We start from the raw sequence: 56,341 nt of genomic DNA, 5'->3' as shown, positions 1-56,341 counted from the left end.
AGTACGCAGAGCGAAACATTCTTTTCTCCGGAGCTATCGGCAACGACTCGAAGATTCTGTTCGACCGCGATCCTCGCGACCGAGTGCAGAAGGTTGCGCCGTGGCTGACCACCGATACCGACTCGTACCCGGCGGTCGTGGACGGCAAGATCGTCTGGATCGTCGACGGCTACACGACGCTGAAGAACTACCCCTACGCCCAGCGCGCGTCGTTGGATGGCCTGACGGTGGACAGCGTGGAGCCGACGACCGGTCGGCCGCTCCCACGTGACGAGGTGTCGTACATCCGCAACTCCGTCAAAGCGACGGTCGACGCGTACGACGGCACCGTGACTCTCTATCAGGTCGATGACAACGATCCCGTGTTGAAGGCATGGATGGGTGTGTTCCCCGATTCGGTTCAGCCGGAGTCCGCGATCTCGGACGAGCTCCGTTCGCACTTCCGGTACCCGGAGGACCTGTTCAAGGTTCAGCGAGAAATGCTGGCGAAGTACCACGTGGACAATCCCAACGAGTTCTTCACCAACAACGCGTTCTGGTCTGTGCCCAGCGACCCGACCAGCAACAGCGGTGCGGGAAGCGATTTGAATCAGCCCCCGTACTACGTGCTCGTGGGTGATCCCGATACCGGAGAGCCGTCGTTCCGGCTCACCAGTGCCATGGTCGGGTTCAACCGTGAATTGCTGGCTGCGTACATCTCCGTGCGCTCCGACCCAGAGAATTACGGCAAGTTCACCGTTCTGCAATTGCCGACTCAGACTCAGACTCAGGGCCCGCAGCAGGCGCAGAACTCGATGACGTCCGACGCGCGAGTGGCATCGGATCGAACGCTTCTCGAACAGTCGAACGAACTGCAGTACGGCAATTTGCTGACGCTACCGATCGCGGACGGTGGAATCCTGTATGTGGAACCGCTGTACACCTCCAGGAAGAATGCGGCGACCTCGACGTTCCCGCAGTTGACCAAGGTCTTGGTGAGCTACCGCGAGCCTGGAGCCGACGGTGGTGTCCGCGTCGGTTACGCCCCCAGGTTGTCGGAGGCGCTCGATCAGGTGTTCGGAGCGGGAACAGGCTCTGCTGCCACTGCTCCGGGTGGAGCTCCCGAGGATCCACAACCGGCCGAATCGGGCGGCACGTCGGGGGCCGAGGCAACGACTCCGGCCACGCCGAATCCGGCTCCGTCCACCGGCGGTTCACCGACACGGGACGCGGCGGTCACCGGACTGAACTCCGCACTCGAGTCGGTGCGTACCGCACAGCAGAGCGGAAACCTGGCGGACCTCGGCACCGCGCTCGAGAACCTGCAGACCGCCGTCGACACGTACAACCGTGCCGGCAGCTGATCGTCGGGTTCACTGGTCGCTGACGTAAACGAAAGAGCCGCCTCACCGGAACGGTGAGGCGGCTCTTTCGTTGTGTGCTATCGGCCTTCTGGGTGCACGTGGCACTGCCGAGTAGACGACGTTACGAGATGATCAGCGTCCGATCGGCGCGAGCACGGGAGCGTTCGCGGAGACGAAGTGCTGGAACTGAGTGCTCAGGCCGTACTGGTCGGCCAGCTTGGAGACGGCGTCGAACGCGCCCTGGGCTGCCTGGGTGGCGGCTGCTGCCTCGGGTGCGACGACCGGTGCCGGTGCCGGTGCGGGTGCCGGAGCTGCCTTCGGTGCCGGTGCTGCCTTGGGCTCGGGCGCAGAGGTACCGGTGGTCAGCTGCTGACCGCACACGGGCCATGCTCCCGGTCCCTGGCTCTGCAGGGTGTTCTCTGCGACGCGGATCTGCTCGGCCTTGGACGCGTTGGCCGGGGATCCGGATCCGCCGTTGGCCGTCCAGGTGCTCTGCGAGAACTGCAGGCCACCGTAGTAGCCGTTTCCGGTGTTGATGCTCCAGTTGCCACCGCTCTCGCACTGTGCGACGCCGTCCCAGTTGTGGGGGGCTGCGTTGGCGGTTCCGGCAGAGACACCGAGGGGGATTGCTACGGCGGCACCTGCGATGGCAGCCAATCCGAGTGCGCGCCGGAGCGGAGCCTGCGCAGCGATCAGGGTCTTCGTGCCGAAATTGTTCTGTGTGGTCATGCGGGGTGAATCCTCTCCGCGCTCGACTGGCGCGACTGGCCTGCAATCACGTCGCCGGTGTTGCAGGCGATGGTGACCAGGCGCTTCGTATCGTCGCGGCTCTGCCCCCGTACGTCTTGGGGACCACACCCGCGGGGCAGAGCGAAGGAAGCGGCGGGGTGGTGCAGGCCCAGCTGTTTAGGGCCGTCCGTGAAGGTAGTCGAGGATTCACCTAACGTCACGGAAGCGAAATGGGATGGTGGGTGTTCACATACTGGGACGAAGGTGACGTTTTCCCAGTTCAAAAGCGGTTGTGGCGTTAAAGTTGCTACTTCGTGACCCGAACGTTATGTGACTCGAAACACGCACGAAAAGAGACGCGGAGCACTATTTCATAGTGGCTTCTACGTGATAGACGCAGCTGCTAGGACGTCCGATCAAAGACGTTTCCCGCGTTCTCCGGCGCCGGAATGTCACGTGATTTGCATTGGCCGTACGCGCGGGAGTAACTTCGTAGATGCAACGCGGGGTGGAGCAGCTCGGTAGCTCGCTGGGCTCATAACCCAGAGGTCGCAGGTTCAAATCCTGTCCCCGCTACCACTGCAAAATGGTCCAGGACATGTGTCCTGGGCCATTTTTGTGCTGTCATATCCGTCATGATCCGATGTGGCGTCCCGCCGTGCCTACGGAGGCGAGTCCGATGATTCTTCCTTCCGTCCGAGATCCCCGACTGATCACCGTGCACCGAGGCGGCCTGCTGTCCGACGCCGACCATCGAAGCCTGGCGCTGTGGGCAGCCGAGTGTGCGAGCCACGTGCTCGGCTTGTTCGAGGGCGTCGAACCGTCGGACAGCCGCCCCCGCGACGCGATCGATGCCACCCATGCGTGGGTGCGCGGCGAACTCGCGATGATGGCGACCCGCGCCCTCGGCGGCCACAGCATGGGCGCGGCACGTCCGCTGCGCGGTGCGGCCCGCTTCGCCGCATATGCGGCCGGCCAAGCAGCATGTGTGGCCCACGTACCCGAGCACGACCTCGGAGCAGCGGCGTACGCCATCAAGGCGGTTCGGGCTGCCGCTCCTGCCGGCGCAGAGGGAGTCGCGGGTCGCCGAGAACTCGAGTGGCAGAGAGATCGCCTACCGAGCAGTGTGCGAGAGCTCGTTCTGGAGGATCAGAAGAGACGGAACAGTATCTGCTGGTACGTATTCGAAGACCGACACGCCGGATCTTCTCGTGTGCAAGTCGCCGGAATCAGTCCGAGACCTGCTCGCGGGCATCGTCGGTGGTGACTGTCTCGGGGTTGGCGTTGTGAACAGTGTCGTCGGAATCATCGGCAGTGAGGTCGACCGTGTCTGCGCCCTCGAGTGCCGTCAGTTCCTGCTCTGCCTCCGCGATGAGGCCCTTCGTGTTCTCTTCGATCTTCTTGACCCACTCGGCCATGACGGTCACACCCTTCACTCGATCGTGTACCACCGGTCTACCAGACTTCTCCCCCCTAGGATCCACGGTGTGCGAACACGAACCTCGCGACTCGATCTCGACGAGCCGCTCATCACGGATCTCGATGCGATGTATGCGATCTGCAGCGACCCGCAGTCGTGGACCCACTTTCCCAGCCTTCGGCATACCGATCCCGGTGCAACCGAACGAATGTTGCTGGGCTGGGTGGAGCAGTAGCGGCGGGATGGATTGGCCACGTGGATCATTCGTGAGCGCGGCAGCCGCACGATCAGTGGCTACGGCGGGTGCTCGAAGCGGCAGAACGCCTTCTGGAATCTCGGCTATCGCCTCCATCCCGACGCGCAGGGCAACGGATACGCCGCGGAGATGTGTGAGATCGCAGTCGAGTGCGCGCACCGAACCGAACCCGAATTGCCGATCGTGGCGTACCTCCTCGAACACAACGTCGCGTCGGCGCGAGTGGCCGAACGCGCGGGTCTGGAGCTCACCGCTCGCGGACCCGATACCGGCAACTCGGATCCGAACGCAATTCGTCTGGTGTACTCGGACCGGCCGTTGCGCGCCGATCAGCTGGAATCGGTTCTGTCGGCCTGATCGATACTGCCGTTCACCTCGGCCAAACGACGGTGAAGCAGTTGTTTTTCCGGTGCGGTTCGTGCGAAATCCAGTGCCCGTCGATAGTGGACCGCTGCCTCGTCGAGTCGTCCGAGCCGTTGCAGCAGATCGGCTTTCGCCATGGGATACGGGTGATAGCGGCGCAGCGAGGGCTCGTCGGCAAGCCGGTCGAGCTCGTGCAGACCCGCGGCGGGGCCGTGGCACATGGCCAGCGCCACCGCCCGGTTCAGTGCAACGATCGCGCTCGGTATCAGAGTGGTGAGCACGTCGTAGAGGGCCAAGATCTGCGGCCAGTCGGTGCGGTCGGACTCGAGTGACTCGTCGTGCACTGCGGCTATGGCTGCCTGCACGGCGTAGGGACCGCTCGGGCCACCCCCGAGTGCCTCGACCACGAGCGCAGTACCTTCGGCGATGAATTCGGCGTTCCAGAGTCGACGGTCTTGATCGGCCAACAGCACGATCTGGCCGTCGGGCCCGATCCGAGCGGCGCGTCTGGCGTCGACCAGCAGCATCAGCGCCAGCAGCCCGCTCACTTCGGTCTCGGCGGGCAGTGCCGTGTGCAGGAGCCGACCCATCCCGATCGCTTCGTCGACGAGATCGATTCGCCCGACCCGCTCACCGGACGTCGCCGAGTACCCCTCGGTGAAGATCGAGTAGACGACCCCGAGCACCATCGGCACTCTGTCCGCCAACTCGTCCGGCCCCGGAACACGGAACGGGATGTGCGCGACGCGAATCTTGTTCTTGGCTCGCACTATTCGCTGAGCTGCGGTGGCCGGAGGGATGAGCAGCGCCCGGGCGACCTCGGCGGTGGAAAGACCGGCCAGGCATCGAAGCGTCAACGCCAGGCGGTCATCGGCAGCGAGAGCTGGGTGCGCGCACGTGAAGAACAACTGCAGACGGTCGTCGGGCAGAGCGTCGTCGAGTGAGTTCGAGTGAGCTGGTTCGGCTCGATCCGAATCCGCTCGAAGCACTGCCAGTTTCGCCGCCAGAGTCTTGTCGCGGCGCAGGCGATCCACCGCCTTTCGGCGGGCGGTGGTGAGCAACCAGGCTCCGGGTCGGGACGGAACGCCATCGATCGGCCAGTGTTCAAGGGCCGATTCGATGGCGTCCGACGTCACTTCCTCAGCGAGGTCGAGGTCGCGGTACCGCTGAACCAACGAGGCGAGCAGCACCGAGCGCTCGGCTCGGAACACCGATTCGATCGATCGATGGGCCTCGGACTCGTTCATCGAGAATCGTGCAGGTCGGAATTCGGCTGTTCAGAACTCGGCAAGGGGCCGCACGATCACTGCGCCGCCGTCCTTGGAACCCGGGCATCGGGCCGCCCACTCGAGCGCAGCGTCGAGGTCGGGCACGTCGATCACGTCGTAGCCGCCGAGTACCTCGTGTGATTCGGCGTACGGTCCGTCGGTGACGGTGCGCTCCCCGGTGCCGGGATCGACGCGCACCGCCGTGGCAGTGGTGAGATCGGCCATCGCGTGCCCGGAGACGAACACGCCCGCTTCCTTCATCTCTTTCTCGTAGGTCATCCAGTCCTCCACACTGCTGCAGCCCGGTGCTGCTCCGGGTGCGGTGTCGGCGTTGATCAAGAGGATGTACTTCATGGTGCACTCCTGGTTTCGATACCTCGGTGACACGGCGCGGTTCGCCGTACATGATGACGACGTTCGAGAGACCACGATATCGACACGGGCGTCCGAAATTTCTGCTCCGAACACGAAAACGGCACCGGACGCGTGGTCCGATGCCGATTTCGTTCACTCTCCGGGGCAAACCCGGTGCATCACTTCAGTTCTGCGGACGACTTTCCGAGTACGCGGCGGGCAACGATGAGCTGCTGAATCTGCTGCGTGCCCTCGAAGATGTCGAGGATCTTGGCGTCGCGGCTCCACTTTTCGAGCAGTGGACGCTCGGAGTAGCCGTAGGTACCGGCCAGCTCCACTGCTTTGAGGGTGATGTCGACCGCCGAGCGACCGGCCTTGGCCTTGGACATCGACGCCTGGAGGGAGTTGGGCTCCTTGTTGTCTGCCATCCATGCTGCGCGTAGCGAGAGCAGGTGTGCCGCCTCCCAGTCCGCTTCGAGCCGGATGAACTCGGCAGCCGCAGCGTGCTGGCTGTACGCCGGGGTCTCGTAGGAAATATCGACTCCGGCATCGACCAGGATGGCCCGCAGCTCTTCGAGTGCGGCCCGCGCCACTCCCACGGCCATACCCGCCACCAGTGGGCGAGTGTTGTCGAACGTCTGCATGACGCCGGCAAAGCCCTTTTCGACGTTCACCTCGGCGGTGCCGAGCAGGTTGTCCTTCGGGATGCGGCAGTCCTCGAGCAGCAGTGCCGCGGTATCGGAGGCCTTGATGCCCAGTTTGTGCTCGAGGCGCGCAACCGACAGGCCCGGAGCATCACGTGGGACGACGAACGACTTGATGGCCGCGCGGCCGAGGGACTTGTCGACCGTTGCCCACACGACGATGTGGGTGGACCGTTCGCCGGCGGTGACGTAGATCTTCTCGCCGTTGAGTACCCACTCGTCGCCGTCCAGTACGGCCGTGGTGGTCACTGCTGCGGAGTCGGAGCCGAAGCCGGGCTCGGTGATGGCCATCGAGGCCCATACTTTGCCGAAACGCTCGAGCTGCTCGTCGGTGGAGACTGCGGCGATCGCCGAGTTGCCGAGTCCCTGGTAGGGGATCGACAGGGTCAAGCCCACGTCGCCCCAGCAGGTCTCGATCACGTTCACCAGAGCAGACATGTTGCCGCCGTTGGAGTTTGCGGTCTTGCTCGGCTTGGGAGCGGACTCGCTGTCCTTCTCGCGGCCACCGGCGGCCCCGCCGATTTCACCGCCGGCATCGGACATGCCTTCGACCATCGACGCCATTGTGTCGAGTTCCACCGGGTACTCGTGCTCGGCGAGGTCGTATTTGCGGGAAATCGGGCGGAAGATCTCGGCAGCGACCTGGTGAGCCTGATTCGCCTGCGCCCGAAGCTTCTTGGGGAGTTCAAGATTGATCATCGTGTATGTCCTTGGGTGAGTGCCATGGAATTCGGGGCGGCGAGCTAGATGAGAACGATGCCCTCGGCGACGCCGACGGACCGCAGATCGCGGTACCAACGCTCGACCGGGTGCTCCTTGGTGAAACCGTGACCGCCGAGCAACTGGACGCCGTCGGATCCGATCTGCATGCCCTTCTCGGAGGCCAGTCGACGAGCGAGCGCGGACTCACGGGCGAACGACAGGCCTTGCTCTGCCCTGGACGCGCCTCGGAGGGTGACCAACCGCATGCCGTCGAGCTCGATGGCGATGTTGGCGACCATGAAGGCCACGGCCTGACGGTTGCTGATCGGCTCACCGAAGGCAACACGGTCGTTGACGTAGGGGACGACGTAGTCGAGTACGGCCTGGCTGGTGCCGACGGCCAGTGATGCCCAGCCCAGGCGCGCCAATCCGATGGCGGCGCTGTACTCGGCGGCCCGCTGGTCCGCGTCACCGTCACCGAGCAGAGCCGACTCCGGCACTGCGACGTCGGTCAGGATCAACCGGCCCAGGCCTGCTGCGCGCAAGCCCATGCTCGGGTCTGCTTCGACCACGAGGCCCTTGGAGTCGGACTCGACGATGAAGAAGGTCGGACGGCCTTCGAGCTCTGCGGCGATGACGAACAGTTCGGAGCTTCCGGCCGCAGGCACGAGGCTCTTGACGCCGTTGAGCTTGTAGCCGCTGGGGGAGCGGACGGCCTTGGTCTGCAGCGCGTACGGGTCGAACAGTGCACGGGGCTCGTTCACGACCACGGCTGCGTTGGGCACTTTCTCGCCGACGAAGGCCGGGAGGTACGTCTTCTGCTGTGCGTCCGTTCCCCACTGTGTGAGGGCGACGGCCACGCCGCTGGGTGCGAGGATCGGCAGCGCCAGCCCCATGTCTCCGTGTGCGAGCGCTTCGGCGACGAGAGAGTTGGTGACGGCTCCGCGCTCGCTGGCCGCGCCGTCGAGCTCCTCGGGAACGTTGATGAGGGTGATGCCGAGTTCTGCCGAGCGCCGCACCAGATCCTCGGGCGAGGATGCGCTGTGATCGGCGTCGAAGGCGGCCGGACGGAGAATCTCCTCGGCGAATTCCTTGACGGTCTCGACGATCATGCGCTGCTCGTCGTCCGGCGTCAGGTCGAAGTAGCTCAGGTTCTTGGCGGCACCGTCGTCGAGACGCTTGGGCTTGCCGCCCCCGGTGACCTTGGCGAACGTGCGATTGGCCGCGCCGAGCGTCTTGAACCCGGACTTGGTGCTCTCGTACGTCACCCGGTCGATGGTCTGGCGGAGGTTGTACTTCTCCACCAGCTCCGATCCGGTGATGGCGGTCAGAACGCGCATGGCGGTTCCGATCGCGTCTCTCTTGAACGGGTTGAGGCCAACCGCGGAAGTATCGCGGGGCACCTTCGGATGCTTCGCGTCGACCACACTGTCTTGCTTGCTCATGATCACCAGTTCCTCGGCGTCGGTCACGGACTCGATGAATCTTACTCCCGAGTAAGTTAGCTGTCTACTGTCGAGTAAGTACTGGTGTCGCACGACACTGGATCACCCGTTCGTACTGTGTGTCGTACCGATCGGTCACGCCTGTATGGCAGGCTGGCCGAGTGCATCCCGTAGCTCAGATCTTCGCCGCCATCGCAGCTGTCCTCCACGTCGCCATTTTCGTCATGGAGAGCGTGCTCTGGTCCAGGCCGGCCGTGTGGGCCAAGTTCGGTCTCCCGAACCAAAACGCTGCCGACATCACCAAGCCGATGGCGTTCAACCAGGGCTTCTACAATCTGTTCCTGGCGATCGGCATCGTGGTCGGTCTCGTGCTGGGCGGATCGGCGGGTGACGCGATCGTGTACTTCGCCTGCGCGAGCATCGTCGGTGCCGCGCTGGTGCTGGCCTCCGGTGGCGCGAAGTACTTCAGGGCCGCCGCTGTCCAAGGGATCACTCCGCTGCTCGCGCTGGTGCTCGCGGCAGCGCTCTGAGGCGAACTCAGGCCTCGGGGGACAGTCGACGGAGTACCTCTGTCTGCAGTAGGCCGTTGGTGGCCACGGCGCTGCCGCCGTGCGGACCGGAGGTGCCGTCCAGCGCGGTGAAGTCCCCGCCGGCCTCACGGACGAGCACATCGAGCGCCGCCAGATCCCACAGCGAGACCTCGGGTTCGGCCGCGATATCGACTGCGCCCTCGGCGATGAGGCAGTAGGAGAAGAAGTCGCCGTATCCACGCACTCGCCACACCGCGTCGGTCAGATCGAGGAACCGGTCCCTGGTGCCCAGGTCGGACCAGCCCGAGAGGCTGGAGAAGCTCAGGCTGGCCGACGACAGGGCATCGACCTTCGAAACGGAAATCCGGCGCGGGGCGCCCCCGTCCGCCCCCGTCCAGGCTCCCTGTCCGTCTGCTGCCCACCAGCGTCGGTTCAGTGCCGGCGCGCTGACGACTCCGACGCGGGGTATGCCGTCGTCGAGCAGCGCGATCAGGGTTGCCCACACCGGGACCCCACGCACGAAATTCTTGGTTCCGTCGATGGGATCGACCACCCACTGGCGGCCGCTGAACGTTGCTGTGCCGCCGAATTCCTCGCCCAGCAACGCATCGCTGGATCGATCGGACGCGAGCTCGGCGCGAATCATCGTCTCCACGGCCAGATCGGCGTCGCTCACCGGCGTGAGGTCGGGCTTGGAATCAACCGAGAGATCCATGGCGAGAAAGCGTCGACGAGTGATGGCGTCGGACTCGTCGGCGAGTCGGAGGGCGAGAGAGAGATCAGCGGAGTAGTCGGTCACCGGAGAAGACTATCGACGGACACAGGCGAGTGTGTGGGCCGATACTCGGGCGCGGTCGGGCGCGTCTTCGGCTGCCGGTAACCTTGACTCTCGTGCATCCCGACGTTTCCGCTGACCTGGCCGAGCTCGACACCACTCTGTCCACTGTCGAGTCGGTTCTCGACGTCGAGGAATTGCGGCGGCGGATCGACGAGCTCGAACACCAGGCCGCATCACCCGACCTGTGGAACGACCAGGAGCATGCTCAGCAGGTGACGAGTCAGCTCTCGCACGCGCAGGCCGAGTTGCGCCGCGTCGAAGAGCTTCGGCAGCGTCTCGAGGACATGCCGGTCATGTACGAGCTGGCCGAGGGCGAAGAAGGGGAGGCGGCCACGGCTGCCACCGCCGACGCGGACGCCGAACGCGCTTCCCTTCGTGAGGACATCGCGGCCATGGAAGTGCGTACCTTGTTGTCCGGGGAATACGATGCCCGCGACGCACTGGTCAACATCCGCTCCGGAGCCGGCGGAATCGACGCCGCCGACTGGGCGGAGATGTTGATGCGTATGTACATCCGCTGGGCCGAGAAGCACGGCTACGGAGTCGAGGTCTACGACACGTCCTATGCCGAGGAGGCCGGCATCAAGAGCGCCACGTTCGCGGTCAAGGCTCCGTACACGTACGGAACATTGTCGGTCGAGCAGGGCACGCACCGGCTCGTCCGCATCAGTCCCTTCGACAACCAGGGTCGTCGACAGACCTCGTTCGCCGAGGTCGAGGTTCTCCCGGTCGTCGAGACCACCGACCACATCGAGATCCCCGAGGGCGACGTCCGCGTGGACGTCTACCGCTCGTCCGGACCCGGCGGCCAGTCGGTCAACACGACCGACTCCGCCGTGCGACTGACCCACATCCCGACGGGAATCGTGGTGACCTGTCAGAACGAGAAGTCTCAGCTGCAGAACAAGGTCTCGGCCATGCGGGTGCTGCAGGCCAAGCTCCTCGAGGTCAAGCGCAAGGAAGAGCGGGCCGAGATGGATGCGCTCAAGGGTGACGGCGGTAGCTCCTGGGGCAATCAGATGCGCTCGTATGTGCTGCACCCTTACCAGATGGTCAAGGATCTCCGTACCGAGTACGAGGTGAACAATCCGTCTACTGTTCTCGACGGGGACATCGACGGATTTCTGGAATCGGGAATTCGCTGGCGAATGCGAGGGGAGCAGTAGATGACCGGTGATCGCGCAGGCTCCACTCCATCGATCCGATGACGGCCTGGCTCGAACCGACGCTTCAGATCAAGCTCAATGGGCTCGGAATCGTGCTGTACATCCTCGGTGGGCTGCTGGCCGCGCGATTCGTGACCTGGACCGGATCTCGAATCACCGCCCGAATCGACGAGAACTACCAGCACAGTGATGCCCTCGTCCGGTCCGAAGCCGCCAAACACCGACACGCTCTCGCTCAGGTCATCACCTGGGTGGCTGTCACCCTCATCTACATCCTGGTCACGATCGAGGTGTTGCGACGCCTCGGTTTCGGCGTGGGGGGCCTCGTGGCACCGGCGACCGTCCTGGGCGCGGCACTCGGGTTCGGTGCTCAGCGCGTCGTACAGGACATCCTCGCCGGCTTCTTCATCATCACCGAACGCCAGTACGGATTCGGTGACGTGGTGCAGATTGCCGTCCTCGGTTCCGCAGAGGATGCCGAGGGGACCGTCGAAGACGTGACCTTGCGGGTAACGCGCGTACGCAGTGTCGACGGCGAGGTGATCACCGTCCCGAACGGGCAGATCGTCAAGTCGATCAACCTCTCGAAGGACTGGGCCCGCGCTGTGGTCGACGTGCCGGTGCCGAGCACCGCCGATCTCACTCAGGTCAATTCTCTGCTCCGCGCGGTCTGCCGCGACGCGTTTGCCGACGCTCGATTGCGTCCGCTGCTGCTCGACGAGCCCACGGTGATGGGTGTGGAGAGCATCGAGGTGGGGCAGGTCAACGTCCGTCTGGTCGCGCGTACTTTGCCAGGAAAGCAATTTCAGGTCGGTCGTGACATCCGAGTCCGAGTGGCCGCGGCCTTACAGCCGGAGGGAATCAGTGTGGCTCCCGATGTCAGTACCGCCGGTGTGGCGCCGGAAGCGCCGGGACCGATTCGGGCGGTGGACAAGAAGTGAGTACACCGGAAGCCGGAATCGAGTCGCCGCGACGGAATTGGCGGCAGTGGCGCATCCCCACCAAGATCGCCGGCCGCGTCCGAACGTCCACGGTGGCATTCGGCATCTGTTTCGTGCTCACCGGCCTGTTGTACGGCCAGGTCAACGCCGAGGTGGACCGGCAGAACGAGGAGGCGGTTCAGGGCCCGGTGGCAGTCGACCCGTCCGAGGGCGCACCGACCGACTCGCCGCCGAGCAGCTCGGTGTCGGCCACGACTGCTCCGACGCCTACCGCCACCACCGAAGCGGGGCAATCGGGAGGTCCCGACGAGACCGGTCAGCAGTCGGTGACGACCGCGCCACTCACCACGACGACAGCACCGTTCGGCCTACCGCTTCCGCCAGGGATTCAGTCGTTGATACCCAGCCCACCTGCGCCGACGTCGGCGCGCTGAAGCGTTCTTTACCGTCCCTCGGGACTCGCCGCGGTGCTCGGACGGTTCCGACGGTTACCGACGAGTAAGGACTACACTGGCGACCCGTGATCAGCACCTCGAATGTCTCCAAGTCCTACAAGACCTCCACCAGGCCCGCCCTGGACAAAGTGACGGTCTCCATCGACAAAGGTGAGTTCGTGTTCCTGATCGGTGCGTCGGGGTCGGGCAAGTCGACGTTCATGCGGCTGCTCCTGAAGGAGGAGACGCCTACCTCGGGCGACATCCACGTTGCCGACTTCCACGTCAACCGGCTGGCCGCCCGACGCGTCCCACGGCTGCGGCAGAGCATGGGCTGCGTGTTTCAGGACTTCCGCCTGCTGCAGCAGAAGACGGTGGTGGAGAACGTCGCCTTCGCGCTCGAAGTGATCGGCAAGCCACGTTCGATGATCAAGCGGACCGTTCCCGAAGTTCTCGATCTCGTCGGACTCGGCGGCAAGTCCGACCGTCTGCCGAACGAGTTGTCCGGTGGCGAGCAGCAACGAGTGGCCATCGCTCGGGCCTTCGTCAATCGCCCGTTGGTCCTGCTCGCGGACGAGCCGACGGGAAACCTCGATCCGGATACCAGCCAGGACATCATGCTGCTGCTCGAGCGCATCAACCGCACGGGAACCACGGTGCTGATGGCCACCCACGACAACCACATCGTCGACTCGATGCGCCGTCGTGTCGTCGAACTCGACAACGGGCGAGTCGTTCGTGACGAGGCCCGCGGGGTCTACGGCGTCGGGCGCTGACGCCGCACACCGGATTGGACCGCTCAGACTTCTCGACCGAACGAATCGAAGGGCTCGGATTCCGCGATGCGCGCAAGCTTCATCCTCAGTGAGGTCCTCACCGGACTTCGTCGCAACATCACCATGACGATCGCCATGATCTTGACGACAGCGATCTCGCTCGGCCTGTTCGGCGGCGGACTGCTCGTGGTGCAGATGGCGGGAAAGACCCAGCAGATCTTTCTCGACCGGGTGGAAGTGCAGATATTCCTCACCGATGACATCTCCGCGACCGACGCCGACTGTGCCCAGGAGACCTGCGCGACCCTGCGCTCGGATCTGGAGAACACGCCATCGGTGGTCTCGGTGCAGTACCTCAATCGCGAGGATGCGGTGAAAGATGCCACCGAGCGAGTGTTCAAGGATCAGCCCGAATTGGCGGAACTGGTGAGCGCAGACAGCTTTCCTGCGTCGTTCAAGGTGCGGCTGAGTGACCCCGAGCGGTTCGGGGTGATCAACGACAACTTCGAGAATCGACCGGGCGTGCAGAGCGTGCTCAACCAACGCGATCTGGTCGAGCGACTGTTCAGCGTGCTCAACGGCGTGCGCAATGCCGCCTTCGCGATCGCCACCGTGCAGGCGATCGCGGCAATTCTGCTGATCGCCAACATGGTTCAGATCGCCGCATTCACCAGACGAACCGAGGTCGGCATCATGCGACTGGTCGGTGCCACTCGCTGGTATACCCAGTTACCGTTCCTGCTCGAGGCCGTCGTGGCTGCGGTGATCGGCTCCGTGCTGGCCATCGCTGGCTTGTTCACCGCGAAGAACATGTTCATCGACGATGTTCTCGCCGATGTGTACCAGGCCAATATTCTGGCGCGGATATCGAACAGCGACGTGCTGCTCGTCTCGCCGTTCCTGGCTCTGGTCGGAGTCGGAATGGCAGCGGTGACGGCGTACATCACGCTGCGCCTCTACGTGCGCGAATAAAAACGGTTGCCGTTCGGTTCTATGCTGGAGCGGTTGCCCGTGGAACCGATCCACGCGGCTCGAGCTCGAGAAAGGGCCCTGCAGTGAGAGAGAAGGGCCGCAAGGCCATCGCGACCAATCGTAAGGCGCGGCACAACTACTCCATTCTCGACGTCGTCGAGGCGGGAGTCGCCCTCGTCGGAACCGAGGTCAAGAGCTTGCGCGACGGCAAGGCCTCGCTGGCCGACTCCTTCGCGACGGTCGACGACGGCGAGATCTGGCTGCGTGGGCTGCACATCGCGGAATACACGCTCGGTAGTTGGACCAACCACGCGCCGCGTCGAAACCGAAAACTTCTGTTGCACCGCCGCGAGATCGACCGGCTGGCCGGCAAGGTGAAGGAAGGAAACCTGACGTTGGTACCGCTGTCGATGTATTTCTCCGACGGCAAGGTCAAGGTGGAACTGGCACTGGCCAAGGGTAAGCAGGACTACGACAAGAGACAGTCGCTGGCCAAGCGCACAGCCGAACGCGAAGTGACTCGAGAGTTGGGGCGTCGCGTGAAGGGCATGCGCTGACCGCTGTTCTGCTCGCTCTCGTGGCCGCTGTCGGCTACGGGGTGAGCGATTTCGTCGGCGGTGTCGCATCCCGCCGGGTCGCCGCTCTGCGGGTGGTCATCGTCTCCTATCCGTTGTCACTGGTGATCGTTCTGCTCGTCGCCCCGTTCATCGGCGGCACCATCGAACTTCCGGCGATGTTGTGGGGTCTGGCCTCGGGTGTCGCCGGCGGCGTCGCGGTGTGGTGGTTCTACCTGGCCCTGGCCGCCGGACCGATGGCCGTGGTCTCGCCGGTCACCGCAGTGCTGGTCGCCGGAATCCCGGTGCTGGTGGGGTTGTCGATGGGTGAGCGTCCGGGCGTCATCGCATTCGTCGGCATTGCGGTGGCGCTGGTGGCAGTGGTGCTCGTCAGCAAGGAATCGCCCGACGAGCTGACCGGTGAAGTGGCCGGTGGTCGCGAGATGAAGTTCACCAGAACCGTCGCGTGGTTGACGATCGGCTCCGGAGTGACGTTCGCTTTCGCGTTCATCTTTTTGCACCAGATCGGCGATGGCAGTGGCCTCTGGCCGCTGGCAGCATCGCGGGCGTCGGCGACTGCCGTGGTCTGGGTTGTGGCCCTGGCGTCCGGTCACTTCGTACCTCCGCACGGCAGTGTGCTGAAACTGGCCGCCTTCGTCAGCGTGCTCGATGTGGTTGCCAACGCGGCGATGATCTACGCCTACCAGGGGGGTCTGCTCTCGTTGGTGAGCGTTATCGCCTCCCTCTACCCGGCGGCCACGGTGTTGCTGGCGATGGTGATGCTCGGGGAACGAGTCGGCACGCTACAGAAAATCGGAATGGGCTTGGCACTCGGAGCGATCGCGATGATCGCGTTGGCTGGTTGAACTGCGGTGGGCGCGGGTATTGGCTCCTGACATGACCGCCTCCGATTCTGTCTCCGATAGTCCCACCTCCGAGGGAGCTTCTTCCTCACGGCCGCTCGTGCTGGTGACCGGGGCCACGGGGTATCTGGGTGGTCGCCTCGCGCCACGTCTGCTCGAAGAGGGGTACCGAGTGCGAGTGTTGGCGCGCACCCCCGCCAAGCTCGACAATGTGCCGTGGGCGGGCGACGTGGACATCGTCCAGGGCGATCTCAGCGACCGAGAATCGTTGAAAGAGGCGTTCACCGGAGTCGACATCATGTACTACCTGGTGCACTCGATGGGCACTGCCGGGCACTCGGACTTCGCCGATACCGAACGCGACAGTGCCGAGAACGTTGCGGCGGCTGCGGCCGAGTGCGGCGTCGGGCGCATCGTGTACCTCGGCGGGCTGCACCCACCTACCGGTGAGCTCTCGCCGCACTTGAAGTCGCGCGCCGAAGTGGGTCGCATCCTGATCGAATCGGGGGTTCCGACGGTCGTGCTGCAGGCAGGTGTCGTGATCGGATCCGGCTCGGCGTCGTTCGAGATGATCCGCCACCTGACCAATCGCCTCCCGGTGATGACCACGCCACGATGGGTGCACAACCGTATTCAGCCGATCGCTGTGCGCGACGTCCTGCACTATCTGATCGGTGCCGCGAGCGCACCCGTCACGGAATCGCGGACGTTCGATATCGGTGGTCCGGACGTGATGCAGTACGGCGAGATGATGAACATCTACGCCGATGTCGCCGGTCTTCGGCAGCGCCGCATCATCGTCCTGCCGGTGCTCACGCCGCGACTCGCGGGCCACTGGATCGGGCTGGTGACTCCCATTCCGCGCGGGCTGGCGATGCCACTCATCGAATCTCTGCAGTACGACGCCGTCGGCCATGAACTGGATATCGACGCCGTCGTGCCGCGGCCGGACGGCGGCCTCACCGACTACCGCGATTCGGTACGACTGGCGTTGCGCAAAATCGACGACGGCGAGGTCGAGACGACGTGGACCGACGCCACCGGCACCGCGGCACCGTCGGATCCGCTGCCCTCGGACCCGGATTGGGCCGGAGAGGTGGTGTACACCGACACTCGGGTCGCCCGCAGCGCCGCACAGTCGGGTGCGATCAGGCCCGCCCTGGAACGCCTGGCCGACGCCGACGTACTCACCGGCTGGAAACGCGATGCCACCGGACCCGACGCCTCGGCTTCGGGAACCGAGCACACCACCCGGCTCAGGTCTTCGGCTCGTCTGCCCGGAGAAGCGTGGCTGGACCTGACGGTCGGCGGAACCGCGAGACAGCCCACCATCGAGCAGCGGTTGGTGTTCTTCCCTCGTGGTCTGGCGGGTCGGGCGATCTGGTACGCCTCCCTCCCCGCGCGCAAACTCGTCGCACGTCGAACGTTGCGCACTGTGGTGCAACGAGTCGACTCCGATGCGGCATCGAGATCGACGGAACGCCCGGCCGACCGTTAATGGGATGATTGTGGCCATCAGAGGCGTTACACTGAACAGCCCGGGCACACTGCTCGGGAACATACGGGGCTGAACGGTTTCGACTTTGTATGTTGAGTCAGGGGAAGCGTGTCGGTGCAGGCGAGAGACCACCGTAAGCGTCATCGCAACCTTATAAGCGCCGATTCCAATCAGCGCGACTACGCACTCGCTGCCTAAGTAGCGACTGCGTGTCTGTCAGTCCGGGCTTGCCCTCGGTCCGGGTACTGGCATCAGCTAGAGGGCTTACCGATTCATCCGGCCGCGGGATGATGAGGAACATCAAACAGTGGCTGGGATCGTCATCCTGACTTGTTCGCGAGATCGGGAGATCCAAGTAGAGGCGTAGCGGACTGCACACGGAGAAGCCCTGGCAATGCAGCAGAGGACCCGGGTTCGATTCCCGGCAGCTCCACCGACGAAGACCGGCCCGAGAGACACGCTCTCGGGCCGGTCTTCTTTCGTCTGTCGGACAGGTCACAATTGCCTTGCCGAGACCCATCCCACCCGAACCCGAAGCGGTGTCGAATAGTGGTTATGAGCAACGAGCCGACTCCCGTTCTGCGCACCGGCAGGCGGATACCCGATCCTGCACTGGTCGTGTTGGTCCTCGGCGGCGGCAAGGACGTGAGTCGGGCGCGCAGCAGGCCGTGGCACCTGGCCGGCCTGCGTATGTGGCCGTTCACCTGGATGCTTCGACGCGCAGGACGAGAACGCGGGATAGCTGTTCACCAGTTGCAGTACCGATTCCGTGGTTGGAACGCTCCGGAACGGACTCCCGTCGAGGACGCCCGGTGGGCTCTGAGCCGAATTCACACCGAGCATCCTGACGTTCACGTCGTGGTCGTCGGCCATTCGATGGGTGGCCGTACCGCCGCTGCCCTGATCGAGGATCCTTCGATACCGGGAGTGGAGCCTGCAGAAACGACCCAGAAAATCCCGGGAGTGGAGCCTGCAGAAACGACCCAGAAAATCCCGGGAGTGGAGCCTGCGGAAACGACCCAGATAGTCACCGGAATGGGGCCTGCGGAAACGAACCCGAAGATTGTGGGGGTGGTGGCCTTGGCACCATGGTGGCCCGACGGCGACGAGGCCGATGCATTCGATGCGCGCCATGCGCTGCTGGTCATGCACGGTACAGCGGACCGGTGGACGGATCCGCGAACCTCGCGTGCGGCGACCGAACGGGCGGCGGAGGCGGGCGCAGCGGCCCGTTATGTCTCCGTGCCGGGTGGGCACTTCATGCTGCGTAACCCGCGGCTGTGGTCGCAGGCGACGCGTGAGTTCGTCCTCGGTATCGCCGACGCGTCCGAGCGTCGCCGCGACTCGGCCGCCGCAATGTCCTCGAGCTCGTGCATGGGCGGAAAGTCGTGACCCGCCGCCGCGTCGCTGTGGTCGGGAGCGGCATAGCCGGCCTGACGGCAGCGTATGCACTGTCGAAGACATCGTCGGTGACGCTGTACGAGGCTGATTCCCGCCTCGGCGGTCATGCGGACACCCATTACGTCGACGGGCCCGACGGCCGCGTCGGAGTCGACACCGGGTTCATCGTGCACAACGATCGGACGTATCCGACGCTGCTTCGGCTGTTCGCCGAACTCGACGTACCCACCCAGGATTCGGACATGAGCATGTCCGTTCGCTGTGACGGGTGCGGCCTCGAGTACTCGGGAGGCCAGGGCATGCGTGGGATCCTCGCGCAGCGCACAGCAGTGCTGCGGCCGCGATTCGTCTCGATGCTGCGCGATGTCAAACGCTTTCATCGTCTGGCAACCGAACTGCTCGACAAAACCGATGCGGCCGATGCTGCCGATTCAGGGGCCACACTCGGTCAATTCCTCGCCGAGCACTCGTTCTCGTCGTATTTCGAGTCGCACTTCATGACACCGTTGGTGTCGGCGGTGTGGTCGTGTGACCCGGCCACGGCTCTCGCGTACCCGGCGCGCTACCTGTTCACCTTTCTCCGGCACCACGGAATGCTCACCGTCACCGGATCGCCCACCTGGCGCACTGTTACGGGTGGGTCCATCGAATACGTGTCTCGGGTTGCCCGGCACATCGACGAGGTATTGCTCGATACCCCGGTGCGCGCGGTCTACCGGTCGGGGGACTGCGTGCAGATCCGTGACGGCCACGAGAACCTGCGCACGTTCGACGCAGCGGTGATCGCCGTCCATCCCGGTGCCGCGCTGAAGATGCTGGCGGAGCCGACGGCGCTCGAGCACAGCGTCCTCGGTGCTATGCCGTACTCCGTCAATCACACTGTATTGCACACGGACTCGTCGGTGTTGCCGAAGAACACCAGGGCGCGAGCATCGTGGAACTACCACCTCCCGTCCTGCACCGCCCGGCCCGATCGAGTGTTGGTCAGCTACGACCTCACCAGGTTGCAGCGGTTGGACGACACCGATCGAAGAATGCTGGTCACCCTCGGGGGAGCGGATCGCATCGACCCGAATGCGGTACTCGACGAGATGACCTACGAGCACCCGCAATACACCCCCGAATCGGTGGCAGCTCAGAGTCGTCTGCCGGAATTGAACAGCGACACGGTGGCGTTCGCCGGGGCTTACCACGGATGGGGATTCCACGAGGACGGTGCGTTGTCCGGAGCGCGCGCCGCTGGGCGAGTGGGTGCCACGTGGCTGTGACCTCCGGGCTGCCGACCACCCGGGCACACGGGTCCGCGCTCTACCTGACCCGAATCGACCATGTTCGGCAGGGGCCGATCCGGAACACGTTCTCGTACAGAAGCTACAGCTGGTTCGTGGATCTCGACGCTCTGCCCGAGTTGCCGCGGTTGCTGCGACCACTGGCGTCGTTCGACTCACGCGATCACCTGGGTGACCCCGACGCCACCATTCGGCAGAACGTCGATGCATTCCTGGCGGAGAACGACATCGACCTCGCCGGCGGGCGCATCACGATGCTGGCGAGCGCACGCGTGTTCGGTCACACGTTCAACCCCCTGAGTGTGTACTGGTGCCACGGGCGCGACGGAGGCCTCCGCTGCGTGGTGGCGGAGGTACACAACACCTACGGCGAACGCCACAGATACTTACTGCGCACCGACGATCGCGGTGCGGTACGGACGCCGAAAAAGTTCTACGTATCGCCGTTCAACGACGTCGACGGCGAATATTCGATGCGGCTGCCGGAGCCGGATACTGCGCTCCGGCTGTCGATCGTCCTCGAGCGTCCTGGTCAGCCCCCGTTCGCGGCGACCGTGAACGGCTGTCGGCGAGAAGTGACGACGCGGTCGATCATGCGCACAGCGCTGGCAATTCCGGGTGCGCCGTTACGAGTAGTGGTACAGATCCGCTGGCAAGGCATTCGGCTCTGGGCACGGGGTCTGAAGATCGTTCCGAAGCCTGCCCCTCCGCGGGCACGAAGTTTCCAGAAGGAAAGGGCCAACAGATGACGACTGTGTCGAAAATCGAATCTGCATCGAGCGCGCACCACGAGTCCGCTGTCGGGCCGCGGCCGGTCGTCGACGCCGAGGTCTGGCCCCAGATCGCCCGCGTTCCCGGCGGCGTGAAGGTAGCGGTTGCCGCCCCGGTCGCCGACTTCCTCTTTCGTCGTGCGGTCGCACGTTTGCCCGTCCGAGTCTCGATGCCCGGCGGTGAGGTGATCGGTGCCGGCTCGGCCGATGCGCCCCTGATGACCGTCTATCGGCCACACGAGTTCGCCGCGCGCGTAGGCGACAGCGGACTCATCGGATTGGGCGAGGCATACATGGCCGGAGATTGGGATGCCGAGGACCTCACCGCGGTGCTCGAGGTCTTCGCTCGGCGCATGGCGTCGTTGATTCCGAAGTCCCTGCAGCGACTCCGAGGGCTCTACATCCCCAAGCCGCCTCGAAGTGAGCGCAATTCGACGACGAACACGCGATCGAACATCTCGCGCCACTACGATTTGTCGAACGATCTGTTCGAGCTCTTCCTCGACGAGACCATGACCTATTCGAGTGCGTTGTTCGCCGATTCCGGGCGCGGCCACGACTGCGAGCAGCTTGCCGACGCACAGCGCAGGAAGATCGACCGGTTACTCGACCGAGCAGGCGTCGGCGATGGCACCAGGGTCCTCGAAATCGGTACCGGGTGGGGCGAGCTGGCCATCCGAGCGGCAGCCCGCGGTGCCACTGTCCGGTCGGTGACACTGTCGATCGAACAGCAGGAATTGGCGCGTAAGCGTTGTGCCGCTGCCGGTTACGCAGATCGGATTCAGATCGATCTCCTGGACTACCGCTTGGTCGACGGTGAGTACGACGCGATCGTGTCGGTCGAGATGATCGAGGCCGTCGGGCATCAGTACTGGGGCACGTATTTCGAGACGATCGACTCGCTCCTGGCACCGGGTGGGCGGGTTGCGATCCAGGCCATCACGATGCCGCACGATCGGATGCTCGCTACCCGAAACACCTATACCTGGGTGCACAAGTACATCTTCCCCGGCGGATTCCTGCCATCGGTGCGGGCCATCGACGAGGTGACCGAGCAGCACACCTCGCTTCGGGTTCGCGAGAGGCTGTCCATGGGCGATCACTACGCGCGGACCCTCGATCTGTGGGACACCCGCTTCGCGCAGTACCGGCGTGAGGCCGAAGATCTCGGCTTCGACGAGGTATTCGCGCGCATGTGGCACTTCTATCTCTGCTACTCGGAGGCAGGATTTCGATCCGGCTACCTCGATGTTCAGCAGATCGTGCTCGATCGAAGGGACGAAAAATGACATCGTCGACGCTCACCGCGCGACCGCTCGAATCCGACAACGGCGTCGCGCATCGACTGGCCGCAATCGTCGAGCCCCTGATCGGCGGCCCCCTGCCGGTTCGGTTGCAGGCCTGGGACGGATCCGTCGCCGGTGACGCCGACGCTCCACATGTGACCCTGCACAGCCCGAATGCTCTGCGTCGATTGTTGTGGAGCCCAGGCGAACTCGGTGCGGCTCAGGCCTACGTCACCGGTGAACTCGACATCGCCGGAGATGTGGGGGCGGCTCTCGACCACGTGTGGGCAGTGGTCCGTGCGCGAGATCTTTCGGCCGTTCGACCGAGACCGCGCTCGTTGCTGCAGCTGGCTGCACTGGCCAAGGACCTCGGGGTGCTCGGGCGGCCGCTACCGCCGCCGGTCTCGCAAGCGGTGGTGAAGGGGCGATTGCACTCGCTGATGCGAGACCGGGCAGCGATCAGTCACCATTACGATCTCTCGAACGACTTCTACGAGCTCGTGCTCGATTCACACATGGCGTACTCGTCGGGATACTGGACCTCGGACTCGCCGGATTACACCCTCGACGATGCGCAACGTGACAAGTTGGACCTCGTCTGTCGCAAGGTGGGGCTCGACCAGAAGCCAGGGCAGCGCTTTCTCGACGTCGGATGTGGTTGGGGCTCACTGAGTCTGCATGCGGCCCAGGAGTACGGAGCGCACGTGGTCGGCGTGACCATCTCACGCGAGCAGAAAGCCTTCATCGACAAGCGCATTGCCGACCGAGGGCTGCAGAACAACGTCGAGATCCGGATCCAGGACTATCGGGAAATTCCGGACGGACCTTTCGACGCCGTTGCATCGATCGAGATGGGCGAGCACGTGGGCGAGGGCAACTACCCGCTCTACACCGCGGCGCTGCACGACAACGTCCGGCCCGGTGGTCGTGTGCTCATCCAGCAGATGTCGCGAAAAGAGGGAGACAACCCCGGCGGCGGCGCGTTCATCGAGTCGTTCATTGCCCCCGACATGTACATGCGACCGGTCGGGCGGACAGTGGCGATGATCGAGGAGGCAGGACTCGAAGTTCGCGACGTCCACGCCCTTCGCGAGCATTACGTGCGGACCGTCGACGTCTGGGCCGAGCGCTTCGAAGCGCGCTTCGACGACGTGGTGGCCATGGTCGGAGAAGAGGTCGCTCGCGTGTGGCGGCTCTACCTGATCGGCGGCGGAATGGCATTTCGGGACAACAGGATGGGCGTCGACCAGATTCTCTCGGTTCGTCCCGACGCGGGTTCGTCCGGGATGGAACCGGTTCGCCCGGTATGGGTGGCCGCGCGGTGAACTGGTCCGACTTCCTGACCGTGTCGCTGGCGAGCCTCGGCGGTACCGCCCTGTTGATGATTGTCACCGCGCTCATCGGTGCGCGGCTCGGCCGCCACAACGTCGTGGACGTGACGTGGGGCGGCGGCTTCGTGTTGATCGCGCTGATCTCGGCTGTGACCGGAACGGGCGAAGGGTGGCGTCGGATTCTGCTGCTCGTACTCGTCGGGGTGTGGGGACTTCGTCTTGCCGCCCACGTCTTCGTGCGCTCGCGCGGGCATGGTGAGGATCCGCGATACACCGAATTGCTTTCCAAGGCGCCAGGAAACAAGACCCTGTTTGCGCTGCGAAAGATCTATCTGACTCAGGCGCTTGCGTTGTGGTTCGTGTCTCTCCCGCTTCAGGTATCCGCCGTCGCACATGGATCGGTGGTGCCGGTAGTCGTACTCGGAGTGCTGCTCTGGATGCTCGGGTGGACGTTCGAGACGGTCGGTGATGCCCAGTTGAAAGCGTTCAAGGCCGACGCGTCGAACAAGGGCAAGATCATGGATCGTGGTCTGTGGTCCTGGACCCGGCATCCCAATTACTTCGGTGACTCAGCAGTTTGGTGGGGGTTGTTCCTCATCTCGGCCTCCGCATGGCCCGGTGTGTTCACGCTTCTCTCACCCATCGCGATGACGTACTTCCTGGTGTTCGCCACCGGCGCGAGGTTGCTGGAGCGAAGCATGGAGAAGCGTCCGGGGTATCGGGAGTACCAGCAGCGGACCAGCTATTTCCTCCCGCGTCCACCGAAGAGTCGTAGCGAGTAGCTCGCCGGTGGGGCGGCGGCGCTAGGGTTGATCGAGAAGTTCGATTCATCGATCGAATTCGGTTCGTCCACACATTAGGAGGCGCATCGTGGCGCACGAGAGAGCTGGAACCACTGCGTTGCCGGAGGATCTGGTCGATCTTTCGCAGCTCGTGACGGCGTATTACTCGCGCGTTCCCGACGTGTCGGAGCCGAGTCAGCAGGTGGTGTTCGGTACGTCCGGGCATCGAGGTTCGAGCTTGGATTCGGCGTTCAACGAGGCGCACATCGTGGCCACCACGCAGGCGATCGTGGAATACAGGTCTGCCCAAGGCATCACCGGGCCCCTGTTCATCGGCCGAGACACCCACGCGTTGTCGGAGCCCGCGTGGACGACGGCCTTGGAAGTGTTGGCCGCCAACGACGTGGACGTTCTGGTCGATTCTGGTGACCGGTACACCCCGACCCCGGCAGTCAGCCATGCCATCCTTCGCTACAACGAGTCCGGTCCGAAGGCGCAGGCCGACGGCATCGTGGTGACGCCGTCGCACAACCCGCCGCGTGACGGCGGCTTCAAGTACAACCCGCCGCACGGTGGCCCGGCCGACAGTGATGCCACCTCGGTCATCGCTGCTCGTGCCAACGAGCTTCTGCGCGAAGGTATTTCGGGAATCAAGCGGGTGACGCTCGCGCAGGCCTTCGCGGGAACAGTGTCACGCTACGACTTCCTCGGCACCTACGTCGACGACCTACCGAACGTGCTCGATCTCGATGCGATCCGGGCTGCCGGTGTTCGCATCGGTGCCGATCCGCTGGGCGGCGCGAGTGTCGATTACTGGGATGCCATCGCCGAGCGTCACAATCTGGATCTGACCGTCGTCAATCCGTTGGTGGACGGCACGTTCCGCTTCATGACTCTCGATACCGACGGCAAGATCAGAATGGATTGTTCGTCACCGAACGCGATGGCGTCACTCATCGCTGCGCGCGATCGATTCGACATCTCCACGGGCAACGATGCCGACTCCGATCGGCACGGCATCGTCACTCCCGACGGCGGTCTGATGAACCCCAACCACTACCTCGCGGTCGCCATCGACTACTTGTTCACGCACCGTCCGAACTGGTCGCCGACGGCAGCAGTGGGCAAGACCTTGGTGAGCTCGTCGATGATCGACCGGATCGTCGCCGGTCTGGGTCGCCGCCTGCTCGAGGTGCCGGTCGGATTCAAGTGGTTCGTTCCGGGTCTGCTCACCGGCGACCTCGGATTCGGCGGTGAGGAGAGTGCCGGCGCGTCGTTCCTCCGACATGACGGCCGAGTGTGGACCACCGACAAGGACGGCATCATCCTCGCGCTGCTGGCGTCGGAGATCACTGCAGTCACCGGGTCGACGCCATCGCAGCGCTACCAGGAATTCACCGCGAAGTTCGGCGATCCGTCGTACGCCCGGGTCGACGCACCCGCGACGCGTGAGCAGAAGGCCGTTCTTGCCAAGCTGTCACCCGACCAGATCACCGCCACCGAGCTGGCCGGTGAAACGATCACGGCAACACTGACCGAGGCTCCGGGTAACGGAGCCGCACTGGGTGGGCTGAAGGTCACCACCGAGAGCGCCTGGTTCGCTGCTCGCCCGTCCGGAACCGAGGACGTCTACAAGATCTACGCGGAGTCGTTCCAGGGCGCGGAGCACCTTGCAGAGGTCCAGGCGGCGGCACGTGCGCTGGTGTCCTCCGCACTCGAGAGCTCGTGACCGACTCGCCCACACCCGATCGGCCGAACTCGCCCGATGGCGATGGTTCGACTCCAGAGCCGACACTGCAGCCGGAAGACAAGCTGCCACCCGAGATTTGGGTGCTGGTGTCGGCGGCATTCGTCATTGCCCTCGGATTCGGCATCGTTGCGCCCGCCCTGCCGCAATTCGCCCGCGAATTCGGGGTGGGCGTGGCCGCCGCGTCTGCGGTGATCAGTGCCTTCGCGCTCATGCGCTTGATGTTCGCGCCGGTCAGTGGATCTTTGGTTCAGCGGCTCGGGGAACGACCCGTCTACCTCATCGGGCTCCTGATCGTCGCGGTGTCCACTGGCGCGTGTGCTCTGGCCCAGACATATTGGCAGCTGTTGGTCTTTCGCGGGCTCGGCGGAATCGGATCCACCATGTTCTCGGTGTCGGCTCTCGGGTTGCTGATCAGAATCAGTCCGCCCACCAGGCGCGGACGCATCTCCGGCCTGTACGCGACGAGCTTCCTGCTGGGCACGATCGGTGGTCCGCTGGTCGGTGGTGCACTCGTCGGGTTCGGGCTGAGGGTGCCGTTCGTCATTTACGCTGTGGCGCTCGTGATCGCCGCCGCGGTCGTGTACTTCACGCTCGGCAATTCCGATCTCGTCAAGCCCGAGAAGGGATCGGCCCCGCCGACGATGTCCCTGCTCGCCGCTCTTCGCGTTCCTTCCTATCGAGCCGCGCTGGCATCGAACTTCGCCAACGGTTGGGCGGTGTTCGGCGTTCGAGTAGCTCTGGTTCCGTTGTTCGTCGTCGAGGCGATGCAACAATCGGAGGTGTTCGTCGGTGTCGCGTTGACCGTGTTCGCGGTCGGGAATGCCGTTGTTCTCGCCAGTGCCGGGCGCCTGTCCGATGTGCGCGGACGCAAGCCGTTCATGGTGGGCGGTTTGGCAGTGTGCGGCCTGGGGACCGTCGTGATGGGATACGTGCACGATCCCGTGCTCTTCCTCGTGGTGTCGTTCGTCGCCGGAATCGGATCGGGGCTGATGAGTCCTGCGCAGCAGGCATCGGTTGCCGATGTGATCGGATCGAAAGCGCGCGGAGGGCCCGTGCTTGCCGCCTTCCAGATGGCCTCCGATGTCGGCGCTGTCATCGGCCCGATAGTGGCCGGCTTGATCGTGGAGAAGGCCTCGTTCGGGCCGGCCTTCGCCGTCACGGGTGCATTGCTACTCGTCGCCGGACTCTGGTGGTCGCGCGTTCCGGACTCCCTCGAGCGCGAGCGCACCTGACGGGTACGACCGTAGTATTCGCTCTGTGAGCCAGAAGAAGATATCGAGTACGAAACATACGCCGCAGGCCACGTCCAACACAGTGACTTATGTATTGGGCGGCATCGCTTTCGTCGTGGTGGTGATCGTCATCGTCGTCGCAATCATGTGGCAGAGCGGAACCGACGCCCCACGCAACGACGGTTACGGCACCGTGAAGAATCCCGAGGTCGAATTGTCGTTGCCGGGTGACGGCGTCGTGCAACTGGCACGTCCCGAAGCGCAGCGCGTCATCGATGTCTTCGAGGACCCGATGTGCCCGTTCTGTGGAGACCTGGAAGTGAAACACGGTCAGGAGTTGGCTCAGAAGATCGACGACGGTGTTGTCGAGGTCAAATACCACCTGGTCAACTTCCTGGACGGGCAGTCGGCCTCGGGTGACTATTCGACTCGCGCTGTCGCGGCTTCCCACTGCGTGGCAGTAACGGAGAATGCGCGGGTGTACTCCGCTTTTCACTCCGGTTTGTTCGACCCGGGATTTCGCCCCGAGGAGGGCGGTGACTCCGACAGAACCGATGCCGAATTGGCCGAGCTCGCCCGGTCGAGCGGAGCGAGCGAGCTGGCTGTGGAATGCATCGCCAGTGGCGCGCAACGCGATGCCGCGGTAGCGGACGCCAACACCGGACGGGACGCACTGGCGGCGTCGGGGGCACGCGGAACACCGGGGGTGCTGGTGGACGGACAGGTGGTCGATGCGCTCGGCGACTCGGAATGGCTGGCGTCCATCAACTGACGATCGCAGTGGTGGCGGCCGGACATCGGAAGGGCCGCACCAGGTGATTTGTTGCTGCTGCGACCGATGGTGTAACTTCGTTCGAGCAACCGCATGAGCGGGAGCACGCAGTATCTCGGGGCTATGGCGCAGCTGGTAGCGCACCACACTGGCAGTGTGGGGGTCAGGGGTTCGAGTCCCCTTAGCTCCACCGAAGTTATGAGCTCTAATTTGCAAGCATGGAGTCACGTACGACAAAAGCGCCGCTCGCGAGCGGCGCTTTTGTCGTTGTCCGGTGTGGTCGAGTGTCGAGGCGTCAGTGTGCCGCGTCGAAGGCTTGCTCGACCTCGGCGGGGATTCTTCCTCGCGCCGAAATATTGTGGCCGTTCGCCTTCGCCCATTCTCTGATGGCTTTGGTTTGATTGGCGTCGCGCTTCGAGCCGGCTGCGGAGGTACTCGACTTCTTCGTCCGCTTTCCACCGACCTTGGTGGAGTGTTCGATGTAATAGTCGAGCTTGCGGTGAAATTCCTTCGCGTTCTTGTCGCTCAGGTCGATTTCGTAGCTGACTCCGTTGACCGAATAGGTTATGTGTTCGCCACCGGAGTCGATCGGTTTTTCGTCGATGTCATCGACTAGTTGCACATAGACTTTTCTGGCCATGCTGAAGCTCTCCAATGGTGCCGGGGATGATGCGGGGATGTCCAGATCGAACGAAAATGACTATACGGCTCGGCAAAGCGTTTATCTATATGGGCCGGGGATTGTTGCTCGATTCGCAGAATTGTCACAGAATCGGATGGGCCGTTCGCCGAAACGAGCGAGATGTATGTGAGAAACAATGGCTGAGCGTCATGCTTGTCTTTATGTAGATGGACGACGAACTGTCCGGTTTGTATTCGTTCTTCCGTCGTCGAGTCGGTTCTGGTCGATAAAGACGCACGGTTCGCTTCGGCATCGAATCGATCACGAAATGCAGTCGTTTCGCTAACGAAAGGTGGACCGATGCGCAGCACCGGTGATCTCTGCTTCACTTGAGGCGTAAGTGTCTGCTGTGACGTGTGATGTCCCGTGAATTCGGCGACTCGCCCGATCATTCGCGTCCGAGGGGTCGAGAGGGGAGACGCGCCACCAGCTTCACCGGGGCGCCAATGTCCATATGAAATGTGCACGAATCAGCAGGTCGGCAACAACAGCATTGATGTGTGCCGGAATACTCGGTGCGGGAGTCCTCGTACCCGTTCCGGTGAACGCCGCGCCCGACACGACCACGCCGAGCACCACGACACCGTCGACCACTGCCTCCTCCGGTACCGAACTGTCCGGTAAGACGGTCTTCCTCGACCCGGGCCACCAGGGCACTGCGCATTCGGAGAATGTGCAGCGACAGGTCAGCGATGGGCGCGGCGGGACAAAAGACTGTCAGACCACCGGCATGACCACCGTGGACGGAGTGCCCGAGCACACCATCAACTGGAAAGTCAGCGAACTCGTCCGGTCCAGCCTCGAGAGCCTGGGTGCAACGGTCCAGACGAGCCGAGCAGACGACACCGGTTGGGGCGGCTGCGTCGACGACAGGGCGCGCGCCGCGAGCGAGTCCGGAGCCGACGTCGCCGTCAGCATCCACGCGGACTCCACGAGCACCACGACCGACACCGGCAAGCACGGATTTCACCTCATCGTCCCGACGCTGCCGATTCCTGATGCAGCCGCCGATGCAGCCCAGGCCGAGGGCGGTCGTTCGGCATCGAATCTGATGCGAGACTCGTACGTGCGTGCTGGCTTCGATCCGGCCAATTACGCAGGCGTCGACGACGGAATCCAGGAGCGATCCGATGTTGCAGGCCCCGCGTTGACGACGGTCCCCCTGGTCTTCGTAGAAATGGGCAACGGATCGAACCCCGGCGACGCGGCACTGCTCGAAAGCTCGGACGGTCAGGTGAAGCACGCGATCGCCATTGCGACCGGGATCATCGACTACCTACTCGGTGCCGACACTGCCGTCACGACAGCGGCGACCCCGGCCGATACGACTGCAGCTGCCCCGGCCGACACCGCTGCCCCCACGACATCCGCGAAGCCGGGAGCGGGCACCGCTGTCGAGGGGCGCAGTGCGCTGTCTCGATTGCTCGAGAGCGTCTCGCCGTACGTCGACTCTTTCGGGGTCGAGGGCTTGAGGGGGCTCGTGACCCAGGAAAACGTCACCAGTGTGTCGAACTTCGCACGAGGGCTGATGAAGCAGATTCTCGCTGCCCGGTAGTCTCGGACGCCGTGACGCGTCGACGAATCCCGGTGGTGATAGTCGCAGGCTTCCTCGGCGCAGGTAAGACGACTCTGCTCAATCACCTGTTGCGAAACGATGCCGGCATTCGAATCGGCGTGGTGGTCAACGATTTCGGAGCCATCAACATCGACTCGATGCTGGTGGCCGGGCAGGTCGATTCGATGGTCTCGCTCGGCAACGGCTGTATCTGCTGCGCGGTGGACATCAGCGACATGGATGCGATGTTCGACGCCCTCGCGCATCGCCGTTCGGACATCGACGTGATCGTGGTGGAGGCCAGTGGCCTGGCCGAGCCCCGCAATCTGATCCGCATGGTTCGCGGCAGCGAGAACGAGTTCATCGTCTACGGCGGGCTCGTCGGGGTCGTCGACGCGGTGGAGTTTCCGCGGACGCGTGTACTGCATCCGGAGGTCGAACAGCACCTGCAGTTGGCCGACCTGGTGGTGTTGAACAAGTCCGATGCGGTCTCCGAATCCGAACGCTCCGCACGTGCTTCCACAGTGCGTGACGTGGTGGGGGACGTTCCGGTCGTCCCGGTCGCTTTCGGTCGAGTCGATCCGCTGCTGCTGTTCGACCGCCGCGAGAACCTATCGGTCGAGTCGGCGATGTCCGTGCAGTTGTCGTTCGACGAACTTCTTCGTCAGGACCACGCCGATCACGACCACGATCACCACCACCATCTGCACGCGCAGTACTCGCATACCGAATTCGTCACTACCGATCCGATCGAACCGCGACGATTGATCGAATTCCTGGAGAATCCCTCCGGGAATCTCTACCGCATAAAAGGTGTCGTGTATTTCGCAATACCGGGATACATGCAGAAATTCATCGTCCACACGGTAGGCCGTCACATTCGGTTCGAGGCTTCGTCGTGGTCTCGGGGCGAGCCCGAGCAGACCGCACTGGTGCTGATCGGTACCGAGCTCGACGCATCGGCGGTCGAGAGACGTCTGCGTGCCTGCGTGCGGACACCACACGAGCGCTGCGACGCCTCATCGATGCTCCCGGTCCACCGCTACCTCGACACCGTATAGCTGCCCTACAGGCCGACCCACTCGGTGCGTCCCCCCTCGAAGCCCTGCCGCTTCCAGATCGGGACCTCGGCCTTGATGCGTTCGACGAGTCGGGCACAGGCTTCGAATGCTTCGGCGCGATGAGCCGAACCGACGGCTGCCACGAGGGCGAGGTCGCCGACGCGCAGATCGCCGACGCGGTGTACTGCGGCTACTGCCAGGCCCGTGTCGGCGGAGACCTCCGCGCAGCATCGGCTCAAGAAGCGTTCGGCATCGGGGTGAGCGCGGTATTCGAGGGTTTCCACAGCGTGGCCACCATCGTGATCACGGACGATCCCGCTGAACAGCACAACGGCACCGTGCCGTGAATCCTGCACCGCTGCTTCCACTTCGGCGGTACTCAATGGTTCACTGGAAATTCGCGCGACGAGTTCACTCATCGTGGGGTCCTCCTCCGGCGATCTGGGCCAGCACATGGTCGAGTAGGGGATCGAGGACGGCCAGACCGTCCTTGACGCCGCCGGGCGAGCCCGGCAGATTGACGGTCAGCGTCCGTCCGATCAGGCCCGAGACGCCTCGGCTGAGCACCGCGTGCGGCGTCGCAGACGTTCCGCGGGTACGGATCGCGTCGGCGATCCCCGGCATGTCGATATCGAGTAGTGCCGCTGTCGCCTCGGGGGTCGCGTCGGTCGGGGATACGCCGGTGCCCCCGGTGCTGACGATCAACGACGGTTCGCCGCGGAGGGAGTCTTGTAGACCCGCCGCGATGTCGGCATCGGCGTACACCAGCGGACCCCGCACGGTGAAGCCTCGATCGGACAACCACGATGCGATCGAGGGTCCGGTGGTGTCCGGCCGAGTCCCGTTCGCGCCGCCGGTGGACGCCACCAGAACCACTGCGGATCGTGTCGACTCGACCGTCTGCGAAGCCTCGGCGGTAGGGGAGGTGCGTGCCTCGTCGCGCTGCCAATGGCCGTGCTTTCCGCCGTCCTTGGTGATCAGCCGAACCCCGTTCATCGTGGCACCCGGGTCGACGGCCTTGACCATGTCGTGCAGCGTCAGTCCGGCCACCGCGACTGCGGTCAGTGCCTCCATCTCCACTCCGGTGCGCCCGGTGGTGCGCGCTGTTGCCTCGACCGTGATGGACGACTCGGTGAACTCGAACGAGATCTTGACCGACGAGAGCGCGAGCTGATGACACAGGGGGATCAGTTCCGATGTCCTCTTCGCCGCCGAGATGCCCGCGATGCGCGCGGTGGCGAGAACATCGGCCTTGGGCATGTCGTCCGCGCGCACGAGCGCGATGACTTCGGCAGTGGTGACGAATTCTCCGGCCGCGACGGCCGTTCGCGAGGTCTCCTTCTTGTGCGCTACATCGACCATGCGAGCGCGGCCCTGATCGTCGAGATGAGACAGATGGGAATGCGGGGCGTCGGTGGTCACAGTGGCCATACCTCCACGTCGGTTCCTGCGGCGAGTTCGGTTGTGTCGGAGTCGATGTCGATCAGAACGTCCGCCCATGCCAGGGCCGCTACCAGGTGGGAGCCGGGGCCGGCCACGAGCTCCACCCGGCCGTCGTCACGCAGCCTGCCACGCAGCAGCTGTCTTCTGCCCGGCGCAGACACGACCGGTTCGTGCAGAGACGCAGTGCGGGGGAGCACCGGGGACAGGCCTGCGGCCTTCCGAACGATGTTGCGCGCGAACATGATGTACGAGACCACCGTACTGACGGGGTTGCCGGGGAAGCTGAGAACAGGAATACCGTCGAACATCGTCATGCCCTGCGGCCCGCCCGGCTGCATACGAACCGAGCCGAAGTGGCCGCCGAGTGGCCGGAGGACATCCTTGACCACCTCGAAGTCGCCCATCGAGACCCCGCCGGATGTGATGATCAGCTCCGCCGACTGCGCTGCCTCGTCGAGAATCTCGCGAAATCGGCTCGGATCGTCGGAGCTTCGCGCGACCGCGACCACCTCCGCGCCGCTGGCCTGAAGATGTGCGGCAAGGGTGATGCCGTTCGAGTCGTAGATCTGGCCGGGCGTGAGCGCCGATCCGGCATCCACCAGTTCGGCACCGGTGGTCACCACGGCCACGCGTGGCCGCGAACGGACGTCGACCTCGGCGAAGCCGACCGCCGCGAGAACGGAGATGTGCCGGGGTTCGAGCGCCCGACCGGCCTCGATCAGAATTGTTCCGACGCGGACGTCGCTGCCCTGTTCGCGAACGAATGCACCTGCCGCGCGGCCCCGTTCGATCGTCACCGAACCCACGGTAGGGACGGTGGTGTCCTCGACGGGGACGATGGCGTCGGCTCCGTCGGGGATCGGCGCTCCGGTCATGATCTTCGCCGCGCTACCCGAGGCCAGCACCGCCGCCTCCGTGGGGCCTGCGGCGATGACGGTCGAGACCGGAAGCGTCACCGGGGTCGTGGCCACCGAACGAGAATCGACCGCGTAGCCGTCCATCTGCGAATTGCGGAACAGTGGCAGATCGACCGGTGATCGAACGTCCTCGAACGAGACGCGTCCCAGGGCCTCGGCCAGAGGGATGCGTTGCGCAGTTCTGGTACCCAGCGCAGCGAGCATGGCCTCGACCGCGGCGGCATGTTCCTCGACGGATACGGCGCTCACTGCGTAGGTCCGGTGATCGCGCACTTGTGCTCAGCCGTCATGGGTGATCATCCTAGGCACGCCGACAAGGCTGCCGAGTGTGGGCTGCGGCATACTGGGTAGACACGTTCAGGACATGCATGCTGGATCGACGAAGGTGAGGTACGAGGTGACGGTGGACAGTGTCACCTCGCTCGGCATTCCGGTGTTCGGCGGAGCTGCGGGCGACCGTTCATCGGCGCAGGTGAATTCCGTGGCCGATCGGCCGGACGTGCCCCATCTGATCGATCGCTTCGGGCGCGTCGCGCGGGACCTGCGTATCTCCATCACCGAGAAGTGCTCGCTTCGGTGCACCTACTGCATGCCGGAGGAGGGCCTTCCGGCAATTCCTGCGGCGAATTTGCTCACGCCCGCCGAAATTGCACGCGTGGTCTCGGTATCGGTGCGTTTGCTGGGTATTCGCGACGTGCGTTTCACCGGTGGCGAGCCCCTCATGCGACGCGACCTCGACGAGATTTTGCGGCTCAGCGCCGAGGCAGCGGAGGGCGTGCCGCTGTCGATGACCACCAACGCAGTCGGCTTGGAGCACCGGGCGCAGTCGTTGGCGGACGCCGGGCTGACCCGGGTGAACGTGTCGTTGGACTCGGTCGACCGGGCAGATTTCGCACGGCTGACCAGGCGAGACAGGTTACCGTCCGTGCTCGCCGGGATCCGTGCGGCGCAGCGAGCAGGGATGACGCCGGTCAAGGTGAATGCAGTTCTGATGCGCGACACACTCTCCGGTGCAGTCGACTTGCTGAGGTGGTGTCTCGACGAAGGGGTTGCGCTCCGCTTCATCGAGCAGATGCCACTCGACGCCGATCACGAATGGGCTCGCAACAACATGATCGACGCCCAGACCCTGATCGACGAACTCTCGACCGCATTCGACCTGCGCGCCGTCGGCCGCGCCGATCCGTCCGCTCCCGCCGAGGAATGGAGTGTCGACGGTACGGACGCCACGGTCGGCATCATCGCGTCGGTGACGCGGTCGTTCTGCGGAGATTGTGACCGCACGAGGGTGACTGCAGAAGGAACCATTCGCTCGTGCTTGTTCAGTGACGACGAAACCGATCTTCGCGCGGCACTTCGCGGCGGCGCCACCGATGACGAATTGGCGGCCGTGTGGCGCGGGGCGATGTGGAACAAGTGGGCAGGGCACGGCATCGACGCCGAGGGCTTCGTACCGCCCGCCCGCAGTATGGGAGCCATCGGTGGATGACGTGCAGGCGAGCGGTGACGCCGCGCCGCAGACTCGGGTCGAGGTGCGGTACTTCGCCGCCGCCGTGGACGCATCGGGTTGCGACTCCGAGTACGTCACCGTGCCGACCGGAGCAACTCTGGCGGAGCTGCGTGAGTTGATCCGGTCTCGGCACGGTGCACCGATGGAGCCGATCCTGCGAGTGTCGGCCTATCTGGTCGGAGACGACCTCACCCGCGATCTCGACCGTGCGATCGGGAGCAGGGTAGACGTCTTGCCGCCGTTCGCCGGCGGCTGACCTACGTTCGGCTCAGCCACCGGCCGTCGAGCTCAGCGGCTGGTTTTCCACCAGTCGTCGAACGGCGTCACCGGCACGGTGCGCTTGTGGCGGGTGGCCATGAACATTTTCTCCAGCTTCTCGGCAACGTCGTCGGTGACCTCTCTGCCCTCGAGATAGTCGTCGATCTGCTCGTACGTCACGCCGAGGGCTTCCTCGTCGGGTAGGGCCGGGCGATCGTCTTCGAGATCGGCGGTGGGAACCTTTCGCCACGTGCTCTCCGGAGCACCTAGTTCACGGAGCAATGCCGCCCCTTGACGCTTGCTCAAGCCCGTCAGTGGAGTCAGATCGACACCTCCGTCGCCGAATTTGGTGAAGAAACCGGTGATGGCCTCGGCAGCGTGGTCGGTGCCGACGACGACGTACCCGAGCTCTCCGGCGATGGCGTACTGCGCGACCATCCGCTGGCGGGCCTTGACGTTGCCTCGAACGAAATCACGCATTTCGGCGGTGCCCAACGCGTCTGCCGTTGCAGCTGCGGCGGCATCGGCGGCTGCCTTGATGTCGACCGTCACCGTCCGGTCGGGGTCGATGAACCGCAGCGCGATCGACGCATCGTCCTCGTCGGCTTGCACGCCGTAGGGGAGCCGAACGGCAACGAACTCGACCTCGTGGCCGTCGGCTCGCAGTTCGGTTGCGGCCTGCTGGGAGAGCTTGCCGGTGAGTGTGCTGTCTTGTCCGCCGCTGATACCGAGCACATATCCGGAGGCCGGAGTCGACTTCAGGTAGTCCTTCAGGAAGTCCACCCTCCGGCGGATCTCCGTGACCGGGTCGATGGTCGACTGCACAGCCAGCTCACGCATGATTGCGGTGCGACGTTCCGAGTTGATGAGTCCCATCACGTCATCCTAATGACGCGTGCAGGTCTGCGGCTCGCACACGCGCCGTCGTAGTGTCGGTGTTCGTGAGCGGACCATCCGATACTTTCGTGAAACGAAACCCCGAGGCGCACCCGGACTTCTTCGCCGCCGAGGCGGCCGGGCTCGGCTGGCTCGGCGAGACAGGTGCCCCTGTAGTCCGAGTTCTCGGACGCGGGCCGACGTACATCGAGCTCGAACGTCTCGTTGCGGCCCGTCCATCGCTCTCCGCGGCCGAACGATTCGGGCGTGTGCTGGCCGAGATGCACACTGCGGGAGCTGTCGGATTCGGCGCACCGCCGGTCGGCTCCGATGGCGCGCCGTTCGCGGGTCGACTGTTCATCGGATCCCGGCCCATGAGCAGTACGGTGCACGAGACGTGGGGCGCGTTCTATGCGGCCGAGCGGGTGCTGCCATTTCTACGAATCGCTGTCGATGCCGGAAATATCACGCATTCGGAGGCATCGGTTGTCGAATCGGCCTGCAGCCGAGTTGCAGCCGGGGAATTCGACGATGCGGAGCCGCCCAGCCGACTTCACGGTGACCTGTGGAACGGCAACGTGTTCTGGACCGAGGCGGGTGTGGTGATGATCGACCCGGCGGCGCACGGCGGCCACCGCGAAACCGACCTGGCGATGTTGGCGCTGTTCGGATGTCCACACCTGGAGGCGATCGTCGACGGCTACGAGGCCTCGCGGCCGCTGGTAGCAGGGTGGCGCGAGCGCACCCCGCTACATCAGCTGCATCCACTCGCCGTCCACGCTGCCGGGCACGGCCGTTCGTACGGCGCGGCGCTGCACTCCGCTGCGGTGGCAGTCGAGAGGCTGTGAAACCGGCGGGCTAGCGAACGCGAGTTACTCTGCGTACCAAATCTTCCCAGCCGTCGGCCAGGCGATCCATCGTCATTCCGAGATCGCGGTACTGGTGCAATACCAAGGTGGCTTCCAGTGGTGTGAGCAGCCAGTGCGTCAGCAGCGGAAGGTCGCCGTCCAGGTCGGCGGCACGGAGCAGCGACAGCACGTGGGTGAAGTTCACCATGTGCGCCGGGGCCGAGTACCGAGCGTCGGCCGACGTCTCGGCAGCGCGCAGCACCTCGCCCTGAATCTTGACGAACTCGAGGCGCGCCCGACCGAAGGCGACGAGACGGTCGATCGGATCGGCCCCCGGGCCGAGCGGCGGTTCGCCGAACATGAAGGAATGCTGCAACTTCTGTTCGGTGTGGTCCAGCAGCGATCGCATCAGCCCGGCCCGGTTCCCGAAGCGGCGAAACACGGTGCCCTTGCCCACTCCTGCCCTGTTCGCTACTGCGTCCATGGTGATGGCGTCGGCTCCGACGGTGGCCACCAGTTCCGTTGCGGCATCGAGCAGTAGCCGGCGGTTGCGCGCTGCGTCGCATCGCTCGGAGTCCTCGCCCGCAATGGGCAGCATGGGGCCGGTCACAGAAAACAGCCTACCCTGCTGGGAACATAAATGGACCATGGTCCGTTTGGATGGTATGAATTGACCAGACGATCACGTCATCCGAACTTTCGAAGGAAGATCTCATGTCAGACGCTCATGTACTCGTTCTCGTCGGAAGCCTGCGCGCCGAATCGGTGAACAAGCAGATCGCCGAGACTGCTGTGGCCGTGGCACCGTCCGATGCCCAGGTCGTGGTGTACGACGGCCTCGGAGATGTCCCCTTCTACAACGAGGATATCGACGTGGAGGGATCCGTACCGGCGTCCGCGCTCGATCTGCGGGCCGCGGCAGGCAAGGCGTCGGCCCTGCTGCTGGTCACACCCGAATACAACGGCACCATTCCTGCCGTGTTGAAGAACGCCATCGACTGGCTCTCGCGTCCGTACGGTGCGGGTGCCATGGTGGGCAAGCCGGTCGTCGTCATCAGTGCTTCGCCCAGTGGCAACGGCGCCAAGTGGGCACACGAGGACACGAGCAAGGCGGTTCGTATCGCCGGTGGGTCGGTGCTCGAGGACGTTCAGCTCTCCATCGGCGGGACCATGGACAAGTTCGGCTCGGCGCACCCGCGTGAGAACACCGAGGTGTCCGGTGAGATCGGCCACGTGATGGCCGAGTTGGTCAAAGCCTCGAACGAACTCGTCAGTGCTTGATACCTCCATGGTATCGGTAATCGTTTTCATGTAGCCTGAGCTCATGAAGGTGAGAAACTCTCTGAAATCGCTCAAGAGCAAGCCCGGCGCACAGGTGGTACGTCGCCACGGCACCGTGTTCGTGATCAACAAGAAGGAGCCGCGATTCAAGGCGCGACAGCGCTGACGTTCGCACTGTCCACGATGTGGGGCCCTCGGACAATTGTCCGGGGGCCCTCGTCGTGCGCGTGACCGGTCGCTGGGGGGCGTCACTGTGGCCGCTGCCCCCGGTTGTGATCGACAACACGTCGACGATGTGACGTGCGACACGCCGAAGCGGCTGGATTTGTCCCGGCGCTCAGCGCCGTGACCAGCGAATACCATGGATGTTGTTCGCAACATCTCGTGTTGTAGTCAGATGTCGGACACTAGGTGTAGTGTTTGTCCGACCGAGAGACCACAACTCGAAGAACCTGAGAATACGGGTTCGAGCAGGTCGAAGTCGCCCTGAGCGGGAGATGTTCTCGGTGCCGCACGCAGAGCACATCGGTCGCCGTCGGTGCACCCGATGGCGACAACGGAAAGAGGGACACCATGAGCATCACCGTTTACACCAAGCCCGCCTGCGTTCAGTGCAATGCCACCTACCGCGCTCTCGACAAAGCGGGCATCGAGTACTCCGTCGTCGACATCTCGCAGGATCCAGAGGCGCGTGACTACGTCATGGCGCTGGGCTACCTGCAGGCTCCAGTTGTCGTCGCAGGCGAAGATCACTGGTCCGGCTTCCGTCCGGATCGCATCAAGACCCTCGCCGTGAACGCCGCTTGAACAGAACGAGAAAGTGAGTGAGCGGTGAGTTCGCAGCCGCAGTCCTCCAACTCACTGGTGTATTTCTCCAGCGCATCCGAGAACACACATCGTTTCGTCTCGAAGCTGGACATTCCCGCAACACGCATACCGCTTCGTGATCCCGACGCCACGTTTCGTGTCGACTCCCCTTACGTTCTGATCGTGCCGACGTACGGGGGAGGGGCCACCTACACCGGGCGCGACACCAATTACGTCCCCAAGCGAGTGATCAAGTTTCTCAACGACAAGCACAATCGGTCGTTGATACGAGCGGTCATCGCTGCCGGAAACACCAACTTCGGTGATTCGTTCTGTTTTGCGGGAGATGTCATCTCGCAGAAATGTGCAGTCCCGTACCTGTACCGGTTCGAGTTGATGGGCACTCCCGAGGACGTTGTTCGGGTACGCGAGGGACTCGAAGATTTCTGGGAGCGCGAGGTTCGTCGCGCCGCCCACACTCACTAGCGCAAACACACCAGGCAACATTAGGAGCATTCGCCGTGGCACCGACCATCACCGACGCAGCACCAGTACCCACCACCGCCCACGGCGACGGCGACATGGATTACCACGCGCTCAATGCGATGCTCAATCTGTACGGCCCCAACGGCGAGATCCAGTTCGAGAAGGACCGTGAGGCTGCGAATCAGTACTTCCTGCAGCACGTCAATCAGAACACCGTGTTCTTCCACGATCTGGACGAGAAGCTGGACTACCTCGTCGAGGAGAACTACTACGAACCCGAGGTGCTGGATCAGTACTCACGCGAGTTCGTCAAGTTCCTGATCGATCATGCGTACTCGAAGAAGTTCCGATTCCCCACGTTCCTCGGTGCGTTCAAGTACTACACCTCGTACACGCTCAAGACGTTCGACGGCAAGCGCTACCTCGAGCGCTTCGAAGACCGGGTGTGCATGGTCGCGCTGACGCTCGCGGCCGGCGACGAGGCCCTGGCCACCGATCTCGTCGACGAGATCATCGCCGGCCGGTTCCAGCCCGCGACACCCACCTTCCTCAACTCCGGCAAGAAGCAGCGCGGTGAGCCCGTGTCCTGCTTCCTGCTGCGTATCGAGGACAACATGGAGTCCATCGGCCGGTCCATCAACTCGGCGCTGCAGCTGTCCAAGCGCGGCGGCGGAGTTGCGTTGTTGCTGAGCAACATTCGTGAAGCCGGTGCGCCCATCAAGCGCATCGAGAACCAGTCCTCGGGTGTCATCCCGATCATGAAGCTGCTCGAGGATTCGTTCTCGTACGCCAATCAGCTCGGTGCCCGTCAGGGTGCGGGCGCGGTCTACCTGCATGCCCATCACCCCGATGTCTACAAGTTCCTCGACACCAAGCGTGAGAACGCGGACGAGAAGATCCGCATCAAGACGCTCTCGCTCGGAATCGTCATCCCGGACATCACGTTCGAGCTGGCCAAGAAGAACGAGGACATGTACCTGTTCTCGCCGTACGACGTCGAACGCATCTACGGCGTGCCGTTCGCCGACATCAACGTCTCCGAGAAGTACTACGAGATGGTCGACGACAAGCGGATCCGCAAGACCAAGATCAAGTCGCGTGAGTTCTTCCAGACTCTCGCCGAGTTGCAGTTCGAGTCCGGCTACCCGTACATCATGTACGAAGACACCGTCAATCGCGCGAATCCGGTGAAGGGCAAGATCACTCACTCGAACCTGTGCTCGGAGATCCTCCAGGTCTCGACGCCGTCCACGTTCAACGACGACCTCTCCTACAGCCATGTCGGCAAGGACATCTCGTGCAACCTGGGCTCGCTGAACATCGCCAAGACGATGGACTCGCCCGATTTCGGGAAGACCATCGCCGTGGCCATCCGCGGTCTCACCGCCGTGTCCGACCAGACGCACATCTTCTCGGTGCCGTCGATCGAGCAGGGCAACAACGATTCTCACGCGATCGGTCTGGGGCAGATGAACCTGCACGGTTACCTCGCACGCGAGCGCATCCACTACGGATCGACCGAGGGAATCGACTTCACGAACATCTACTTCTACACCGTGGTGTTCCACGCGATCCAGGCGTCGAACCAGCTGGCGAAGGCGCGCGGCCAGTACTTCAAGGGATTCCCCGACTCCAAGTACGCGTCGGGTGAGTTCTTCGACAAGTACACCGACCAGGTCTGGGAGCCGTCGACACCGAAGGTCGCCAAGCTGTTCGCCGATTCCGGCGTATCCATCCCCACGCAGGCGGATTGGGTTGCGTTGAAGGCCTCGGTGCAAGAGCACGGAATCTACAACCAGAACCTGCAGGCCGTCCCGCCGACCGGCTCCATCTCGTACATCAACAACTCCACCTCGTCGATTCACCCGGTGGCGTCGAAGATCGAGATTCGCAAGGAAGGCAAGATCGGGCGCGTCTACTACCCGGCACCGTACCTCGACAACGACAACCTGGATTTCTACCAGGACGCGTACGAGATCGGGTACGAAAAGATCATCGACACCTACGCTGCCGCAACGCAACACGTCGATCAGGGCCTGTCGTTGACGTTGTTCTTCAAGGACACCGCCACCACTCGCGACATCAACCGCGCGCAGATCTACGCATGGCGCAAGGGCATCAAGACGCTGTACTACATCCGCCTGCGTCAGTTGGCGCTCGAGGGCACCGAGGTCGAGGGCTGCGTCTCCTGCATGCTGTAGGGCTGCGCCCTCGTGCGCCTTTTGCACCCCTGGAGGGGTGCAAAAGGCGCACGACAAAAGGTGTCGTACCCGCTGGGCAGGATGACCGTCCATGGAACATGGTCGGGGGGACGATCGAGAACTGCAGGTTCTCATCGATACGCAGCGGGGGCTGTTCACGCAGTCGCAGGTCTCGGAGTTGGGGTACAGCAGAAGTCGTGTTCGCAAACTGGTGGCGAGTGGCGCGTGGATTGCCGTGCTCAGGGGCGTCTACTCCATCTTCACCGGGCCGTTGACGCGCGAACGGATTCTGATGGCAGCACTTCTGTACGGAGGTGGACACGCAATGCTGAGCCACCGGTCCGCGGCCGAGGAGTGGGGTTTTCGGCAACCGGATCCCACAGCTGCAATCCATGTGACTGTGCCATACGGGAAGTCGGCACGTAACCAACGGTCTTCGACGCGCACTGCCCCTGCTGTCGGGGCACGGCTGACGGCGGGTATCGGATCGTCGCTTCATCCCGGCGTCCTCGTGCATCGATCCCGCGCACACCGGCATATCGGGGTACCCGGCGACATGCCGCGCACGACGTTGGTGGACACAGCAATCGATCTCGCGGTGTCCGAACCGACGCCCAAGCAGGCTTTCGCGAGTCTGGTGTCGTCGGTGACCGATCGCAGAATCCGGCTGACCGACCTGCGGGAGCAGATCGCTGTCCGACGGCCGTACCGGTACTGCACGGTGCTCGGAAAGGCCATCGATCTGCTTGCGACTGGAGTTCAGTCGGTTCTCGAGCTCGAATACGCAACCAACGTCGAAGCAGCTCACGGGCTTCCGGTTGCCGAGCGGCAGAGTGTGGTCCAGGTCGATGGACGCAGTCTCTACGAGGACGTCGTCTATCGACTCGCGTCACGAACGTTGACGGTGCGTCTGGACGGTCGCCGCTTTCATTCGATGCGCGAGATCGCTTTTCGGGATCGGCGACGCGACAACGCGGCGGAGCTCGCCGGCCGTGCCCGTCTCGTCTTCGGGTACGAAGAAGTCAGCAGCGATCCGTGCGGTGTGGCGACAGACGTGGCACGGGTTCTGCGGCGTGAGGGGTGGGATGGCGTCCCCACGTCGTGCGCCTTTTGCACCCCTGGAGGGGTGCAAAAGGCGCACGACACAGATGTTGTGTCAGCTATTGATGTCCCACACAACGGGTAGTGTTCAGGCAAGCCAGTATTCGGCAGATTTCCTCGGTAGATAGGACACATGGTGAAGCTCATCGATCGCGTCTCCGCAATCAATTGGAATCGGGTCCAGGACGACAAGGACTCCGAAGTGTGGGAGCGCCTCACCAGCAACTTCTGGTTGCCGGAGAAGGTGCCGGTGTCCAACGACATTCCGTCGTGGGCCACCTTGACCGCCGTCGAGAAGCAACTGACGATGCGGGTGTTCACCGGATTGACGCTGCTCGACACCATCCAGGGCACGGTCGGAGCGGTGAGCCTCATTCCGGATGCCATCACGCCCCACGAGGAGGCGGTGTACACCAACATCGCATTCATGGAGTCGGTGCACGCCAAGAGCTACAGCTCCATTTTCTCCACCCTCAGCTCCACCCGCGACATCGACGATGCGTTCCGCTGGTCCGAGGAAAACGTCAACCTCCAGCGCAAAGCCGAGATCGTCCTGAACTTCTACCACGGTGACGACCCGCTCAAGCGCAAGGTCGCCTCGACGCTGCTCGAATCGTTCCTGTTCTACTCCGGCTTCTACCTGCCGATGTACTGGTCCTCGCGCGCGAAGCTCACCAACACCGCAGATCTGATCCGCCTGATCATCCGCGACGAAGCCGTCCACGGGTACTACATCGGCTACAAGTACCAGAAGGGTCTCGAGAAGGTCAGCGAGGCGCAGCGGGAAGAGCTCAAGAACTACACGTTCGAGCTGCTGTTCGAGCTGTACGACAACGAGGTCGAGTACACCCAGGACCTCTACGACGAGATCGGCCTGACCGAGGATGTCAAGAAGTTCCTGCGCTACAACGCCAACAAGGCGCTCAACAACCTCGGCTACGAAGGCCTGTTCCCCAAGGACGAGACGGACGTGAATCCGGCAATCCTGTCGGCTCTGTCGCCGAACGCCGACGAGAACCACGACTTCTTCTCCGGTTCGGGCTCCTCGTACGTCATCGGTAAGGCCGTCAACACCGAAGACGAGGACTGGGACTTCTGACTCCCGATCTACACCGGGACGCTCACTCTTTCGGCGGGCGTCCCGGCGGTCGAATATCCTCCGCGTTCTTGGGCATTCGACCCTTGTCGCTCAGCGCGCGGCGCAACAGGAACTCGATCTGAGCGTTGGTGCTCCGCAGATCGTCCGAAGCCCAGCGGGCGAGGGCGTCGTGCACCGCCGGGTCCAGCCGAAGCAGTATCTTCTTACGCTCGGCAGCCATGGCTCACTGGTACAGCGATCCGGTATTGATGACGGGCTGGGTGTCATTGTCGCTGCACAACACAACCAGCAGATTCGAGACCATCGTGGCTTTGCGTTCTTCGTCGAGCTCGACAACGTGCTTCTCCTCGAGCTTGGACAATGCCATCTCGACCATTCCCACGGCACCTTCGACAATCTGCTGACGCGCCGCGATCACCGCTCCTGCTTGTTGACGCCGCAGCATGGCCTGGGCGATCTCCGGAGCATAGGCGAGACGGTTGATTCGGGTCTCGATCACCTCGACGCCGGCCGAACGCACCCGAGCGTGTACCTCCTCCGACATGGCTGCGGTGATTTCGTCGGCGTTCTCCCGCAACGACATTCGTCCCTCGGCGTCGTACGGGTAACTGCCTGCGATGTGGCGGACTGCCGACTCGGTCTGGACAGCAACGAACTCCTCGTAATTATCGACCTGGAACGACGCCAGCGCGGTATCGGCAACCTGCCAGACCACGACAGCCGAGATCTCGATCGGGTTACCGTCGGCATCGTTGACTTTCGATTGCCCGGTCTCGTGGTTGCGAATTCGGGTCGAGATGGCCCTGCGGTACGTCAACGGATTGGTCCAGCGCAGTCCCGGTGTGCGCAGCGTTCCGCTGTACGAACTACCGAGTAGCTGAAGAACCCGCGCTTGATTCGGTTGCACCAGAGTCAGTCCCATGAGCGCCGGAAGCGACACTACGAACAGGACGACCCCGGCGGCGACGAGCCCGACAACGGAGAACACGAACCCCAGAGCGAATGCAGCGATTCCGCCGAGGAACAGCACGAGGCCGACGCCGAGCATCGACCAGCCGGGCAGATCCCACCCCGTTCGCTCGGCAATGGTGGTGGTCGGCGTACCCGTCGGCTTCTCGGCGACGGTTGCGGGTGCAGACATGAGAACCTCCCTCTCGATGGTGATACTAAAGTGATATCACATTATTCTCGATCGGGGACTCTCGGAGGTGAACTGTTCACCCGACTCGGATGGGGGAGTCAGCGCCGGAACCACGCCGACGGTTGGTCGGCTATGGCTTTCTCGATCCGTAATCGCGACGTCGCCGTGAGGTTTTCCGGCAATGCGTCGAGTGCAAACCAGGACACGTCGATATTTTCGTCGTCGGCGACATGCGGTGTGCCGCCGACGTACCGAGCGAGGAACGTGATGTCCAGGTACTGCGCGACGTCGCCGTTGGGATAGGTGATCGGCTCGGTCACATCCACGCTCGTCAGGCGCACGATCGTGGCGTCGACGCCGGTCTCTTCGCCGATCTCGCGCAGCGCGGCCGGTGCCGGCTCCTCGCCGGGCTCGAGAATTCCGGACACCACCGCCCAGGTGTTGTTGTCTGCCCGAAGGGTCAGCAGTACTCGCCTCTCGTCATCGAGAACGACCGCACTGACACCGGAAAGCCACAGAGGTGCCGTGCCGACGACGCTCCTCAGCGCTTGCACGAATTCTGGAATGGGCACGGACTCGAAACCCCGTCCTCAGGAGACGTAAGCGTTCAAAGATGCGGACAGGTCAGCCAAAATCGCTCGTGCTGCAACAATTCCACTGCCCGACCACACCGTGTCGTCGACCGCGAAGACGCGTCCGTCGGTGACCGAGCCGAGATCGTGCCACGCGTCGCTGTCCATCACCTCACGACCGAACTTCTCACCGTCGGGTCCCGCGAATCGCACGTAGACGATGTCTCCCTCGACCGGATCGAGGTCGTCCGGCTCGACCGACAGGGCCGCATCACGCTGACTCTGCGGGCGTGCGACGCCGACCTCGGCGAGCACTTGACCCGCGAACGAGTTCGGTCCGTCCACCTCGATGGAGTCCGCGTCGAATCGCACGATCGACGCCTGAGTCTGGCTGGCATCTATTTCACGACCGACCTGCTCGGCGTCCGCGGAGAACGACGCGAGCGCGTCGAATCCCGACTGCCCTCGACCCAACGCCGCCGCGGACTGCAGGAAAGTATCCTTCCAGCCCTGCCCTTCGCCGGTGAAGACGGTCGGAGCGATGGCGGTGAGCGAATCGTAGGTGTCTGCTCCGAGAGAATCGGCACCCAGGATCAGATCGGGATCGAGAGCGGCGATGGCATCGATGTCCGGCGCGCCTACCGTTCCGACCGAAGGAACGGACGCCAATCCGGTGCCCAGATACAGCGGCTGATCTCCGTCGCCACGAAAGTCGGGATCGAGCGTCGCCGCGCCGACGACGCGTTCCCAGATTCCGACCGCGCAGCTCGCGTCCAAGCCGGCGGAGTCGAGTACGACGATGCGCTGGGGGTCGGCCGGGATGGCACTGATTCCCTCGGCGTGTCCGACTGGCCGGGTGTCGCCCTCGATTCCGGTCCGGTCGAGCGGCGCAAGGGCGGGGCACAGTCCCACGGTGTCCCGGTCGTTCCCGACCACTCCGGCACCGGCGATGTTCGTCGTGGTGCGGACGATGGTGGATGCGTCGTCGACGACCTCCGAGTCGGAGCAGCCGACCAGCGCCACAGCTGCGGCAAGGCACGCAGCGGCCAGTGGGCCGATTCTGCGCGGTACACACGAACGGGGGAGTGGCAACGCGGGACTTCCTTCGACGGGTCGGGTGGTCTCACACAGTATCGGACGAGGGCTGCGTCAGGGCACTCGAACGGACACCGTCGAGGTTGCGAAATCGATCGCGTTCGGAGCGCTGCCTGCTTCGGCGGAAAGGCCGACAGCGCAGGCAGATCGCTCGATCCTGGCCGCGCTGGTTCGGCCCAATACGACACACGGTAGGACCGGTTCGGCAAGCGTCGGCCCGACGGTCTACGATTCGAGTAGCGCATGACTAGACGACGTCGCCTCGTAGTTCGAGGACGGCGCGCAATCAGGAGGATCTGTGACTGCCCTAGCGCCTAGGCCCGCTTCCGTTGTGGATGCTGCTCGGCCGTTCCCGCCGCGGATGGGACCGAAGGGTTCGTTTCTGCACAAAGCGGTAACGACGACCGACCCCAAGGTGTTGGGGATCATGTACATCGCGACGTCGTTCGCGTTCTTCCTCGTCGGTGGGCTCATGGCGCTGTTGATGCGCGCCGAGTTGGCCGTACCGGGGCTGCAATTCCTGTCCAACGAGCAGTACAACCAGCTGTTCACCATGCACGGCACCATCATGCTGCTGCTGTACGCGACGCCGATCGTGTTCGGATTCGCGAACTACATCCTCCCGCTGCAGATCGGTGCGCCGGACGTCGCATTCCCGCGGTTGAACGCGTTCTCGTACTGGCTGTACCTGTTCGGTGCCCTGATCACCACGGCCGGGTTCATCACTCCCGGTGGCGCAGCAGACTTCGGATGGACCGCCTACACCCCGCTCACATCGGCCCTGCATTCGCCGGGCGTGGGTGCGGACCTGTGGATCATGGGCCTGGCCATTGCCGGCCTGGGAACCATCCTCGGTGGCGTCAACATGATCACCACGGTGATCTGCCTGCGGGCCCCCGGCATGACGATGTTCCGGATGCCGATCTTCACCTGGAACATCCTGGTGACGTCGATTCTGATTCTGTTGGCCTTCCCGCTGCTGACGGCGGCCCTGCTCGGCTTGGCGGCCGATCGTCACCTGGGTGCGCACCTGTTCGATCCGGCAACCGGTGGAGTTCTGCTGTGGCAGCACCTGTTCTGGTTCTTCGGTCACCCCGAGGTGTACATCATCGCGCTGCCGTTCTTCGGAATCGTCTCCGAGATCTTCCCGGTCTTCTCCCGCAAGCCGATCTTCGGCTACTCGGGGCTGATCTACGCGACGATCGCCATCGCAGCTCTCTCCATTGCCGTGTGGGCGCACCACATGTACGCCACCGGCGCAGTATTGCTGCCGTTCTTCTCGTTCATGACGTTCCTGATCGCGGTGCCCACGGGTGTGAAGATCTTCAACTGGGTCGGCACCATGTGGCGCGGTCAGGTGACTCTGGAAACGCCGATGCTGTTCTCCATCGGATTCTTGATCACGTTCGTCTTCGGTGGGCTGACCGGCGTGCTGCTAGCGTCGCCGCCGATCGACTTCCAGGTCACCGACTCCTACTTCGTCGTCGCTCACTTCCACTACGTGGTGTTCGGCACCGTGGTGTTCGCGACGTACGCAGGCATCTACTTCTGGTTCCCGAAGATGACGGGCCGGATGATGGACGAGGCGCTCGGCAAGTGGCATTTCTGGCTGACGTTCTTCGGTTTCCATGCAACGTTCCTGGTGCAGCACTGGCTGGGTAACGAGGGAATGCCGCGTCGTTACGCCGACTACCTCGCTTCCGACGGTTTCACCACGCTGAACATCATCTCTACGATCGGTGCGTTCGTACTCGGTGCATCGACCCTGCCGTTCGTGTGGAACGTCTTCAAGTCCTATCGGTACGGCGAGGTCGTCACCGTCGACGATCCGTGGGGGTACGGAAACTCGCTGGAGTGGGCGACCTCCTGCCCACCGCCACGGCACAACTTCACCGAGCTGCCTCGTATCCGGTCCGAACGGCCGGCGTTCGAGCTGCACTACCCGCACATGGTCGAACGGATGCGTGCGGAAGCGCATGTCGGTCCGGGAGCACACGGTGGTAAGACCACTGCCGTGATGGAACAGGCCCGACGGGCTCCGATCGCCACCAGCGATCACGAAGGTTCCGGGGACCACGACCCCAGGTAGTCCACAGCAGCAGCGAGAGCCCCTCCCGGCTACCGGGTGGGGCTCTTCGCTTGCGACAATGTCGTGGTGTATCCGGGCTTGCCCGGGCGCGACGAGATGACACGAAGACCTGTCCGGCCATTGGCCGCGCGTGAAAGGGAGATCCGGTGAGCTCGAACGACACCGCAGTGCTCGTGACGGTGACAGGACCCGACAAGCCGGGCGTCACCTCGGTGCTGTTCGCAGCATTGTCTCGGCACGACGTGAGCTTGCTGGACGTCGAGCAGGTCGTCATCCGCGGCAGATTGACCCTCGGTGTTCTGCTCACCTGTCCCCGCGATCCCGAAGCCCTGCAGGAAGAGCTCGAGGACGCCATGGCCACGGTGGGTGTGCACGTGGACGTCGAGATCGGTGCGGCGCAGGGTGGTGGCCAGAGCTTGGCCACCCACGTCGTCGTCGTTCTCGGTCGACCCGTCACCGCACGGGCGTTCAGTGCCATCTCGCGCCAGCTGGCCCGTCAGGGTGCGAACATCGACTCCATTCGAGGCATTGCCGACTACCCCGTGACCGGCCTCGAACTGCAGGTCACTGCCACCGACACCTCGCCCGATGCCGACGTGCAACTACGTACTGGCCTCGCGGCCATCGCAGCGGGAATCGGTGTCGACATCGCAGTGGAGAGGGCCGGGATCGCGCGTCGATCGAAGCGCCTCATCGTGTTCGATGTCGACTCCACACTCGTACAGGGCGAGGTCATCGAGATGTTGGCTGCGCGTGCCGGTCGCGAGGACGAGGTACGCGCCGTCACCGAGGCGGCCATGCGCGGTGAGATCGATTTCGCGGAGTCGCTCGAACAGCGGGTCGCCGTGCTCGCCGGTCTCGACGAATCCGTCATCGAAGATGTGGGCGAGAGTCTGGAGCTGACGGCGGGGGCTCGGACCACGATCCGCACGCTCCGGCGACTCGGATTCGCGTGCGGCGTCGTGTCCGGCGGTTTTCGACAGGTCATCGAGGGGCTCGCGCACGAACTCGAGCTCGATTACGTCAAGGCGAACACGCTCGAGATAATCGACGGAAAGCTCACCGGAAGGGTGATCGGCGAGGTGGTCGACCGCGCTGCGAAGGCCACTGCACTACGAGAGTTCGCAGCCCAGTCCGGAGTGCCGATGGAGCAGACCGTCGCCGTCGGCGACGGTGCCAACGACATCGACATGCTGACCGCAGCAGGTCTAGGGGTCGCCTTCAACGCCAAGCCTGCGCTGCGAGAGATTGCCGATACGGCTATTTCGCATCCGTACCTGGACGCCGTGCTGTTCATTCTCGGTGTCACGCGCAACGAAATCGAGGCGGCGGACGCAGTCGACGGGGGAGTCCGCCGCATCCCGATCCTATGACCGGCGAGTTCGTGGCCGGTGGTCCCGAGACCGGCGAAGCCGCACATGATGTGGACGAGCACAGCGCTGCCGAGGAATTCTCTCCGGACAACACGTTCGATTCGCGTCATGCCGAGCTCGCCCGCGGGTACGGGGGTGCCGAGGATCCGGCCGATCCGGCGGATGTCCTGGCCATGCCGATGGTGCTGCACATCCCCAAGATCGACCCGCCGTTGCGCTTCGAATTGCTCGAGGCGGCCGCCGCAGCAACGGTGACGCTGTGCCTAGATCCGCGCGTCGGTACCGGTGCCTCGTGGCACGAGGCCTTCGACGAATGGACATCGGCTCGGATTCGCAAAGTCGCTCGACGTGCGCGCGGCGCGCAATGGGCTGCGGCACAGCATGTCCCGGGCGTGACGGTGGACGTCGGCGGCGCGTCGGCACGGGCATTGGTACCCGGTAGGGTCGGGGATCTGGATCCGAGGATCAAGCGCCTGCAGATCGGCGGCACCGACGTACCGTCCGAGGTCGAGCCCTCGCCTGCGGCGGGTCCGGTGCTGTGGGTCGATGCCTCGCTGTCCATGACGGTGGGCAAGGCCGCCGCACAGGTCGGCCACGCGTCGATGCTGCTCGCCGGAGCGATGAGTGTGGACCGTTGCCGACAGTGGGCAGTGGCTGGCTATCGGTGCTCGGTTCGCTCGGCCGACCCGCACCAGTGGGCGCGCGCGTTGGACGAGGTTCGCGCCGGACGTGGCGTTGCAGTGCGCGATGCCGGCTTCACCGAGGTGGCGCCCGGTTCGACGACGGTGATCGCCGTTCCCTGAAACCGCTGTTGCACAACACCACTGTTTCCATAACGCTGGGGTCCACTGTCGTGTAAGTGGCTATGCAGAACGTATCCAGTGCGCTGGACACTGGAAGCATGTTCACCTCAGTACGTCGCTCGCTCGCCGATAGGCGGCTCCCTTCTCGACTGCTCGCCCTGTACGTAGGGCTCTGGCTGTACGGGGCGTCGATGGCGTCGATGATCGCCGGTGGCCTCGGCGTCAATCCCTGGGATGTGTTTCACCAGGGTCTCGAAAGCCACCTCTCGCTGAGTTTCGGAACCATCACGGCGATCACTGGAGTGGCGGTGCTGCTGATGTGGATTCCGCTACGACAGCGTCCGGGTCTGGGCACCGTCAGCAACGTCGTGGTCATCGCGTTGGCCGTGGATGCGACGTCGGCGATGTTGCCGCAGCTCGACGGTCTCGTGATTCGATCGGTGGCGATGGTGTCGGGGATCGTGGTCAACGCTTTTGCCACCGCGCTCTACATCGGTGCCGGCATGGGCCCGGGGCCGCGTGACGGATTGATGACAGGCCTCGTGGCGAGGACAGGATGGTCGATCCGTCTGACCCGCACCGGGATCGAATCGACCGTGGTGCTCACCGGTTGGTTGCTCGGCGGGACGCTCGGGCTGGGAACGGTGCTCTATGCGCTCGGAGTCGGTCCGCTCGTACAACTGTTCATGACTCACCTGCCTGCGCTACGGAACACCAGTACCGTGGAGCCGGTCACCGATACCGTCGAACCTGCTTCCAGTGCAACGGTATTCGAGGGAACCCCGTCTACGTTGGCGGAATCGAGTACCGGGACGAACTGCGACGACGACCAGCTCGGGCACGCCAGAGTGATCTCTGCAGGTCCGCCCGAGTGGAGAATCAGAAGCGAACTTGCGTCGTCGACCTGCCCGCCGTCGGATGCATAGGAGCGGACGTCGGAGCCGTCGACCCAGGCTTGGATGGTGCGCACCGAATCGTCGTTCCAGCGATCGGTGTCGAATTCTGTTCCGGCAGAATCGAACCACACCAGATCCGGTCGACCGGTCGGCGTCGCGCGACCGGTGAAGAACTCCTGCTGGCGTAGCGTTGGAGCACTTGCCCGGACGCGTAGCAATCGACCGACGAAGCGAATCATGTTCTGATCGGCCCCCTCCCAGTCGATCGCCCACGAGTCCGCGGCCGGCGCATCCTGGGGAACGCAGTACGCGTTGTTGTTGCCGGCTTGGGTGTGGCCCATCTCGTCGCCGGCGAGCAGCATCGGAGTTCCGGTCGAGAGCGTCAGGGTGGCCAGCAGGGCGCGAACATGGCGTCCACGGGCCTCGAGCATCGACGAATCCTCCGTCGGCCCCTCCGTGCCGTGGTTGACCGACGAGTTGTTGTCGGTTCCGTCCCTGTTCTGTTCTCCGTTGGCCTCGTTGTGCTTTCGCTCGTAGGACACCAGATCGCGGGCGGTGAATCCGTCGTGCGCGGTGACGAAGTTGATCGACGCCCACGGCAGGCGCCCGCCGCCCGCGAACAGGTCCTCCGAACCGGCCAGACGCGACGCCAATTCGCGGACGCCGTGGTGACCTGCCCAGAAGCGGCGGATCGTGTCGCGGTAGCGATCGTTCCATTCCGAGAAGGTCACGCCGAAGTTTCCGACCTGGTAGCCGGCGCCGGTGGCATCCCACGGCTCGGCGATGAGCTTGACCCGGGACAGAACGGGATCGACGGAAATGGCGGTCAACAGCGGTGCGCGAGGATCGAATCGCCAACCACCGGGCCGGCCGAGCGTGCTGGCGAGGTCGAAACGGAATCCGTCGACGCCCAGCTCGTCGACCCAGTAGCGCAGGCTGTCGCACACCATGCGCACTACCGCGGGCGACGCCGAATCGAGAGTGTTTCCGCAGCCGGTCAGATCGACGTCCGATCCGCGTCCGTCGAGCAGGTAGTAGCCGGGCGCATCGAGCCCTCGCCAGCTGATCGAGGGGCCGTCGACCGAGGACTCGCAAGTGTGGTTGTAGACGACGTCGAGAATCACCTCGATCCCCACCTCGTGCAACGCGTCGACCATGGTGCGGAACTCGGTCACCTCGTCGCCGGGAACGGCAGCGAAACGCGGGTCCGGCGCGAAGTACGCACCTGTGGAGTAGCCCCAATGGTTCCGCATGCCGCGGGCGCGCACACCGGGCTCGGTGAACGTGGTCTGCACGGGCAGCAACTCGACCGAGGTGACACCGATGCGAGCAAGATGTTCCAGCACCGCCGGTTGGGCGAGGCCCAGATAGGTTCCTCGAAGATGTTGGGGTACGCCAGGATTGCGGGCAGTGAACGATCCCACGTGCAGTTCGTAGAGGACGGTTCTGTCCCAGGGCACGCCGGGTCGCGCGGGTCTGTCGGAGTGAGCGAGCGGCGCGCGAACCACGCCGAGGGGGAGATGCCCGAGCGAATCGCGAGAACTCGGTGCTCCGAACGGATCGTCCTCGTACGCCAACAATGCCGATGGGTCGCCGAACCGTCCGGTCACTTGTCGGGCGGAGGGATCCAGCAGAAGCTTCGCGCCGTTGAACCGACGCCCCGAATGTGGATCCCAGGTGCCGTGGGCGCGGAAGCCGTACCGATCACCGGCTCGAACTCCGGGAACGAATGCATGTCGAACCCCGAAGGTGCGGGTGGTCAGCTCGATGCGACGTTCGCCGCCCTGGGCGTCGATCAGGCATACCTCGACGCCGTCGGCCTCGGGTGCGTGGACTGCAAATTGAGTACCAGTTGGCAGCACAGTGGCACCCAAGGGAAACGGTGATCCGGGCGGGTTCGAGCCAGACTCGCCGTCGACGGTCGAGCGGAAGTTGCGAGGTACATCGTCAATGGGCGACACGCGTGCACATCCTGCCGTGAATGCGCGGCGGATGTGCGGGAAGATAGGCGTCGTGTCTGAACCGGATCCCGACCTGCTCGTAGATTTCACCGACGTTGTCGTCCGCCGTGGGGGTGTGACCTTGGTGGGACCCGTCACCTGGAAGGTGGAACTGGACGAACGGTGGGTCGTCCTGGGGCCGAACGGTGCCGGCAAAACATCGCTGCTGCGCATCGCGGCGGCCGAAATGCATCCCACGTCCGGTGTCGCTCACGTTCTCGGTGAGGTCATGGGCCACACCGATGTCTCCGAACTACGACCGCGGATCGGGTTGTCGTCGTCATCGCTGGCCCACCGAATCCCGGCCGACGAACTCGTCTCCGATCTGGTGGTGTCCGCCGGGTACTCGGTGTTGGGACGCTGGCGTGAGAAATACGACGCCATCGACACCGAGCGGGCCGTCGAGATGCTCGAGAGTCTCGGTGCCGAGCATCTCGCCACCCGCACGTACGGCACCCTCTCCGAAGGCGAACGCAAGCGGGTTCTGATCGCGCGCGCTCTGATGACCGACCCGGAATTGCTGCTGCTCGACGAGCCGGCTGCTGGACTCGACCTCGGCGGTCGCGAAGAACTGGTGGCACGGCTGGCCGACCTCGCGGCCGACCCGGACGCTCCTGCAACGGTGCTCATCACTCATCACGTGGAGGAGATCCCCCCGGGATTCAGTCACGCTCTGCTGCTGAAAGAGGGCGGAGTGGTGGCACAGGGCTTGATGAACGATGTCGTCACGGCCGAGAACCTGACCGAGGCGTTCAGCCAGTCGATCACCCTCGATCGCGTCGACGGTCGCTTCTTCGCCCGCCGAACCCGAGCTGCCGGGGCACACCGGCGCTAGCGCGGACCGCTGGATCCACCTGCTGCACGCGGCGGTACGTTGCCCTTCATGAGCTCGAACAGTGCTGCCGACCATGTCCCTGCCCGTGATGCTTCGACGGTCATCCTGGTCCGCGACGGCCGATCACGTGCGGAGATCGAAGTGTTCCTGCTCGAACGCGTCGGCGGAATGGCGTTCGCGGGCGGCATGACGGTCTTTCCCGGTGGCGGCGTCGATCCATCCGACGCGGCGGCAGATGTCCGGTGGGCGGGCCCGCCGCCTTCGTGGTGGGCGGACCGTCTCGGAACCGACGAGGGCAAGGCTCAGGCCCTCGTCTGTGCCGCGGCGCGCGAGACGTTCGAGGAGTGTGGGGTGCTGCTGGCCGGATCGGCACCGGATTCCATCGTTGCCGACACTGCTCCGTTCGCATCAGAACGAGGCCGACTCGAGCGTCGCGAACTGTCGTTCGCCGAGTTTCTGACCGCCCACGATCTGGTGCTGCGATCGGATCTGCTCCGGCCGTGGTCGCACTGGATCACGCCGGTGGGCGAAGCGCGACGGTACGACACCCGGTTCTTCGTTGCCGTACTGCCGGAGGGCCAGAATGCGGACGGGGACACCAGCGAGGCAGCGTCGGTGAGCTGGCGTTCGACCGGTGCAGCGTTGGCGGATTGGCGAGCGGGACGGACGATCCTGCTGCCACCGACGTGGAGTCAGCTCGACGCACTCTCCCGTTTCGCCACCGTCGCCGAGGTTGTCGACCACGAACGTGAGATCACTCCGGTCCTGCCCACACTGATCCGCGACGACGGCGCGGTCCGAGTGCTGTTCGACGGCGACGATGCCTACTACGCCGGGGCGCGACATCCCTGGTCGGATCGACCGGACGTGACCCGGTAGCCTTTGCGCCCATGGCTGAGTTCGTGAATCTCGAGGTATCCGACGGTATCGGCACCATCCGCTTGGATCGCCCGCCGATGAACGCGTTCGATCGTCAGATGCAGGAGGAGCTTCGCGCGGCGGCCCGCGAGGCAACGGTCGACAGTGCGGTCAAAGCCGTCGTCGTCTACGGCGGTGAGAAGGTATTCGCGGCCGGTGCCGACATCAAGGAGATGGCGGCAATGTCTGCGGCGGAGATGGCGGAGATCGCCGGCGACCTGCAGTCCGCGTTCGGTTCGCTGAGCGCTGTCCCCAAGCCGGTTGTTGCCGCCGTCACCGGATACGCACTCGGCGGCGGACTCGAGGTCGCGCTCGGTGCCGATCGCCGAATTGCCGGCGACAACGCCAAGTTCGGAGTTCCCGAAGTGCTGCTCGGTGTCATCCCCGGCGGCGGCGGAACTCAACGGCTGGCACGGTTGATCGGTCCGAGTCGTGCGAAAGACATGGTCTTCACCGGTCGGTTCGTCGGGGCCGAGGAGGCGCTGCGTATCGGTTTGGTGGACGAAGTGGTAGCTCCCGACGAGGTGTACAACGCGGCTCGGGCGTGGGCAAAGCAGTTCACCACGGGCGCATCGCGGGCGCTCGCCGCGGCAAAGGCGTCGATAGACCAGGGGCTCGACGTAGATCTCACCACCGGCCTTCGTATCGAAGCGCAGCAGTTCGCGGCCTTGTTCGCCACCGACGATCGCACGATCGGAATGAAGTCCTTCGTGGCCGACGGTCCG

The 56,341-nt window shown here is 64.1% G+C and carries 58 protein-coding genes, 2 tRNA genes, 1 other RNA gene and 1 pseudogene (1 of these 62 cut by a window edge); 44 read left to right on the top strand and 18 right to left on the bottom strand.

What is annotated here, in order from left to right; translation table 11 throughout:
- Nucleotides 1-1,343, top strand: partial view of a UPF0182 family protein gene (locus RHODMAR_RS18955; protein WP_198289482.1) — the final stretch only. It extends 1,642 nt beyond the left edge of the window; 1,343 of the gene's 2,985 nt are visible here — the last part of the coding sequence; its start codon lies beyond the left edge, outside the window; it ends in the stop codon at nucleotides 1,341-1,343.
- A gap of 132 nt (nucleotides 1,344-1,475) precedes the next feature.
- Here RHODMAR_RS18955 and RHODMAR_RS18950 read toward each other — a convergent pair whose 3' ends face one another.
- Nucleotides 1,476-2,072 (bottom strand): transglycosylase family protein, encoded by a 597-nt coding sequence (locus RHODMAR_RS18950; protein ID WP_008717636.1) that lies wholly within the window; start codon nucleotides 2,070-2,072, stop codon nucleotides 1,476-1,478.
- 502 nt (nucleotides 2,073-2,574) lie between these two features.
- Between RHODMAR_RS18950 and RHODMAR_RS18945 the strand changes: the two genes are divergently transcribed.
- Nucleotides 2,575-2,651, top strand: a tRNA-Met gene (locus RHODMAR_RS18945).
- Between the two features lie 100 nt (nucleotides 2,652-2,751).
- Nucleotides 2,752-3,339: a putative immunity protein gene (locus RHODMAR_RS18940; RefSeq protein ID WP_008717634.1), complete on the top strand. Its 588-nt coding sequence runs from the start codon at nucleotides 2,752-2,754 to the stop codon at nucleotides 3,337-3,339.
- On the opposite strand, the gene RHODMAR_RS18935 is transcribed toward RHODMAR_RS18940, so the two are convergent.
- Complete coding sequence (locus RHODMAR_RS18935) at nucleotides 3,302-3,490, bottom strand: hypothetical protein (RefSeq protein ID WP_042939873.1); 189 nt, start codon at nucleotides 3,488-3,490, stop codon at nucleotides 3,302-3,304. The two genes, RHODMAR_RS18940 and RHODMAR_RS18935, sit on opposite strands and share 38 nt — an antisense overlap.
- 69 nt (nucleotides 3,491-3,559) lie before the next feature.
- Between RHODMAR_RS18935 and RHODMAR_RS28715 the strand changes: the two genes are divergently transcribed.
- Entirely contained in the window at nucleotides 3,560-3,727 is a 168-nt protein-coding gene (locus RHODMAR_RS28715; protein WP_198289481.1) for a hypothetical protein, read from the top strand.
- A 12-nt stretch (nucleotides 3,728-3,739) separates the two neighbouring features.
- Nucleotides 3,740-4,105, top strand: coding sequence for a GNAT family N-acetyltransferase (locus RHODMAR_RS18930; protein WP_008717632.1), 366 nt, complete (start codon nucleotides 3,740-3,742; stop codon nucleotides 4,103-4,105).
- Here the strand turns inward: RHODMAR_RS18930 and RHODMAR_RS18925 are convergent.
- The 4 genes from RHODMAR_RS18925 to RHODMAR_RS18910 all read right to left on the bottom strand — a co-directional run bounded on the left by RHODMAR_RS18925 (nucleotide 4,078) and on the right by RHODMAR_RS18910 (nucleotide 8,590).
- Nucleotides 4,078-5,358 carry an RNA polymerase sigma factor gene (locus tag RHODMAR_RS18925; RefSeq protein WP_008717630.1) on the bottom strand — a complete coding sequence of 427 codons (1,281 nt, stop codon included), beginning with the start codon at nucleotides 5,356-5,358 and terminating at the stop codon, nucleotides 4,078-4,080. The two genes, RHODMAR_RS18930 and RHODMAR_RS18925, sit on opposite strands and share 28 nt — an antisense overlap.
- Nucleotides 5,359-5,388: 30 nt before the next feature.
- The gene (locus RHODMAR_RS18920; protein ID WP_008717629.1) at nucleotides 5,389-5,733 is read right to left on the bottom strand and encodes a YciI family protein; all 345 of its coding nucleotides are present in this window, start codon (nucleotides 5,731-5,733) and stop codon (nucleotides 5,389-5,391) included.
- A 179-nt stretch (nucleotides 5,734-5,912) separates the two neighbouring features.
- Complete coding sequence (locus RHODMAR_RS18915; RefSeq protein ID WP_008717627.1) at nucleotides 5,913-7,136, bottom strand: acyl-CoA dehydrogenase family protein; 1,224 nt, start codon at nucleotides 7,134-7,136, stop codon at nucleotides 5,913-5,915.
- A 44-nt stretch (nucleotides 7,137-7,180) separates the two neighbouring features.
- Nucleotides 7,181-8,590: an acyl-CoA dehydrogenase family protein gene (locus RHODMAR_RS18910; RefSeq protein WP_042939871.1), complete on the bottom strand. Its 1,410-nt coding sequence runs from the start codon at nucleotides 8,588-8,590 to the stop codon at nucleotides 7,181-7,183.
- Nucleotides 8,591-8,745: 155 nt separating this feature from the next.
- Between RHODMAR_RS18910 and RHODMAR_RS18905 the strand changes: the two genes are divergently transcribed.
- A complete protein-coding gene (locus RHODMAR_RS18905) occupies nucleotides 8,746-9,114 on the top strand; it encodes a DUF1304 domain-containing protein (RefSeq protein ID WP_008717623.1) in 369 nt (122 codons plus the stop codon).
- A gap of 7 nt (nucleotides 9,115-9,121) precedes the next feature.
- Here RHODMAR_RS18905 and hisN read toward each other — a convergent pair whose 3' ends face one another.
- Entirely contained in the window at nucleotides 9,122-9,913 is a 792-nt protein-coding gene (gene hisN, locus RHODMAR_RS18900) for a histidinol-phosphatase (protein WP_008717622.1), read from the bottom strand.
- 92 nt (nucleotides 9,914-10,005) lie between these two features.
- On the opposite strand from hisN, the gene prfB reads away from it, so the two are divergent.
- The 19 genes from prfB to RHODMAR_RS18805 all read left to right on the top strand — a co-directional run bounded on the left by prfB (nucleotide 10,006) and on the right by RHODMAR_RS18805 (nucleotide 27,959).
- Nucleotides 10,006-11,118, top strand: a complete 1,113-nt coding sequence (gene prfB, locus RHODMAR_RS18895) for a peptide chain release factor 2 (protein ID WP_008717620.1) — start codon at nucleotides 10,006-10,008, stop codon at nucleotides 11,116-11,118.
- 38 nt (nucleotides 11,119-11,156) lie between these two features.
- Complete coding sequence (locus RHODMAR_RS18890) at nucleotides 11,157-12,059, top strand: mechanosensitive ion channel family protein (RefSeq protein ID WP_008717618.1); 903 nt, start codon at nucleotides 11,157-11,159, stop codon at nucleotides 12,057-12,059.
- Nucleotides 12,056-12,493 carry a hypothetical protein gene (locus RHODMAR_RS18885; RefSeq protein WP_008717616.1) on the top strand — a complete coding sequence of 146 codons (438 nt, stop codon included), beginning with the start codon at nucleotides 12,056-12,058 and terminating at the stop codon, nucleotides 12,491-12,493. Before RHODMAR_RS18890 ends, RHODMAR_RS18885 begins: the two co-directional genes overlap by 4 nt.
- Nucleotides 12,494-12,579: 86 nt before the next feature.
- Nucleotides 12,580-13,269, top strand: a complete 690-nt coding sequence (gene ftsE, locus RHODMAR_RS18880) for a cell division ATP-binding protein FtsE (protein ID WP_008717614.1) — start codon at nucleotides 12,580-12,582, stop codon at nucleotides 13,267-13,269.
- 66 nt (nucleotides 13,270-13,335) lie between these two features.
- Entirely contained in the window at nucleotides 13,336-14,241 is a 906-nt protein-coding gene (gene ftsX / locus RHODMAR_RS18875; RefSeq protein WP_008717611.1) for a permease-like cell division protein FtsX, read from the top strand.
- 83 nt (nucleotides 14,242-14,324) lie between these two features.
- Nucleotides 14,325-14,798: an SsrA-binding protein SmpB gene (gene smpB, locus RHODMAR_RS18870; protein ID WP_008717609.1), complete on the top strand. Its 474-nt coding sequence runs from the start codon at nucleotides 14,325-14,327 to the stop codon at nucleotides 14,796-14,798.
- 8 nt (nucleotides 14,799-14,806) lie between these two features.
- Nucleotides 14,807-15,661: a DMT family transporter gene (locus RHODMAR_RS18865; protein WP_081606057.1), complete on the top strand. Its 855-nt coding sequence runs from the start codon at nucleotides 14,807-14,809 to the stop codon at nucleotides 15,659-15,661.
- A gap of 31 nt (nucleotides 15,662-15,692) precedes the next feature.
- Nucleotides 15,693-17,156, top strand: coding sequence for an SDR family NAD(P)-dependent oxidoreductase (locus RHODMAR_RS18860; protein WP_081606056.1), 1,464 nt, complete (start codon nucleotides 15,693-15,695; stop codon nucleotides 17,154-17,156).
- A gap of 65 nt (nucleotides 17,157-17,221) precedes the next feature.
- Nucleotides 17,222-17,592, top strand: a transfer-messenger RNA (tmRNA) gene (gene ssrA / locus RHODMAR_RS27655).
- A 119-nt stretch (nucleotides 17,593-17,711) separates the two neighbouring features.
- Nucleotides 17,712-18,548: an alpha/beta fold hydrolase gene (locus RHODMAR_RS27065; protein ID WP_008717603.1), complete on the top strand. Its 837-nt coding sequence runs from the start codon at nucleotides 17,712-17,714 to the stop codon at nucleotides 18,546-18,548.
- A complete protein-coding gene (locus RHODMAR_RS18845; protein WP_042939849.1) occupies nucleotides 18,527-19,825 on the top strand; it encodes an NAD(P)/FAD-dependent oxidoreductase in 1,299 nt (432 codons plus the stop codon). The genes RHODMAR_RS27065 and RHODMAR_RS18845 overlap by 22 nt, the downstream gene beginning before the upstream one ends.
- Nucleotides 19,816-20,595: a DUF1365 domain-containing protein gene (locus RHODMAR_RS18840; protein WP_008717599.1), complete on the top strand. Its 780-nt coding sequence runs from the start codon at nucleotides 19,816-19,818 to the stop codon at nucleotides 20,593-20,595. Before RHODMAR_RS18845 ends, RHODMAR_RS18840 begins: the two co-directional genes overlap by 10 nt.
- A complete protein-coding gene (locus tag RHODMAR_RS18835; protein WP_008717598.1) occupies nucleotides 20,592-21,905 on the top strand; it encodes an SAM-dependent methyltransferase in 1,314 nt (437 codons plus the stop codon). Before RHODMAR_RS18840 ends, RHODMAR_RS18835 begins: the two co-directional genes overlap by 4 nt.
- Nucleotides 21,902-23,227 carry a class I SAM-dependent methyltransferase gene (locus RHODMAR_RS18830; protein WP_008717596.1) on the top strand — a complete coding sequence of 442 codons (1,326 nt, stop codon included), beginning with the start codon at nucleotides 21,902-21,904 and terminating at the stop codon, nucleotides 23,225-23,227. The genes RHODMAR_RS18835 and RHODMAR_RS18830 overlap by 4 nt, the downstream gene beginning before the upstream one ends.
- Complete coding sequence (locus RHODMAR_RS18825) at nucleotides 23,209-24,015, top strand: DUF1295 domain-containing protein (protein WP_042939848.1); 807 nt, start codon at nucleotides 23,209-23,211, stop codon at nucleotides 24,013-24,015. The genes RHODMAR_RS18830 and RHODMAR_RS18825 overlap by 19 nt, the downstream gene beginning before the upstream one ends.
- Before the next feature lie 88 nt (nucleotides 24,016-24,103).
- Nucleotides 24,104-25,744 (top strand): phosphoglucomutase (alpha-D-glucose-1,6-bisphosphate-dependent), encoded by a 1,641-nt coding sequence (gene pgm / locus RHODMAR_RS18820; protein ID WP_008717592.1) that lies wholly within the window; start codon nucleotides 24,104-24,106, stop codon nucleotides 25,742-25,744.
- Between the two features lie 65 nt (nucleotides 25,745-25,809).
- Nucleotides 25,810-26,997, top strand: coding sequence for an MFS transporter (locus RHODMAR_RS18815; RefSeq protein ID WP_042939863.1), 1,188 nt, complete (start codon nucleotides 25,810-25,812; stop codon nucleotides 26,995-26,997).
- Between the two features lie 25 nt (nucleotides 26,998-27,022).
- Entirely contained in the window at nucleotides 27,023-27,769 is a 747-nt protein-coding gene (locus RHODMAR_RS18810) for a DsbA family protein (RefSeq protein ID WP_008717587.1), read from the top strand.
- Between the two features lie 117 nt (nucleotides 27,770-27,886).
- Nucleotides 27,887-27,959 (top strand) — tRNA-Ala (locus tag RHODMAR_RS18805).
- A 105-nt stretch (nucleotides 27,960-28,064) separates the two neighbouring features.
- Here RHODMAR_RS18805 and RHODMAR_RS18800 read toward each other — a convergent pair.
- Nucleotides 28,065-28,409, bottom strand: coding sequence for a histone-like nucleoid-structuring protein Lsr2 (locus RHODMAR_RS18800; RefSeq protein ID WP_008717584.1), 345 nt, complete (start codon nucleotides 28,407-28,409; stop codon nucleotides 28,065-28,067).
- A 496-nt stretch (nucleotides 28,410-28,905) separates the two neighbouring features.
- Between RHODMAR_RS18800 and RHODMAR_RS18795 the strand changes: the two genes are divergently transcribed.
- On the top strand, nucleotides 28,906-30,006 hold the full coding sequence (locus RHODMAR_RS18795; RefSeq protein ID WP_198289480.1) for an N-acetylmuramoyl-L-alanine amidase: 1,101 nt from the start codon (nucleotides 28,906-28,908) through the stop codon (nucleotides 30,004-30,006).
- A gap of 11 nt (nucleotides 30,007-30,017) precedes the next feature.
- Entirely contained in the window at nucleotides 30,018-31,067 is a 1,050-nt protein-coding gene (locus RHODMAR_RS18790) for a CobW family GTP-binding protein (RefSeq protein WP_008717580.1), read from the top strand.
- A 5-nt stretch (nucleotides 31,068-31,072) separates the two neighbouring features.
- Here the strand turns inward: RHODMAR_RS18790 and RHODMAR_RS18785 are convergent, their stop codons facing one another.
- From RHODMAR_RS18785 to RHODMAR_RS18775, 3 genes are read right to left on the bottom strand one after another with little or no spacing between them, the layout of a single operon-like run.
- The gene (locus tag RHODMAR_RS18785; RefSeq protein ID WP_008717578.1) at nucleotides 31,073-31,486 is read right to left on the bottom strand and encodes a molybdenum cofactor biosynthesis protein MoaE; all 414 of its coding nucleotides are present in this window, start codon (nucleotides 31,484-31,486) and stop codon (nucleotides 31,073-31,075) included.
- Nucleotides 31,479-32,498 carry a bifunctional molybdenum cofactor biosynthesis protein MoaC/MoaB gene (gene moaCB, locus RHODMAR_RS18780; RefSeq protein ID WP_042939847.1) on the bottom strand — a complete coding sequence of 340 codons (1,020 nt, stop codon included), beginning with the start codon at nucleotides 32,496-32,498 and terminating at the stop codon, nucleotides 31,479-31,481. Before moaCB ends, RHODMAR_RS18785 begins: the two co-directional genes overlap by 8 nt.
- Nucleotides 32,486-33,676 (bottom strand): molybdopterin molybdotransferase MoeA, encoded by a 1,191-nt coding sequence (locus tag RHODMAR_RS18775; protein WP_042939861.1) that lies wholly within the window; start codon nucleotides 33,674-33,676, stop codon nucleotides 32,486-32,488. The genes moaCB and RHODMAR_RS18775 overlap by 13 nt, the downstream gene beginning before the upstream one ends.
- A 184-nt stretch (nucleotides 33,677-33,860) precedes the next feature.
- Between RHODMAR_RS18775 and moaA the strand changes: the two genes are divergently transcribed.
- Together moaA and RHODMAR_RS18765 are read left to right on the top strand one after the other, a co-directional pair.
- Complete coding sequence (gene moaA, locus RHODMAR_RS18770) at nucleotides 33,861-34,916, top strand: GTP 3',8-cyclase MoaA (RefSeq protein WP_042939860.1); 1,056 nt, start codon at nucleotides 33,861-33,863, stop codon at nucleotides 34,914-34,916.
- Nucleotides 34,909-35,193, top strand: coding sequence for a MoaD/ThiS family protein (locus tag RHODMAR_RS18765; protein ID WP_008717569.1), 285 nt, complete (start codon nucleotides 34,909-34,911; stop codon nucleotides 35,191-35,193). Before moaA ends, RHODMAR_RS18765 begins: the two co-directional genes overlap by 8 nt.
- Before the next feature lie 32 nt (nucleotides 35,194-35,225).
- On the opposite strand, the gene nadE is transcribed toward RHODMAR_RS18765, so the two are convergent.
- Nucleotides 35,226-36,071, bottom strand: a complete 846-nt coding sequence (gene nadE, locus RHODMAR_RS18760) for an ammonia-dependent NAD(+) synthetase (RefSeq protein WP_008717567.1) — start codon at nucleotides 36,069-36,071, stop codon at nucleotides 35,226-35,228.
- Between the two features lie 59 nt (nucleotides 36,072-36,130).
- Here nadE and RHODMAR_RS18755 point away from each other — a divergent pair, with 59 nt between their 5' ends.
- A complete protein-coding gene (locus RHODMAR_RS18755; RefSeq protein WP_008717565.1) occupies nucleotides 36,131-36,919 on the top strand; it encodes a fructosamine kinase family protein in 789 nt (262 codons plus the stop codon).
- 10 nt (nucleotides 36,920-36,929) lie between these two features.
- Here the strand turns inward: RHODMAR_RS18755 and RHODMAR_RS18750 are convergent, their stop codons facing one another.
- Complete coding sequence (locus RHODMAR_RS18750) at nucleotides 36,930-37,529, bottom strand: TetR/AcrR family transcriptional regulator (RefSeq protein WP_008717563.1); 600 nt, start codon at nucleotides 37,527-37,529, stop codon at nucleotides 36,930-36,932.
- A 104-nt stretch (nucleotides 37,530-37,633) separates the two neighbouring features.
- Here RHODMAR_RS18750 and RHODMAR_RS18745 point away from each other — a divergent pair, with 104 nt between their 5' ends.
- The 7 genes from RHODMAR_RS18745 to nrdF all read left to right on the top strand — a co-directional run bounded on the left by RHODMAR_RS18745 (nucleotide 37,634) and on the right by nrdF (nucleotide 43,894).
- Complete coding sequence (locus RHODMAR_RS18745; protein ID WP_008717560.1) at nucleotides 37,634-38,200, top strand: NAD(P)H-dependent oxidoreductase; 567 nt, start codon at nucleotides 37,634-37,636, stop codon at nucleotides 38,198-38,200.
- 43 nt (nucleotides 38,201-38,243) lie between these two features.
- On the top strand, nucleotides 38,244-38,366 hold the full coding sequence (gene ykgO, locus RHODMAR_RS18740; RefSeq protein WP_042939845.1) for a type B 50S ribosomal protein L36: 123 nt from the start codon (nucleotides 38,244-38,246) through the stop codon (nucleotides 38,364-38,366).
- A gap of 407 nt (nucleotides 38,367-38,773) precedes the next feature.
- Nucleotides 38,774-39,007: a redoxin NrdH gene (locus RHODMAR_RS18735; protein WP_008717558.1), complete on the top strand. Its 234-nt coding sequence runs from the start codon at nucleotides 38,774-38,776 to the stop codon at nucleotides 39,005-39,007.
- A 24-nt stretch (nucleotides 39,008-39,031) separates the two neighbouring features.
- Nucleotides 39,032-39,493: a class Ib ribonucleoside-diphosphate reductase assembly flavoprotein NrdI gene (nrdI, locus tag RHODMAR_RS18730; protein ID WP_008717556.1), complete on the top strand. Its 462-nt coding sequence runs from the start codon at nucleotides 39,032-39,034 to the stop codon at nucleotides 39,491-39,493.
- 35 nt (nucleotides 39,494-39,528) lie between these two features.
- Nucleotides 39,529-41,694, top strand: a complete 2,166-nt coding sequence (nrdE, locus tag RHODMAR_RS18725) for a class 1b ribonucleoside-diphosphate reductase subunit alpha (RefSeq protein WP_008717554.1) — start codon at nucleotides 39,529-39,531, stop codon at nucleotides 41,692-41,694.
- 91 nt (nucleotides 41,695-41,785) lie between these two features.
- Nucleotides 41,786-42,880 carry a type IV toxin-antitoxin system AbiEi family antitoxin domain-containing protein gene (locus RHODMAR_RS18720; RefSeq protein ID WP_008717552.1) on the top strand — a complete coding sequence of 365 codons (1,095 nt, stop codon included), beginning with the start codon at nucleotides 41,786-41,788 and terminating at the stop codon, nucleotides 42,878-42,880.
- Nucleotides 42,881-42,928: 48 nt separating this feature from the next.
- Nucleotides 42,929-43,894 (top strand): class 1b ribonucleoside-diphosphate reductase subunit beta, encoded by a 966-nt coding sequence (gene nrdF, locus RHODMAR_RS18715; protein WP_008717549.1) that lies wholly within the window; start codon nucleotides 42,929-42,931, stop codon nucleotides 43,892-43,894.
- A 22-nt stretch (nucleotides 43,895-43,916) separates the two neighbouring features.
- Here nrdF and RHODMAR_RS18710 read toward each other — a convergent pair whose 3' ends face one another.
- The 4 genes from RHODMAR_RS18710 to RHODMAR_RS18695 form a co-directional block, all read right to left on the bottom strand.
- On the bottom strand, nucleotides 43,917-44,114 hold the full coding sequence (locus RHODMAR_RS18710; RefSeq protein WP_008717547.1) for a hypothetical protein: 198 nt from the start codon (nucleotides 44,112-44,114) through the stop codon (nucleotides 43,917-43,919).
- 3 nt (nucleotides 44,115-44,117) lie between these two features.
- Nucleotides 44,118-45,035 carry an SPFH domain-containing protein gene (locus RHODMAR_RS18705; RefSeq protein ID WP_008717546.1) on the bottom strand — a complete coding sequence of 306 codons (918 nt, stop codon included), beginning with the start codon at nucleotides 45,033-45,035 and terminating at the stop codon, nucleotides 44,118-44,120.
- Nucleotides 45,036-45,133: 98 nt separating this feature from the next.
- Nucleotides 45,134-45,607, bottom strand: coding sequence for an NUDIX hydrolase (locus tag RHODMAR_RS18700; protein ID WP_008717544.1), 474 nt, complete (start codon nucleotides 45,605-45,607; stop codon nucleotides 45,134-45,136).
- A gap of 18 nt (nucleotides 45,608-45,625) precedes the next feature.
- Nucleotides 45,626-46,699, bottom strand: coding sequence for an ABC transporter substrate-binding protein (locus RHODMAR_RS18695; RefSeq protein WP_008717541.1), 1,074 nt, complete (start codon nucleotides 46,697-46,699; stop codon nucleotides 45,626-45,628).
- Between the two features lie 301 nt (nucleotides 46,700-47,000).
- On the opposite strand from RHODMAR_RS18695, the gene ctaD reads away from it, so the two are divergent.
- The 4 genes and pseudogenes from ctaD to yczE form a co-directional block, all read left to right on the top strand.
- Nucleotides 47,001-48,791, top strand: a complete 1,791-nt coding sequence (gene ctaD, locus RHODMAR_RS18685) for an aa3-type cytochrome oxidase subunit I (protein WP_008717538.1) — start codon at nucleotides 47,001-47,003, stop codon at nucleotides 48,789-48,791.
- 146 nt (nucleotides 48,792-48,937) lie between these two features.
- Complete coding sequence (serB, locus tag RHODMAR_RS18680; RefSeq protein ID WP_008717536.1) at nucleotides 48,938-50,164, top strand: phosphoserine phosphatase SerB; 1,227 nt, start codon at nucleotides 48,938-48,940, stop codon at nucleotides 50,162-50,164.
- Complete coding sequence (locus RHODMAR_RS18675) at nucleotides 50,161-50,967, top strand: aminoacyl-tRNA hydrolase (protein WP_008717534.1); 807 nt, start codon at nucleotides 50,161-50,163, stop codon at nucleotides 50,965-50,967. The genes serB and RHODMAR_RS18675 overlap by 4 nt, the downstream gene beginning before the upstream one ends.
- A gap of 98 nt (nucleotides 50,968-51,065) precedes the next feature.
- A pseudogene (yczE, locus tag RHODMAR_RS29170) lies at nucleotides 51,066-51,728 on the top strand (membrane protein YczE); the annotation flags it as partial.
- Here the strand turns inward: yczE and glgX are convergent.
- Nucleotides 51,659-53,824, bottom strand: coding sequence for a glycogen debranching protein GlgX (glgX, locus tag RHODMAR_RS18665; protein WP_008717532.1), 2,166 nt, complete (start codon nucleotides 53,822-53,824; stop codon nucleotides 51,659-51,661). The pseudogene yczE and the gene glgX overlap by 70 nt on opposite strands.
- 31 nt (nucleotides 53,825-53,855) lie before the next feature.
- Between glgX and RHODMAR_RS18660 the strand changes: the two genes are divergently transcribed.
- The 3 genes from RHODMAR_RS18660 to RHODMAR_RS18650 all read left to right on the top strand — a co-directional run.
- The gene (locus RHODMAR_RS18660; RefSeq protein WP_042939851.1) at nucleotides 53,856-54,698 is read left to right on the top strand and encodes an ABC transporter ATP-binding protein; all 843 of its coding nucleotides are present in this window, start codon (nucleotides 53,856-53,858) and stop codon (nucleotides 54,696-54,698) included.
- Nucleotides 54,699-54,746: 48 nt separating this feature from the next.
- Nucleotides 54,747-55,577 (top strand): NUDIX hydrolase, encoded by an 831-nt coding sequence (locus RHODMAR_RS18655; RefSeq protein ID WP_008717527.1) that lies wholly within the window; start codon nucleotides 54,747-54,749, stop codon nucleotides 55,575-55,577.
- An 11-nt stretch (nucleotides 55,578-55,588) separates the two neighbouring features.
- Nucleotides 55,589-56,341, top strand: a 753-nt coding sequence (locus tag RHODMAR_RS18650) for an enoyl-CoA hydratase/isomerase family protein (RefSeq protein WP_008717525.1), incomplete at its 3' end; no start/stop codon positions are given.

This window comes from Rhodococcus sp. AW25M09 (assembly GCF_000333955.1).
In the GTDB taxonomy this organism is placed as follows: Bacteria; Actinomycetota; Actinomycetes; order Mycobacteriales; family Mycobacteriaceae; genus Rhodococcoides.
Note: the sequence above shows the minus strand (reverse complement) of the source record. Positions and strands in the feature narration are given on the sequence as shown.

What these genes read in the sequence shown, in the direction of transcription:
- RHODMAR_RS18675 (WP_008717534.1), top strand. Translation starts at nt 50,161, where the DNA reads ATGACCGGCGAGTTCGTGGCCGGTGGTCCCGAGACCGGCGAAGCCGCA.
- RHODMAR_RS18800 (WP_008717584.1), bottom strand. Translation starts at nt 28,409, where the DNA reads ATGGCCAGAAAAGTCTATGTGCAACTAGTCGATGACATCGACGAAAAA.
- RHODMAR_RS18745 (WP_008717560.1), top strand. Translation starts at nt 37,634, where the DNA reads ATGTCAGACGCTCATGTACTCGTTCTCGTCGGAAGCCTGCGCGCCGAA.
- moaCB (WP_042939847.1), bottom strand. Translation starts at nt 32,498, where the DNA reads ATGGCCACTGTGACCACCGACGCCCCGCATTCCCATCTGTCTCATCTC.
- RHODMAR_RS18890 (WP_008717618.1), top strand. Translation starts at nt 11,157, where the DNA reads ATGACGGCCTGGCTCGAACCGACGCTTCAGATCAAGCTCAATGGGCTC.
- ykgO (WP_042939845.1), top strand. Translation starts at nt 38,244, where the DNA reads ATGAAGGTGAGAAACTCTCTGAAATCGCTCAAGAGCAAGCCCGGCGCA.
- RHODMAR_RS18785 (WP_008717578.1), bottom strand. Translation starts at nt 31,486, where the DNA reads ATGAGTGAACTCGTCGCGCGAATTTCCAGTGAACCATTGAGTACCGCC.
- RHODMAR_RS18710 (WP_008717547.1), bottom strand. Translation starts at nt 44,114, where the DNA reads ATGGCTGCCGAGCGTAAGAAGATACTGCTTCGGCTGGACCCGGCGGTG.
- RHODMAR_RS18705 (WP_008717546.1), bottom strand. Translation starts at nt 45,035, where the DNA reads ATGTCTGCACCCGCAACCGTCGCCGAGAAGCCGACGGGTACGCCGACC.
- RHODMAR_RS18830 (WP_008717596.1), top strand. Translation starts at nt 21,902, where the DNA reads ATGACATCGTCGACGCTCACCGCGCGACCGCTCGAATCCGACAACGGC.
- RHODMAR_RS18950 (WP_008717636.1), bottom strand. Translation starts at nt 2,072, where the DNA reads ATGACCACACAGAACAATTTCGGCACGAAGACCCTGATCGCTGCGCAG.
- RHODMAR_RS18660 (WP_042939851.1), top strand. Translation starts at nt 53,856, where the DNA reads ATGTGCGGGAAGATAGGCGTCGTGTCTGAACCGGATCCCGACCTGCTC.
- RHODMAR_RS18825 (WP_042939848.1), top strand. Translation starts at nt 23,209, where the DNA reads ATGGGTGGCCGCGCGGTGAACTGGTCCGACTTCCTGACCGTGTCGCTG.
- RHODMAR_RS18935 (WP_042939873.1), bottom strand. Translation starts at nt 3,490, where the DNA reads ATGGCCGAGTGGGTCAAGAAGATCGAAGAGAACACGAAGGGCCTCATC.
- nadE (WP_008717567.1), bottom strand. Translation starts at nt 36,071, where the DNA reads ATGGGACTCATCAACTCGGAACGTCGCACCGCAATCATGCGTGAGCTG.
- RHODMAR_RS18735 (WP_008717558.1), top strand. Translation starts at nt 38,774, where the DNA reads ATGAGCATCACCGTTTACACCAAGCCCGCCTGCGTTCAGTGCAATGCC.
- RHODMAR_RS18925 (WP_008717630.1), bottom strand. Translation starts at nt 5,358, where the DNA reads ATGAACGAGTCCGAGGCCCATCGATCGATCGAATCGGTGTTCCGAGCC.
- RHODMAR_RS18655 (WP_008717527.1), top strand. Translation starts at nt 54,747, where the DNA reads ATGAGCTCGAACAGTGCTGCCGACCATGTCCCTGCCCGTGATGCTTCG.
- RHODMAR_RS27065 (WP_008717603.1), top strand. Translation starts at nt 17,712, where the DNA reads ATGAGCAACGAGCCGACTCCCGTTCTGCGCACCGGCAGGCGGATACCC.
- RHODMAR_RS18920 (WP_008717629.1), bottom strand. Translation starts at nt 5,733, where the DNA reads ATGAAGTACATCCTCTTGATCAACGCCGACACCGCACCCGGAGCAGCA.
- RHODMAR_RS18940 (WP_008717634.1), top strand. Translation starts at nt 2,752, where the DNA reads ATGATTCTTCCTTCCGTCCGAGATCCCCGACTGATCACCGTGCACCGA.
- ftsX (WP_008717611.1), top strand. Translation starts at nt 13,336, where the DNA reads ATGCGCGCAAGCTTCATCCTCAGTGAGGTCCTCACCGGACTTCGTCGC.
- RHODMAR_RS18860 (WP_081606056.1), top strand. Translation starts at nt 15,693, where the DNA reads ATGACCGCCTCCGATTCTGTCTCCGATAGTCCCACCTCCGAGGGAGCT.
- RHODMAR_RS18795 (WP_198289480.1), top strand. Translation starts at nt 28,906, where the DNA reads ATGAAATGTGCACGAATCAGCAGGTCGGCAACAACAGCATTGATGTGT.
- RHODMAR_RS18835 (WP_008717598.1), top strand. Translation starts at nt 20,592, where the DNA reads ATGACGACTGTGTCGAAAATCGAATCTGCATCGAGCGCGCACCACGAG.
- nrdF (WP_008717549.1), top strand. Translation starts at nt 42,929, where the DNA reads ATGGTGAAGCTCATCGATCGCGTCTCCGCAATCAATTGGAATCGGGTC.
- RHODMAR_RS18915 (WP_008717627.1), bottom strand. Translation starts at nt 7,136, where the DNA reads ATGATCAATCTTGAACTCCCCAAGAAGCTTCGGGCGCAGGCGAATCAG.
- RHODMAR_RS18720 (WP_008717552.1), top strand. Translation starts at nt 41,786, where the DNA reads ATGGAACATGGTCGGGGGGACGATCGAGAACTGCAGGTTCTCATCGAT.